Raw genomic sequence first — 55,562 nt, 5'->3', positions numbered from 1 at the left:
AAGCTTCCCGGTCCTGCCGACCACCCGCCAACAGCCCTTACCGAAAGGACGTGGCTGCCATGAAGGCTACCCACCAACCGCCCACCGTCCAGGTCAGCTCGGCTGACCTGCTGCGGATGGCTGCCCTCTACCTACGCCGGCACGGCTGGACCCAGGGCATCTACTACGCCACCACCGACGCTCTCACCTCGCCGGCCTGCGCCGTCGGGGCCATCGGCATGGCCTGCGCCGGCAAACCGCTCATGCACCCGGTCCTCCTCTCGTCCGCCGACGAGAACATCTACCGGCAGAGCATCGCCGCGCTCGTCGACTACCTCGACGCCTTCGCACCCGTCTTCCACATCGACGAAGACGGCCACCTGCTCGACGAGCACACCTCCCCGTACTCGTGGAACGACGACCCGACCCGCACCGCCGAGCAGGTCATCACCGCCCTAGAGAAGGCCGCTGACGAGTGGGACCGCCTCCACACCCAAGGAGGCGAGAACCTGTGAGCACTGTCAAGAAGACCTTGACGCCTCTTCCTCGACAGCAGCGGCGTCGAGAGGTCGTCGAGAACGACGAGTTCGCCGCCTTCGCACGGCGCATCATCCGCGCCCACGGCCGCCGCGTCGCTACCGGTGACGTCGAAGCCCTCCGCGACCTGGTTGCCCTGTCCGCCGACCTCGATCAGGCCATCACTGACGCCGTCATCGGGCTGCGGGCCTTCGGCTACTCCTGGGCCGAAATCGGCTCCCGGCTCGGCATCTCCCGCCAGGCCGCCCAGCAGCGCTGGGGAGACCGCCCATGACCACCCTCACCGAGCCGACCGGGCTCGCCTCCCGCTTCTACGACCCGACCGGCAGCCGCTACGGGTTCCCCACCTACCCCTTCCAGTCCGCCCCCGCCGGGCTGGCTACTCGCCGGCAACTACGCGCCGCCGGCCTACGTCCGGGCGGTCATGACCCCGTCGCGCAGATCCTCTGGCGTCGCGGTAAGCGCCTCGCCTACCTCTACCGCCTCGACCTCGCCCAACCCAAGCGCGTCGCCACCCCCGCCCAGCGGGAGGCCATCGCCAAAGCGCTACGTGCCCGGCGGACCTGCCGAACCTGCGGGCTCCTGCAGCCCTACTACATCCCCCGCCGCTACGGCTGCTGCCTCGACTGCCACGGAGGCCACCGATGAACACGCCCAACCCCTGCCCCTGCGGCGACTACTACTGCGCCGACAACACCCCGCTCACCACCATCGACCGCCGCGACTGCTGCCAATACTGCGGCTTTTACAACTGCGACGTCTGCGGCTGGACCGCCCCCGCACCGACCGGGGGTGACCCGCGATGAAACCCACCGCCGGCACCCGCATCGAGGGCGTTGTCCTGGTCCTCATCCTCCTCACCGTCGCCGGCTTCGCCGGAGCCGCGTCCTTCACCCACGTCAAAGACTGGACCCTCGCCAACTCCCCTGCTGGCACCGGGCAGTGGTTCGGCTGGGCCAACGCCGTCATCTCCGAACTCGTCCCCATCGCCTGCCTACTCACCATCCGCCGACGCCGCCGCCTCGGCGCACCCATCGGCTACCCGCTGTTCCTGCTCATCGCCGCTGCCGGACTCTCCCTCGCCGCACAACTCGCGGTCGCCAAGCCAGGCATCTCCGGATGGCTCCTGTCCGCCGTTCCCGCTCTGGCGTTCATGGCCCTGGTCAAACTCGTCCTCGCCCCGACCCCCACCAGGTCGGAAGACACCACGCCGACCGCCGAGCAGGTCGAGCAGGTCGAGCCGATCCGCGTTCAGGTGGCCGAGCAGGTCACCACCGAACCGGCACCGCCGGCCATCACCCCCGCACCCGAACCGACCCCAACCCAGGCCGCCCAGCCGGCCCCGGCTGCTGAGCCGACCGTTACGCCGGTTGTTCAGCCGGAACCGGAACCCGTCACCGTCCCGGCCCCTGAGCCGGTCGACGTCCCTGCCCACCTGCTGCCCATGGCCCGCTTCGCGGCCGTGCAGCACGAACAGTCCACCGGGGCACCCATCACGCCGGACGAGCTGGCCGACCGGCTCGACGTCGCCCCGGCCGTCGCCGGGCAACTCCTCGCCATGGCCCGGGGTGCCCGATGACCATTCACCTCGTCGACATCGAACACATCGAGCACACCTGCCCCGCCAACCCTGACGGGCACCCGTACGACATCCGCCGGACCCTCGTCGACGTCATCCCCGGCGGACCCTGCCGCGCACCGGTCACCATCCGCTGCGGCAACACCACCACGCAGATTCCCTGTCATCGGCACGAGCCGGCCACGCGCCAGTGCGGCGCCTGCCGGGTCATCGTCACCGAACGCACCATCACCACCCGCACCCTCACCCCTGAGGTTGCGGCCTGATGGCGTCGACGCTGGACCTCACACCCCGGACCATCACGGCCCGGGGTGTGGGCTCGAACGCCGACGTCCCGCCCGTCTACGCCTATACCGCCGCCGGCTCCGCCTTCGCCCGCGCCACACAGCCGGACTACTTCGGCTGGATCGAGCACGTCCGGGCCGCCGCCGGCTGCACCCGCCCTATCCGCCTCGCCGGCCAACTCCTCACCGTCGACTCGTCCACCGGCCGGGTGCTCGATCAGCGGCACACCGACGCCATGCCCGATGCCGCCATTTACACCGCCTGCGGCAACCGGCGCGCGACCGTCTGCCCGTCCTGCGCCCGCACCTACCAACGCGACGCCTACCAACTCCTGCGCGCCGGCCTCGTCGGCGGCAAGGGCGTCCCGGAAACGGTCGCCCAGCATCCGGCGGTGTTCGCCACCTTCACCGCCCCGTCCTTCGGCACCGTGCACGTCCGCGCCGTCAAACGGCACACCTGCGGCAACCGGAACCGCTGCGACTGCCGCCCCGAACCCTGCCACGCCCGCCGCGACGCCGGCCACTGCCCCCACGGCCGCCCCGCCGTGTGCTGGGCCCGCCACGAACCCGACGACACCGTCCTCGGCCAGCCGCTGTGCCTGGACTGCTACGACCACGGCCACCAGGTCGTCTGGAACCTCTACTCCGGCGAGCTCTGGCACCGCACCAAGCAAGCCGCGGAACGGTGGCTCGCCAAGCTCGCCCGCCGCCGTGGCATCCCTCGGGTCGAGGTCGTCACCGCCTCCGGCAACACCCGGAAGGTCCCGCCGGTCCGGCTGTCCCACGGCAAAGCCGCCGAGTTCCAAGCACGTGCAGCGGTGCACTTCCACGCCCTGGTCCGCCTCGACGGCGTCCACCCCACCGACCCCACCGCTGTCATCCCACCCCCGGCCGGGTTCACCGTCGCCGACCTCGACGATGCAATCCAGCACGCCGCCGCACAGGTCGCCTTCGCCACCCCCGGCCACCCCGACCGGCCCGACGGCTGGCCGATCGCCTGGGGCGAACAGCTCGACATCCGCCCCATCAGCCTGGACGGTCGCGGTGAGGTCACCGACAGCATGGTCGCCGGCTACCTTGCCAAGTACGCCACCAAAAGCACCGAGGTAACCGGGCACCGCTCCGTCAGGCTCACCGCCGACACCATCGGCGACTACGCCGACCCCGACGGCGACCACACCGCCCGCCTCATCGACGCCTGCTGGCGCATCGGCCGACCCACCGGCACCCCCACGCCGCTGCTCGACCGGCCCCGTGACCCTCGCCCCCGGCCTGGCTTCGTCGCCCGCTGGGAATGCCCCGACTGCGGCACCCACACCCGCTACGCCGCCTGCCCTACCTGCGTCGCCCTCCGTCAAGCCAGCCTTGACACCGAATCGACGAAACCAACGACGGCCAACCCGTACGCCCGGCTACGCCGCTGGGCGCACATGCTCGGCTTCGGCGGCCATTTCCTCACCAAAGCCCGCCGCTACTCCGTCACCTTCCAACTCCTGCGCGACACCCGCGTGGCCTTCCGCCGGCACGAGGACCAGGACCACGAGCACCCCGGCCGGCAGCTCGTCGACGAGCATCACGACGACGACACCACCCTCATCGTCGGCACCCTCACCTTCGCCGGCGTCGGCTGGCACACCACCGGTGACGCTCTGCTCGCCAATACCGCCGCCGCCATGGCCAGAGAGCGACAAACCACCGGCCGCGAAGAACTCGCCCACGAAACCGGATCGGCCCTCGCCGGCAGTCTGCCGGTAGCCGCGTAACGAGACCCAGAATCAGTAAGGAGTACAGGACCATGGCTAGGCGCACCATCGAACCGCTCTGGACCGTCGAGGAGGTATCGGCCTACCTCGGCGTACCCGTCGCCACCCTGTATCAGTGGCGGCACCGTCGCGTCGGCCCGCTGGCATCTCGCGTCGGTCGGCATCTGCGCTACGACCCGGCCGACGTACGGGCCTGGCTCATCGAAAGGCAGGCGGCTTGAAATGCCCGTCGATGATCTCTGGTATTTGGGCAAGCGCGGTCCGGACGGCAAACGGCTTCCTTCCAAACGGCACGGCCGGGGGAAGCGCTGGCGGGCCCGATACGTCGACGACACTGGCCAGCCCAAACAGAAGCTGTTCGAGCGCAGGGCCGACGCGGAACAGTTCGACGTAAACACCCGCGCCGACGTATCCCGGGGCCAGTACGTCGCTCCGGCCGCCGGCAAGGTCACCGTGATGGCCTACGGGGAACAGTGGCGCAAGCACCAGTTGCACCGGGACGCGACTGCGGCGCGCATCGAGATGACCCTACGCGTACACGTCGAGCCGATCCTTGGTCGGATGCAGCTCGCGCAGGTCCGCCCCTCGCACATCCAGGCATGGGTGAAGGACCGGGCAAAGGTGCTCGCGCCGTCCTCGCTGCGAGTCGTGTACCACGTCCTGGTCGGCATGTTCGACGCGGCGACCCGCGACCGGATGATCGGCCGTAGCCCGTGCATCGGCATTCGGCTACCCGAGATCGAGCGAGTTGAGCGGTTCATTCCCACACCGGACCAGGTGCATTCCCTCGCCGATGCGTTCAGCGTGAAGCCGGATCCGGGCAAGCCAAGCCGGGAGCGGTACCGGGCGCTTGTATACATGGCAGCGGGCTCCGGCCTGCGTCAGGGCGAAGCGTGGGGCCTAGAGCTGGAGCACGTCGATTTTCTACGCCGAGAGATTCGTATCGTTCAGCAGCTCGTCACCCCGGCGGGTAAGTCGCCACGGCTCGCACCACCGAAGACTACGACCAGTCGGCGAACCGTGGAGATGGGCCAGGTCGTCGCCGAGGCGCTCGCCCGCCACATCGAACTCTTCCCGCCGGTCGACGTGGAGATTCTCGACGAGACGAACCCGCGCAAGCCGGTAACTCGGCAGGCGAAGTTGCTGTTTACCAGCGGCCGGGGCAACCCGATGCAGCGCACCGGTTGGGCCTACCCGTGGAAAAAAGCCGTGGAAGCGGTCGACGGGGTGCCGGAGGGGTTCGGCTATCACGGGCTGCGCCACTACTTCGCCACGCTGCTGATCCATGGCGGGGCGAGCGTGAAGACGGTTCAGATGGCGCTGGGGCATGCAACGCCGATCATCACTCTGAACACGTACGCGGGGGAGTGGCCGGAGGCGATCGACCGGACGCGGAACCTGGTCGACGCGGCTCTGTCCGGTACTCGGCGGGCGGTGGCCAGGTGATGCGCCGAGTTGTGCCCGATCTGTTCCCGCGATCCTGCGGTGGCGTTGCGTCGCAGGTCAACGCGATGGTCTGGCCCGGTTCGTGCACTTCCGCTGGAAGTAGTAGCGACATGGCCACTGACCTGCATCGCGAGAGCCGTTCGGGGGGGGCCACTGAGCGATAATCATGCCGTCCTGCGCTCATGCTCCCTCCGGCGTGGACGTGCAACCGGAGTTTGTACGCGATGCGGTCCCCCGGGTCGTGCGAGGCACTCACCCACCCGTTAACGCGTCTTCCGACAGGCGGGCCCAGATCGTCTGACTCAGCTCGCCGTTCTGGGCAGGAAAGGCGATCTCGACCTCCTTGCGGCCGTCCTCGATCAGGGGATGCGTGACGATGGCCCGGCCGGGTCCTGCCTCTCGGACGCTGAGGGTGACCTTTCCCGTGGCGTCGGTCCGCCCGGCGGTGATCCGCTCATCACTCGACTCCAGTAGGACCACCTCCGCGTCCGGTACGCCGAGATCGAAGCACTTCTGGCCGGTCTTGTCACAGACGGACAGGCGAATGTCGAGCGTCACCCTGCCTGGCTCGTCGTCGCCCGCGCACCCTCCAAGAGTCGGTCCCAACACGGCGAGCAGTAGTGCGGCAGTGGAGATCCGGTGTCGCCTTCTCATGCCAACCCAATCTACGAAGTGCCTCGACGGGGCTCAGTGCGCGCCGGCTACAGCGGGTAGGTGCGGGCCACCGCCACCATCTCCGAGCTGTGCGAGCCCTTGATCCCCACGTCCGGCGGGCGCGGGCGGAAGCCGGGCAGGGCGTCCAGGCCGTCGCTGGCGTCCATCGCGCGCAGCGCCACCTGCCCCGCCTTCGGCGTGACGGTCAGCGTCACCTCGATGCCTTCCGGCGGCGGGGCGTGGAAGACCAGGCCGAAGCCCCAGCGCCCCTCCCGCGCCTCCACCGGCACCGCGCGGCCGGCCACCTCCGCCCGCAGCACCGTCGCGGTCGCCGCGTCCACGTGCAGGGTGGTCAGGCGGACCTGGCGTTGCGGGACGAGCCGCAGGCGCAGGGTGCGCTCGGTGCCGGCGGTGGTGTCGGCGAGCACCTCCAGCTTGGGGGCGGGCAGGTTCGCCGCCTGCGCCGGGCCGGCGCGCAGTTCGGCGTCGCCCAGGCCGGGGAAGTCGGCCACCTCGATCACCCCGTCGACGTAGCCGTCGGTCCAGGGCTGCGGATCCTCCTCGTGGCTGAGCCAGCGGGCCTGCCCGGTGCCGGCGTCGAGGGCGTACATCAGGTGGGTGGGCGCGGGGTGCGCGGCGTCGAAGCGGTCGACGGCGAGCCCGACCCCGGCGAGGACCACGGCCGCCAGCGTGGTGGCGGCGGCCGGCAGCGCGCCGAGTCGGCGCGCGCGCACGGCGAGCAGTCCGCGCTGCCCGCCGGCCTGCGGGTGCAGCAGGTCGACCACCGGCAGCGCGGCCAGGCCGAGCAGCACCGCCACCAGCGCCGCGACCCCGCCCATCGCCATGCCGAGCGCCGGGAAGAGCAGGACGACGGTGGGCAGCAGGATCACCACGGCCACCGCGGCGGCCAGGGTCGTCGCGACCACCGGCCACGGGCCGTCGATCCGCACGCTCAGCGCGACCAGCCCGGCCAGCGCGCCGGCCAGGGCCGGGAGGGTGACCAGGTACGCGCCGCCGGGCACCAGCACGGCGAGCAGCACCCCGAGCACGGCCAGCCAGCCCAGTCCGCCGATGGCGAGCGCGGCCGGGCCGACCCGGCGGCGGGTGAGCGCGTACCAGGTGAACAGGACGGCGGCGGCGAGCGCCACCACGGCCAGCCGGTAGAAGGTCGGCCGGTACGGGTCGAGCAGCTCGGCGTAGCCGGGCCGCAGCGCGGTGATCGCCGCCCAGAGCAGCTGCGCGGCGAGCGGGGCGAGCACGAGCGGCAGCAGCGCCAGCCCGAAGCCGGCGGCGAGCCGGCCCCCGGTGGTGCGGCCCCGCCGCAGGGCGAGCCAGCCGAGGGCCGCCACGGCGGCGAGCGCGAGCAGCGCCAGGGGCAGGACCAGCCAGCCGGGGTAGCGGACCAGCCCGCCCGGGACGGGGAAGTAGGTGGCGTCGTGCCCGGCGTCCAGCGCGGTCAGGTCGACGCGGCCGAACTCGCGGGCCAGGCCGAGGGCGTTGTCGCCGTGGTGCTGGAGGCTGGCCCGGTCCATGGCGGCCGGCGTGTCCAGCGGGGTGTGGTAGATCGCCCCGCCGTCGATGTACGCCGAATTGAGCCCGACGAAGTCCTTGTCGAGGAACGCGGTGAAGTCCGTGTCGTTGGGCAGCGCGCGGTAGATCTCCACGGCGAACGAGGTGCCCACGGGGTGCGGGGCGGCCCGACCGAAGGCGTCCACCAGGGCGGCGTTGTCCCGCGACGTCTCGAACATGATCACGGGACCGGTGGAGCCGCGCGCCTCCAGGTTGAGCACCACGCCGCCGTCGGCGGCCAGCGGATGGCTGGACGCGAACGCCGCCGCCCCGCACAGGCACGCCTCCTCGGCGTCGGTGAGCACGAAGACGATGTCGTTGCGCGGCCGGGGGCCGGCGGCCAGTGCGCGGGCCACCTCCAGGATGGCCGAGGTGCCGGCGGCGTCGTCGTTGCCGCCCGGCCCGGACTGCACCGAGTCGTAGTGCGCGACGAGGAAGACCTTCCCGGTCGGGTCGGTGCCGGGCAGCCGGGCCACCACGTTGCGGACCCGGGCCAGGGTGGCCCCGCCGGCCGCCCCGCTGAGCTGGCCGGCCTCGGGCGCGACGGTGTCCTGCACCTCGGTCTCCAGGCCGAGGCCGCGCAGCACCCCCTCGACGTGGGCGCGGACCTGGTCGTTGGCGGGGCTGCCCGCCACGTGCGTCCGCGCGGCGACGACCTCGACGTGCTCGTACGCCCGGGCGGCGCTGAACTCGCCCGGCGGCGCGTCGGCCGGGCGCGGCGCGGGGGTGCGCAGGTCGAGCAGGGTGCCGGCGCCGACGGCGACGAGCGCGGCGAGCGCCGCCGCGGCGGCGGCCAGCCGGCGACGGGGCCGGGCCAGCGCACGGTCGGCGGGGCGGGTGGGGGGTGCGCCCACGGGGTCTCCTCGGGACGGGTCTCAGGTGGGCACCATCCTGCACCCCGGGGACCGCCGGCGGGACTCCCGGTGTGGGCCGGGGGAGCGCAGACGCCCGCTTTGCCCCTCGCCGCGCAGTGATCCGACCCATGCCCGCGCATGCGGAGCCCGTCGTGTTGTGTGCGAACGTTGTCTAATACAGGATCAGCAGGGCACTCGGAAGGAGCCCGACATCACCAGCGAACTCCCGCGTCTCGCGGCGGTGACCCGGCCGCACCGGGGGACCGGCCTGGCCGGTTCCTCCGCCGGGCCGTACCCGCACGGCGGCATGGGACGTCATCCCAACCTGCCTCCCGGCGAGCGGCTGCGGGTGTTGCTGGTGGAGGACGACGAGGGCGACGCCTTCCTGGTCGGTGAGCTGCTCGCCGAGACCAACTCGATGATCGACCTGCTGGTGGCGACCAGCCTCAGCGAGGCGCGCAAGCGCGTGATGGGCGTCGACTGCATCCTGCTCGACCTGGGTCTGCCCGACGCGCAGGGCCTCGACGGGCTGCGTCAGGTGCTGGAGATGGCCAGCGGCGCCGCCGTCTGCGTGCTGACCGGCCGCTCCGACGAGCACCTCGGCATCGTCGCGGTCGCCGAGGGCGCCCAGGACTACCTGGTCAAGGGCCAGGTCGACGGGGTGCTGCTGACCCGGGCGCTGCGCTACGCGGTGGAGCGCAAGCGGGCCGACGAGAACGCCCGGCGGCTGCGCGAGGTCGAGCTGCGCCAGGCCGAGTCCGCCCGCCTCGAACGGGGCCTGCTGCCCCAGCCGCTGATGACCACCGACGTGGTCGCGGTGCACACCTTCTACCGGCCCGGCCGGCACGCCGCCCTGATCGGCGGAGACTTCTACGACGTGGTGCAGACCCGGCCCGACCGGCTCGACCTGATCGTCGGCGACGTCTGCGGGCACGGCGTGGACGAGGCGGCCCTCGGCGTCGAGCTCCGGGTCGCCTGGCGGGCGCTGATCCTCGCCGGCGTGCCCGACGACGAGGTGCTCCCGGCGCTGGAACAGGTGCTGATGAGCGAGCGCCGGCTCCAGGAGATCTTCGCGACCGTCGCGACCGTGCGGCTGGACCTCGACGCCAACCGGGCCACCGTCCGGCTGGCCGGGCACCCGCCGCCGCTGCTGCTCGCCGGGGGCAAGGTGGTGCCGGTTCCGGCACCAGGCGGCCTGCTGCTCGGCGTACGACCCCGCCGGCCCGTGGCCTACGACCTGGAGTTCGACACCGATGACTGGTCCCTGTTGATGTACACCGACGGCCTCATCGAGGGTCGGATCGGCGAGGGCGACGAGCGCCTCGACGTGCCGGGCCTCAGCGGACTGCTCGCCGATCCGGCGACCCTCGCCGTGCCGCTGTCGGAACTGCCGGCCTGGCTGGTCGGGCGCGCCGAGCAGCTCAACGGCGGTCCGTTCGCCGACGACGTCGCCATGCTCCTGGTCAGCCGGGGCGGTGGCCGGTGACGCGCGTCGGCGACTGGACCCTGCGCCGGCGGGTCGTCACGCTGCTCACCGTCGTCGCGATCCTGCTGATCGGGCTGGCCGGCGGCGAGGTGGCGCTGGCGGCGAAGAACCGGACGCACATCGACGCGATCCTGTACAAGACCGGCCCGCTGCGGGTGCAGGCGCAGGAGCTGCTGAACGCGTTGCTGGACCAGGAGACGGCGGTCCGCGGCTACGCGGTCAGCGGCAACGCGGCCGACCTGACGCCGTACGAGGCGGGCCGTAAGCGCGAGCAGGACCTGGTCGCCTCGATGCAGCGGCTGGTCGACGACTATCCGGAGCTTCGGCAGGAGATCCGGCTGGTCGAGCAACGGGCCGAGGCGTGGCGCCAGGCGGTGGCGGTGCCGGTGGTCACCACGACGCAGCAGAACGGCACGGCCGCGGGGCAGGCGCTCATCACCGACGAGGCGCGGGAACAGTTCGACGACGTACGCGGCGCCGTCGACCACCTTCAGCAGGAGATCTTCGAGGCCCGGCAGCGCAGTGCCGAGGACGTCCTGCGGACGAGCAACCTGCTGGTCGTCCTGCTGATCGCGGCCGTCGCGGTGGTGATCATCGCCGGCAGCATGCTGCTGGTCTCCCTGGACAAGATGGTGATCCGCCCGCTGACCGGCCTCGCCGACCAGGTCCGCGAGGTGGCCGAGGGCGACTACCAGCACGGCATCGCCGGCGCCGGCCCGCCCGAGTTCCTCCGGCTCGCCGAGGACGTGGACGCCATGCGGCGCAAGATCGCCAAGGACCTGGCCGAGGTACGGGAGGCCCGGGAGCGGATCGAGTGGGTCAACAGCCAGCTCCAGAAGCAGGCCGAGGAACTCACCCGCTCCAACCGTGACCTGGAGCAGTTCGCGTACGTCGCCTCGCACGACCTCCAGGAGCCGCTGCGCAAGGTGGCCAGCTTCTGCCAGCTCCTCCAGCGCCGCTACGCGGGGCAGTTGGACGAGCGGGCCGACCAGTACATCGCGTTCGCGGTCGACGGCGCGCAGCGGATGCAGCGCCTGATCAACGACCTGCTCGCCTTCTCCCGGATCGGCCGGCTCACCACCGGCTTCACCGAGGTCGACATGGACAAGGTCATGGGCGACGTGGCCGGCCAGACCGAGGCGGCCCGGCAGTACGCCGACGCGGAGCTGACCTGGGGCGAGCTGCCCGTCATCCGGGGCGAGGAGCCGCTGCTGACGAACCTGCTGGCCAACCTGGTCAGCAACTCGGTCAAGTTCCGCCGCCCCGACGTGCCCCCGAAGGTGCACGTCTCGGCCCGTCTCGTGGGCGACGAGTGGGAGATCAGCTGCCAGGACAACGGCATCGGGATCGAGCCGGAGTTCGCTGACAAGATCTTCGTCATCTTCCAGCGGCTGCACGCCAAGGACGCGTACCCGGGCACCGGGATCGGGCTGGCGATCGTCAAGAAGATCGTGGAGTACCACGGCGGTCGGGTCTGGGTGGACACGGACACCGAGGAGGGCACGGCGATCCGCTTCACCCTCCCGGCGCTCCCCGAGGACGTCGAGGCGGCCGCCGCGTCGGCAGCCGAGCCGGCGACCGGGGACGGCGTGGCCGGGGACGGCGACGAGACGCCCGGGGACGGCGCGGGCGGCGGCACCCCGGCGCAGGCCGACCGGCGCGGCGACGAGACGGAGACCACGGACGGGCCCGGCCGGGCACCGGAAGGCGGTAGAACGGATGACATGAGGGAGACGGTGGGATGACCGCGCCGGCGGACGGCAAGAGCCCGATCGAGGTCCTGCTGGTCGAGGACGATCCGGGTGACGTGTTGATGACCCAGGAGGCGTTCGAGGAGCACAAGCTCCGCAACCGGCTCACTGTCGTCTCCGACGGCGCCGAGGCGCTCGCCTACCTGCGGCGGGAGGGCCAGTACGCCGACGTGGTGCAGCCGGACCTGATCCTGCTCGACCTGAACCTGCCCCGCCGCGACGGCCGGGAGGTGCTGGAGGAGATCAAGAAGGACGAGCAGCTCTGCCGGATCCCGGTGGTGGTGCTGACGACCTCCCAGGCCGACGAGGACATCCTGCGCAGCTACCAGCTGCACGCCAACGCGTACGTGACGAAGCCGGTGGACTTCGAGCGCTTCATCTCGGTGGTCCGGCAGATCGACGAGTTCTTCGTCAGCGTGGTGAAGCTGCCGCCACGTGGCTGACACCCTGCTCGACGACGTCGGTGGTCTGCTGCGTGAGACCGCCGATCAGGTCGTGCTTCCGCTGTTCCGCAAGCTCGACGACGCCGACGTGAGCGAGAAGGCGCCGGGCGACCTCGTCACCGTCGCCGACCGCCGCGCCGAGGAGGCGATCTCGGCGGCCCTGCGCCAGCTGCGTCCCGGCTCGGTCGTGGTGGGCGAGGAAGCGGTCGCCGACGACCCGGCCCTGCTGGAGCACCTGCGCGGATCCGGCGACGTGTGGCTCGTCGACCCGGTCGACGGCACCTCGAACTTCGCCGCCGGCCGGCAGCCGTTCGCGCTGATGGTGGCGCTGCTGACCGACGAGGAGCCCGTCGCCGCGTGGGTGCTCGACCCGCTCGCGGGGACGCTGGCCGTCGCGCGGGCCGGCGAGGGCACCTGGCTCGACGGCCGGCCGGTGCGGACCGGCGACCGGGCGCCCGCGCTCGACGCGGTGCGCGGCGCCGCGATGTCGCACGCCCTGCCGGCCGCGCCGCGCGCGCTGGTCGAGGCGGGCGGCGCGCGGCTGGGCGAGATGCTGCCCGGCCAGCACTGTGCCGGCCGGGAATACCTGGACGTGCTGACCGGGGACCAGGACTTCGTGCTCTTCTGGCGCACCCTGCCGTGGGACCACGCCCCGGGCGCCCTGCTGGTCCGGGCGGCGGGCGGGGTCGCCCGGCGCTTCGACGGCACCGACTACCGCCCGGGGGACGACGGCCACGGCCTCCTGGTCGCCGCGAGCGAGCAGATCTGGGTGGGGGTACGCGAGGCGCTGCTCGACGGCGCGTGACGCCGCTGCGACCCTGCGTGTGCGTTCGGTGGTCCGGGCGTTCGCGGGCCTGGCCCGGCGTGCTCCGTCCGGTATCCTGACCGCCGGTCTCCGCCAGCAGGCCGCCGACCGGCGCCCGGCGGGGGCCGCCGCCGCGCCGTGTTGTCATCCGGGGCCGGCGGCCGACGGAAGGATGCTTTCGTGCGCAGGACCATGCCCGTCGGGCGTCGCGGCCGCCGCCCGCTGACCGCCCTGTTGGCCGGGCGGCGTGCCCGCCGTCCGCTGACCGCCCTGCTCGTCGCCGTCACGCTGCTCTTCGGCGTGGGTGCCGCGCCGGCGTACGCGGAGCCCAACGAGGGCGGCACCAAGAAGCTCCGGGACGCCCTGGAAGCCACCGCCAAGGCGCACATCGAGGCCAAGGGGAAGCTCGAGAACTCCAAGGTCCGGCAGAAGCAGCTGGCCGTGCAGTTGGGCGCGGTGGAGGTCCGGCTGGTCGAGCTGACCGCGCAGGTCGGCGAGGTGGCCGCCCAGTCCTACCGGCTGGGCCGGCTGACGCCCACGTCGATGCTGCTCAACAGCGCCTCCCCGGAGGCGTTCCTGGCCCGGGCGGCCAGCCTCGACCTGATGGCACAGCGCGACAGCAGGCGGCTGCGCAGCCTGATCGAGGCGCGGGAGCAGGCGCGGCAGGCCAAGATCGCCATCGACACCGAGGTGCGGGAGCAGCAGAAGCAGCTCGCCGTGATGGCGAAGAAGAAGAAGGAGGCCGAGGCGGCGCTCGCGGAGGTCAGCTCGGGCAGCAGCGGCGGCTTCAGCGGCGGCAACTCCTCCTCGGCGAAGCCGGCCCCCCGCAACTCGGACGGCTCCTGGCCGTCGGAGTCCTGCTCGGTGAACGACCCGACCACCTCCGGCTGCATCACCCCGCGCACGCTCAACGCCCTCAAGCAGACCCAGGCCGCGGGCTACAAGCGGCACGTCTCCTGCTACCGCAGCGGCGGCTCCGGCGAACACCCCAAGGGCCGGGCCTGCGACTTCTCGGCCGCCACCGGCGGGTTCGAGGACAAGACCGCCACCGGTGGGGACAAGTCGTACGGGGACAGCCTCGCCGCCTGGCACGTGCGCAACGCCAGCCGGCTGGGCGTGCTCTACGTGATCTGGTACCGGCAGATCTGGCACCCCGGCACCGGCTGGCGGGCGTACGGCGGCAGCGGCAGCCCCGCCGCCGACCACACGAACCATGTTCATCTCTCGATGTACTGACCCGGGGGCCCAGTTTTCCTGCGTACCATCGCGCGGGTGAGCTCCCCATCCTCCGACGTCACGGTCCCGCCCGCCCAGCCAGCGGCGACGACCCCCCGGGCCCTGCCCAACGGCCTCGCCGCGTTCCTGGTCTTCTTCTCCAGCGGCGCCGTCCTGGTGCTGGAGACCGCCGCGCTGCGGCTGGTCGGGCCGTACGTCGGGGTGACCCTCCAGGTGACCAGCTCGGTCATCGGCATCGCTCTGGCCGCCATCGCCTACGGCGCGTGGACGGGCGGCTGGCTGGCCGACCGGCGCAACCCGAGGGCGATGCTGGCTCCGGCGCTGGTGCTGGCCGGCATCACCACGGCCGTCACCCTGCCCGCCGTCCGGTACGCCGGCGAGGTGCTGCGCGGCGGGGCGGCCTCGGCCATCCTGCTGCTCGTCGCGCTCGCCGTCTTCGTGCCGGCGGCCCTGCTCGCCGCCGTCACCCCGCTGGTCGTCAAGCTCCAGCTCGCCGACCTGCGGCGCACCGGCCAGGTGGTCGGCCGGCTCTCCAGCGTAGGCACGTTGGGTGCGGTCACGGCCACCCTGGTCACCGGTTTCGTGCTGGTGGCCGCGCTGCCCAGCACGGTCATCCTGTTCGCCCTGGCGGCCTCGCTCGGGCTCACCGGGCTCGGCCTCGGGGTGTGGCTGCGCCGCCAGGACCGCGCGGAGCTGCCCGGCCCCGCCCGCGCCAAGGCCGCCCTGGCGGTGCTCGGTCTCGTCGGCGCCGGGCTGACCACCGTCGCCCCGAACCCGTGCGACATCGAGACCGCCTACCACTGCGCCAGCGTGGAGGTCGATCCCGGCCGGGACTCCGGCCGCACCCTGCTGCTCAACTCGGCCCAGCACTCGTACGTGGACCTCGCCGACCCCACCCACCTGGAGTACGCGTACACCCGGTGGATCGGGGCGGTGGCCGACGTGGTCGCCCCGAAGGGTCAGCGGCTCGACGCGCTGCACCTGGGCGGCGGCGGGTTCACCGTGCCCCGCTACCTGACCGCCACCCGTCCGGGCACCGACAACGTCGTGTTCGAGATCGACGGCGGGCTGGTGGAGCTGGGCGAGCGGCAGCTCGGCGTACGCCAGGGGCCGGACCTGCGGGCGGTGGTGGGTGACGCCCGGCTGCTGGTCGCGGGGGAGGCCACCGACAGCCGCGACCTCGTGGTCGGCGACGCGTTCGGGCACCTGGTGGTGCCCTGGCACCTCGCCACCCGGGAGATGGCCGCCGAGGTCCGTCGGGTGACCCGCCCGGGCGGCGTCTACGTGCAGAACGTCATCGACTACCCGCCGCTGCGCTTCATCCGCAGCGAGCTGGCCACCGTCGCCGCCGAGTTCCGGCACGTCGCCCTGATCGCGCCGGCGGCGGCGCTCGCCGGTCAGGAGGGCTCGAACTTCCTCATCGTCGCCTCCGACGCCCCGCTGCCGCTGGAGGCGGTCCGCGCCCGGCTGGCTGAGCTGCGGGAGGGCGCCAACCTGCTGGCGGGCGCCGACCTCACCGCGTTCGTCGGCGAGGCGCTGGTGCTGACCGACGACTACGCGCCCGTGGACCAGCTCCTCGCCACCGCCTGAACGGGTGAATCGCTGACCGATTCCGACCCTTCAGGTGTAGCCGGGTCGGTCCGGGGCAACAACGACCCTCATGGGTGGACCGATCCGGGACGGCGCACAACTGCTGGGTGAGCGGTACCGGCTGATCGAGCAGCTGGGGGCGGGCGGCATGTCCGTGGTCTGGCGCGGCTACGACGAGGTGCTGGGCCGGCAGGTGGCGGTCAAGGTGCTCGCGTCGCGGCTCGCCGCCGACCGAGCGTTCCGGCACCGCATCCGGATCGAGGCGCAGGCCGCCGCCCGGCTGTGCCACCCCAACATCACCAACGTGTACGACTACGGCGAGTCGGAGCAGGTCGGCCTGACCGTGCCGTACGTCGTCATGGAGCTGGTCGACGGGGAGTCGCTGACCGGCCGGCTGCGCCGGGGCAGTCTGCCCTGGCGGGAGGCGGTGACGATCGGCGCGGAGGTCACCTCGGCGCTGGCCACCGCGCACGCCCGTGGCGTGGTGCACCGCGACGTCACCCCGGGCAACGTCATGCTGACCGCCACCGGCGTGAAGGTGGTCGACTTCGGGATCTCCGCGCTGGTGGGGGAGAAGGAGAAGGGGCCGGACGGCACACTGCTCGGCACCCCCGCGTACCTCGCCCCGGAGCGGCTCGACAACGGCCAGGTCTCCCCGGCCACCGACGTGTACGCGGTCGGCCTGCTGCTCTACCGGATGCTCACCGGCCGGCTGCCGTGGCAGGCGAGCACCACCACGCAGATGCTGCGCGCGCACATGTACAACGAGCCGGAGCCGATGCCGCCGGTGCCGGGGCTGCCCGACGAGGTGCGCGAGCTCGTGAGCCGCTGCCTGGCCAAGCGCCCGGGCGACCGGCCCGCCACCCCCGAGGTCGCGCGCACGCTCGCCGAGGCCGCCGGCATGATCTCCGCCGTGCCGGTCTCCCCGGCGGCGGGGCCCGTGGACGAGGCCGCGTTCGCCGCCGCCGGCACCACGATCCTGCCCTGGTCCACCGCGACCGACGCGCTGCCGTTCTCCCGTACGCGCAACCGGCGCGCGGCGACCCGGCGCCGGCGGATCGAGGCGGGGGTGGCCGCCGCCGGGCTGGCGGCGGTGACCGCGGCGCTGTGGGGGGTGACCTCGCACAGCCCCGCCAGCGGCGGCATCGACCAGCCGACGGAGGCGCGGATGGGGGCGGAGACGCCGCCGCCCTGCCGGGTCACGTACGCGCTGCGCACGGACTCCGGCAAGGACTTCGCCGCCGAGCTGACCCTCACCAACACCGGCATGCGGGAGTTGCGCGACTGGCGGCTGAGCTTCACCTTCCCCAGCCAGCAGACGGTGACGAAGGCGACCCCCGTCCCGGTGCGCCAGCAGGGGCGCACGGTGCTCGTGGAGCCGGCTCCGGAGCGGGCCGCGCTGGCCCCCGGCGCGTCCGAGAAACTCACCCTGACCGGCCGCCACGGCGGGGTCAACCCGCTGCCGCTGGAGTTCCGCCTCGGCGACGAGACCTGCGGCGCGCAGGTCTCCGGGGTGGCCGGCGCGGTGCCCAGCGTGGCACCCACCAAGGCACCGGCCAAGGCGCCCACCGTCAAGGCCCCGACGAAGAAGGCCGGCACGTCGGCCGGGAGTTCCGGCGGGTCGAAGGCCAAGCCCGACAACTCCGGCAAGGGCAAGGGCAAGGCGGGTGGTGGAAAAAAAGTAAGCCAGGAAACGGAAAGGGAAAGGGGCACGGAAAGGGACGATGACGACGACTGAGCCCGCCGGGGTCAGCTGAACTCCGAGAACCGTTGCACCTGCTCGATGTCCCCCTCGATGATCAGCATGCTGCCCGGGGCGATCACCGTGGCGTCGGTGGCGTACCGGAAGCGTTCCCCGGGCAGCTTCACGCCCACCACGCGCACCCCGTAGCGCCCGGTGGGCGTCAGTTCCGAGAGCGGCCGGCCGAGCATCGCCTCCGGGGCGCACACCTTCGCGATGGCGAAGTCGTCGCCGAACTCGATGAAGTCGAGCATCCTGCTGACGATGAGGTGGGCCAGCCGCTCCCCGGTCTCCGCCTCGGGAAAGATCACGTGGTGCGCGCCGACCGAGTCCAGGATCTTGGCGTGCTTCGTCGAGGTGGCCCGCGCCCAGATCTGCGGTACGCCCAGCTCGGCCAGCGCCAGCACCGTCAGCACGCTCGCCTCCAACGAGGCGCCGATGGCGACCACCGCCCGGCCGAAGTCCGCCACGCCGAGTTGGCGCAGCGACCCCTCCTCGGTGGCGTCGGCCTGCACGACGCGGTCGAGCTGCGCCGACCACCGCTGCACCTGCTCCGGGTTGCGGTCGATGGCCAGCACCTCGTGGTTCATCGCGGCCAGCGCGCCGGACAGGTGACACCCGAACCGGCCCAGTCCGATCACCACGACACTGCCCTCGTCCGTCCTCCTAGCCGACAATGGGTTGCTCCTCCGGGTAGCGGTACAGCCGCCGACGGGTGTTCAGGGCGAGCGCCGACCCGAGGGTCAGCGGCCCGATCCGGCCGACGAACATGAGAATGATCAGGGCGAGCTGGCCGTTCTCCGGCAGCGACGCGGCGACCCCGAGGCTGAGGCCGGTGGTGGTGAGCGCCGAGGTGACCTCGAACAGCGCCGCGTGGTAGGGGATCCCCTCGGTGAGGAAGATCAGCAGTACCGTGCCGCAGGCCACCAGCGCGACGCTGAGCAGGGCGACGGTGATGGCTTGCCGCTGGCTGGCGGTGGCCACCCGGCGTTTCCCGACCGTCACGTCCGGCTCTCCCCGCAGTTCCGCCCATATCACGAAGGCGAGCAGGAAGAAGGTCGCCACCTTGATCCCGCCGGCCGTACTGGCGCTGCCGCCGCCGATGAACATCAGCGCGATGAGGAGGGGATAGCCCTCATCCTCCAGGCCGCCCACGTCCAGGACGTTGAAACCGCCGGTGCGGATGTACGAGTTCTGGGCGAACGCCACCAGGAGCTTGTCCGGCCAGGTGTAGATGCCCAGGGTGCGCGGGTTGGCCCACTCGATGACCAGCAGGCTGAGGAAGCCCACCACCAGCAGTGTCAGGCTGCCCCAGACGGTCAGCTTGGTGGCGACCGCCCACCGGGTGGGCTGCCGCCACTCCCGCACCGCCTCGAAGAGCGCCGGGAAGCCCAGCCCGCCGACGATCGTGCCGAAGGCCAGCGGCAGGGTGACCCAGGCGTCGGTCGAGAAGGCGACCAGGCTGTCGGTGTAGAGGGCGAACCCGCCGTTGTTGAAGGCCTGGACGGCGTGGAAGACGCTGCCCCAGAGGGCCCGGCCGAACGGGTAGTCGTAGGTGATCCACAGCCGGGCGGTCAGGATCGCGGTGATGACCGCCTCGCAGGCCAGCGCGAGGCCGGCGATGCGCAGCAGCAGCCGACGTACGTCGCCGATGCCGAACTCGGCGGTCTCGGCCTGCACCAGCAGCCGGCTGCGCAGCCCCAACCGCCGGGCCACCACGAGGATCACCAGGGTCGCACCGGTCACGATGCCGAGGCCGCCGACCTGGGTGAGCAGGGTGATCATCACGAGCCCGAACCCGTTCCAGTAGTTCGGGGTGTCCACCACCGCCATCCCGGTCACCGAGACCGCCGAGGTGGCGGTGAAGAGGGCGGTCAGGAACGGGGTGTGCCGGTACTCGCTGGTGGCCCAGGGCAGCATCAGCAGTCCGGTGCCGACCAGGATCGTCACCAGGAAGCCGAGCGGCACGAGCCGTACGGGGTGACGAAGAAGCCGGCGCACCAGACAATCTTCCTTTTCCGCTGCGGGCCGGGTGTGGAAACCGGCATCCCGACCGAGCCCAGGCACGCCCCGCCGTCATCCGCCCCGCTGGCGTTCTTCCCGTGCGAGGCTGTCGAGCTGATGTCGTAAACGATTCAGGCGCGCCAGGCTGCGCAGACGCTGTCGAGCTGCCCCATCCATAGGGGCGGCGGCTCCCGCCGGACGAGGCCGTCCACCGGGCCGGTGACCAGCGGGACGCGCCGCCGTCCCCGGCCAACGTCAGCCAGACCAGCCAGGGCGACCCCCTGCACGGCACCTGCTGGATCCCCAGCCCTGCTTCTCGCCGTCCGCCCCGGCACACCTCGCAACACCTCGCACCGCCGAACCCCGCCGCACCCGCCACACCCGCCACACCCGCCACACCAGCCACACCAGCCGCAGCCGGCACGCCTCGCCGCACCCGCCGCACCCGGCACGCCCCCGCCGCACCCGCCGCACTGCGGCACGCCTCGCCGCACTGCGGCACGCCTCGCCGCACCCGCCGCACCCGGCACGCCCCGCTGCACCCCCGCCGCACCCGGCGCGCGGCGCTGCGCTCGCCGCATCCCGGAGATCTTGGTAGGAATCGGCCCCTGGAGGGGCCAGTTCGTACCAAGATCTTCCGAACGCCGTCCGGTTGCGGCCGGACGGGAGGTCTGACGGGCGGCCGGACGGGGGTCTGCCAGGCGGCCTGGGGACAGCACGGCCGGCGAGGTTCGGGCAGCGGGTTCGCCAGCGGGGGTTCGGCCAGCGGAGGGCGGGAGGAATACGGCATTCGGTGGGTATCGGTGGCGCGGAGCGACACAGCATCACTTCCGTCGATGGGGCGGGCGCCCATCGCGGACGGGTGGGATCGCCACCGGCGTGGTGCTCGTTGTAACCCCCGACCACCCCACCCCTGTTACTTGTGTGTTTCGGCCACATAGCCCGTGGGTGACGTCACTTCTAGCGTGAGCCGTCATATGAGTTCCCTACCTCCGAGTCCTCACGTGGAGTGGCAATGACGGTCCGGACGACGCGGCGGGTGTTCCTCTCCGCCGCCACGATGATGGCCGCGGCGCTCGCCGCCACGGCCTGTGGCAGCCCGCAGGACACCGCCTCCGGTGGCGGCGACAGCGCCGCCCCGGTGAAGGTTGGCCTGGTCTACTCCCAGTCGGGAGCCCTCGCCAGCTACGGCAAGCAGTACATCGAGGGATTCAAGGCCGGCCTCGACTTCGCCACCAAGGGCACCAACAAGGTGGGCGACCGGGCCGTCGAGGTCACCGAGGTCGACGACGCGGGTGACCCGGCGAAGGCGGTCTCCGCGGCCAAGGACCTGATCGGCAAGGGCAACAAGATCATCGCGGGCTCGACGGCTTCCGGCGTGGCCCTCCAGGTCGCCCCGATCGCCGCCCAGAACAAGGTCCTCTTCATCTCCGGGCCCGCCGCCACCGACGCGGTGACCGGCGCCAACAAGTACACGTTCCGCTCCGGCCGGCAGTCGTACCAGGACGTGGTCACCGCCAAGTCGTTCATCGGCGACCCGGCCGGCAAGAAGGTCGTGGTCTTCGCCCAGGACGGCGCCTTCGGCGACGCCAACGAGGCGGCCGTGAAGGCCGTCATCGGCGGCGCGGGCGCGGCCGTCAGCAGCGTCCGGGCGCCGGCCAGCGCCACCGAGTTCACCCCGTTCGCCAGCCAGATCAAGTCCGCCAAGCCGGACCTGCTCTTCGTCGCCTGGGCCGGCACCACCGCCCCCGCGATGTGGCAGACGCTCGACCAGCAGGGCGTGCTCTCCTCCACCACGGTCGTCACCGGCCTGGACATCCGCGCCTCGTGGCCGACCTTCGGCGCGGCCGGCAGCAAGATCTCCTTCCTGTCGCACTACTTCGACGGGGCCTCCGACAACGAGGCCGTGAAGGCGCTGAAGGCCAAGGTCGGCACCGTCGACCTGTTCCACCCGGACGGCTTCGCCGCCGCGCAGATGGTCGTACGGGCCATCGAGGAGGGCGGCGACGACGTCGAGAAGATGGTGAAGGCGCTGGAGGGCTGGAGCTTCGACGGGGTCAAGGGCAAGATGACCATCCGAGCCGAGGACCACGCGCTGCTCCAGCCGATGTTCCAGGCCAAGCTGTCCGGCAGCGGCACCGCGTTCACGGCCACCGCCCAGAAGGCGCTGACCGGGGACGAGTCCGCGCCGCCGGCCGTGGCGATGAAGGGCTGACAACAGATGCTCGCCACCCGCGGTCTGACCTGGCGGATCGGTGAGGTCGCCATCGTCGACAGCGTCTACCTCGACCTGGCGCCCGGGGAGTTCCTCGGCGTCATCGGGCCCAACGGCGCCGGCAAGACCTCACTGTTCAACCTGATCACCGGCGTACGCCGGGCCACGGAAGGTCGGATCACCCTCGACGGGCAGGACATCGGCTCCCTGCCGCCGCACAAGCGGGCCCGTCTCGGCCTCGGCCGTACCTTCCAGGCATCCTCGGTCTTCGGCTCGCTCAGCGTGCGGGAGAACGTCCGGCTCGCCGTGCAGGCGTACCGCGGGGGCTCGATGAAGCTGTGGCGGCGGGCGGCGGCCGACCGGGAGGTCGCCGCCGCCGCCGACGCGGCGCTCGACCGCGTCGGCCTCGCCCACCGGGGTACGGCGCTGGCCGGCACCCTCGCCCACGGCGAGAAGCGGAAGCTGGAGATCGCCCTGCTGCTCGCCGGGGAGCCCCGGGTCATGCTGCTCGACGAGCCGATGGCCGGGGTCAGCGCCGAGGACGTGCCCGAACTGGTCTCGGTGATCCGCTCGCTCACCGGCGACAGCGGCCGGTCGGTGCTGATGGTCGAGCACCACATGGACGTCATCCTGGAACTGGCCGACCGGATCGCCGTGATGCACCACGGCGCGCTGCTGGCCTGCGACACCCCGGAGACGGTGATGGCCAACCCCACCGTGCAAGAGGCCTACCTGGGGGAGTCGCTCTAGTGGAACCCATTCTCAGCGTGGAGAACCTGTCGGTCCGCATCGCCGGGCTGCACATCCTCCAGGGGGTGTCCTTCACGGTCGCCCCGACCGGCGTCACCGTCCTGCTCGGGCGCAACGGCGTGGGCAAGACGACCACGCTGCGCGCGATCGTCGGCCTCACCCCGCCCGCCGGCGAGGTGCGCGGCACCGTCCGGATGGGCGCGCAGAGCCTGCTGGCCCGGCCCACCCACCGGCTCGTCCGCGGCGGGCTGGGCTACGTGCCGGAGGACCGGTGCGTCTTCGCCGGGCTCACCGTCGCGGAGAACCTCCGGCTCGCCGAGCGGCGGGGCAGCACCCCGGCGTACGACAAGGTGTTCGCGCTCTTCCCGGAGCTGGACCGGCGCGGACGGCAACGGGCCGGCTCGCTCTCCGGCGGGCAGCAGCAGATGCTCGCGATCGGCCGGGTGCTGCTCAACGACAACCGGCTGCTGCTGGTCGACGAGCCGACCAAGGGGCTCGCGCCGAAGGTGGTGACCGAGGTGGCCGAGGTGCTGGAACGGGTCGCCGAATCCGTGCCGGTGCTGCTGGTCGAGCAGAACCTGGCCGTGGTCCGGCGGCTCGCCCGGGACGCGGTCGTGCTGGCCGCCGGCCAGGTCGCCTGGACCGGCGACGCGCAGGAACTGCTGCTGGAGACCGCCCTGACCAAGTCGCTGCTGGGCGTCGGCTCGGCGGAGGGACACCACCCCGCCGGTACGCCGGCCGCCGCGCGGAAGGACCAGCACTGATGGACACCGTCATCCTGTTGACGCTGACCGGGCTCGGCCTGGCGGCGCTCTACTTCCTGGTCGCCAGCGGGCTCTCCCTGGTCTTCGGCCTGGCCGACGTGCTCAACTTCGCGCACGGCGTATTCCTCGGTGTCGGCGCGTACGGGACCTGGTGGGCGGCGCACAACCTGCCGGGCGCCGGGTCGGACGGCTTCGGCTTCGTGGTCGCGGTCATCTTCGGGGTGGCCGCCGGCACGCTGGTGGCGGTGCTGGTCGAGCTGGTGCTGATCCGGCCGCTCTACTCCCGCACCATCGAGCAGGTGCTGGTCACCGTCGGTCTCTCGCTGGCCGGCGTGGCGCTGCTCCAGGCGACCTGGGGCGCGGACGCCCGGCCGTTCCCGCGCCCCGAGTGGAGCCGGCAGGTCACCTCGATCCTCGGCGCCAACGTGCCCAACGGCGGCCTGCTGCTGATCATCGCCGCGGTGCTGGTGCTCGGTGCGATCCTGGCCTTCCTCCGCTGGACCCGCTACGGCCTGATCATCCGGGCCGGCGTGGAGAACCGGGAGATGGTCACCGCGCTCGGCATCGACGTGCGCAAGGCGTTCACCCTGGTCTTCGCGATCGGCGGGGCGGCTGCGGCGCTGGCCGGCGCGCTCGGCGGCGTCTACTTCGGCACCGTCTCGCCCGGCCAGGGCGGCTCGCTGCTGATCTTCGCGTTCATCGTGGTGGTCATCGGCGGGATGGGCTCGGTGATCGGGTCCGCGTACGCGGCCGTCGCCGTCGGCCTGACCCAACAGTTCGTCAACTACTACGGCACCTCCGGGCTGGGCGACATCTGCGTGGTCGCGCTGCTGGCCGTGGTGCTGCTGCTGCGCCCGCAGGGCATCGCCGGAAAGGTGGCAACGGCATGACCGAGGTCAAGAGCCCCGAGGTTCCGGCGCCGCCGGCCGCCGTGCCCGACGAGCTGACGCCGGGGCGCCGGCGGTGGCACGGGCTGCGTCCGTACCTGCCGCTGGTCGCGCTGGTGGTCGCGCTGATCCTGCCGTACTCGACGCTGCACCTGCCGGGGATCTTCGAGGGGGCGCTGAACTCCCCGGGCACCCTGCAACTGCTCTCCGTCTGCCTGGTCTTCGGCGGTCTGGCGGCCGGGTACGACCTGCTCTTCGGGCGGACCGGGATGCTCTCCTTCGGGCACGCCCTCTACTTCGCCGCCGGCGTCTACGGCACCGACATCCTCGTCACCAAGGCCGGGCTGCCGCTGTGGCAGGCCGCGCTGCTCGCGACCACCGGCGGGACGATCCTCGCCGCGCTGCTCGGGGCGGTGGCGCTGCGTACCGTCGGCATCGCGTTCGCCATGGTGACGCTCGCCTTCGCCCAGGTCGGGGCGATCCTGGTGGCCCGGGACTTCGGCGGGCTCACCGGCGGCGAGGAGGGGCTGCCGCTGGACGTCTCCGGGCTGCCCCAGGGGCTGGTCGGGGTCACCAACACCGTCAACCTCTACTGGCTGGCGCTGGCGTACCTGGTCGTGGTGGTCTTCGTGGTGCACCGGGTCTCCGGCTCGCCGACCGGGCGGGTGCTCGCCGGCCTGCGCGACGACGAACGGCGGATCGGGGTGCTCGGGCTCGACCCGTACCGGTTCAAGCTGGTGGCGTTCACCCTGGCCGGCGGCTTGGCGGCGGCCGGTGGCGCGGTCTACGTCCTGATCGTCGGCGGCGCCTCGCCGCACATCACCTCCTCCGAGTGGACCCTGGCGCTGCTGGTCATGGTGGTGCTCGGCGGGCCGGGCACCCGGTGGGGCCCGGTGATCGGCGGGATCCTCTACATGTACCTGGACCACCGGCTGGTCGCGTTCGGCACGTCGGATGCGGTGGAGGCCCTGCCGGCGTTCCTGAGCAACCCGCTGTCCCAGCCGCTCTTCGTGCTCGGCACGGTCTTCATCCTGGCCGTCTACTTCTTCCCCGGCGGCCTGGCCAGCCTCGCCCCGCGCCTGGCACTGCTCAAGCACTCCCTGCGCACCCCGTCCCGCCGCCCCTGACGGGCGCGGGCCCAGGCCCAGGCCCCGCCGATGACGAAGCTGCCGCCGCCCGGCGACGGCTCGTCATCGGCGGGGCCTACGCGTGGACGGGGACCGACGGTCCGGGGGGCGTCGGGGCCGCGGCCCCCTCGTGCGACCGCGACCCCGTCTCCCGTCCTCGTACGTCAGCTGTTCAGCAGCTCGTACGCCGATGCCGGAGCCTTCTGCGCCTGGCTGCCCGTCGGCACGGTGACCTTCGGGGCCTTGCCGAAGTCGAAGTACTTCACGACGTACTTCGTGGCCTTGAGCTTGCCGACCGCCGGGATCTCCAGGGTCAGCGAGGTGAGGTTCCCGTCCGCGCCGACGACGGCCGTGAACGGGATCGTCTTCGCCGCGGCGCCCAGCGCGTCGACGTCCACGGCGTCGGCCATGGCCTGGCGCACGTGCTCGCCGTGGGTCAGGTCCACGGTCCCGGTGTAGGTCCCGCCACCCTGGTCCGTCACGGTGTCTCCCACCGCCCCGAGGATCGCGCCGGCGTTGCCCGGGTCGGCACCCTCGTAGTAGGGCACGCTGGCCGGGTCGGTCAGCTTCGCGTGGTCCAGCTCCATCCACTTCTTCGGCAGCTTGAGCATGCTGCTGAGCTCCTCGGCGCCGTCGAAGCTCACCTTCATCCAGGAGCGTTGCTCGATCAGGCGGAAGGAGAGCTTCATCGTGAAGTCGAGCTCCTTGTCCTTCTCGGTCACGGTGAGGTCCATGCCCTTGCCCGCCGGGTCCACCACGCCGGTGACGACGCCGGTCGGGTCGCTGCCGCTGAACCGGAAGGCCGGGTCCTCCTCGTCCGGCACCGCCGCCAGGAGCGTGCTCTTCGGGTTGGCCGACGGGGACGCCGACGGGACCGGCGAGGAGGCCGCCGGGGCGTCCTGGGCGTCGTCGTTGCCACACCCGGTCACCAGGGAGGTCGCGGCCACCAGGGAGACGGCTGCCGCCGCGACCCGCCGGACCCTGCCGGCGGGGCCGGTCTGCTGCGTGATTCGCATGATTCTCTTTCCTCGCTGACTGTTGCCGCCGCAGATCTTGGCACGCGACCGTGCCGCCGCGTTGGCCCTGAGGGCCCGCCTGGGCCCACGGCCCCACCGGTGGCCGACCCGTACGCGCTTGTTCCCGTTCGAGGGCGGTCGGGCGGCGTGCCCCGGGCGGTCCGCCGTCTCGCGGAGGACGTCCGTCGGAGCTGGTAGAAATGCCGGATGAGCCAGGATCGGACGGCGGTACGGGAGCGGGCCGAGGCGGTGCTGCGGCGGTTGGCCGGCGAGCACGCCCGGCTCCGCGAGGACCAGTGGCGGGCGATCGAGGCGCTGGTGATCGACCGTCGTCGGGTCCTCTGCGTGCAGCGCACCGGGTGGGGCAAGTCGGCGGTCTACTTCGTGGCCACCGCCCTGCTGCGGGACCGGGAGGCGGCCGGCGGAGACGGCGTCGCCGGGCCCACCGTGATCGTCTCGCCGCTGCTGGCGCTCATGCGCAACCAGGTCGAGTCGGCGGCCCGGGCCGGCATCCGGGCCCGCACGATCAACTCCGCCAACCTCGACGAGTGGGACGAGATCACCGCCGAGATCCACGCCGGCGCCGTGGACGTGCTGTTGATCAGCCCGGAGCGGCTCAACAATCCGGACTTCCGGGACACCGTGCTGCCGAAGTTGGCCGCCACCACCGGCCTGCTGGTGGTCGACGAGGCGCACTGCGTCTCCGACTGGGGGCACGACTTCCGGCCGGACTACCGCCGGCTGCGTACGTTCCTGGGCAACCTGCCCGAGCGCACCCCGGTGCTGGCCACCACGGCCACCGCCAACGCCCGGGTCACCGCCGACGTGGCCGAGCAGTTGGGCGACGCCCTCGTGCTGCGCGGCAGCCTGGACCGGGAGTCGCTGCGCCTCGGCGTGGTCGAGCTGCCGAGCCCGGCGTACCGGCTGGCATGGCTCGCCGACCACCTGGACCGGCTCCCCGGCTCGGGCATCGTCTACACGCTGACGGTCGCCGCGGCGGGGGAGACCGCCGAGTTCCTGCGTTCCCGGGGCTACGCCGTCGCCTCCTACACCGGGCAGGCCGAGGACGCCGACCGGCGGGCCGCCGAGCAGGACCTGCTGGACAACAAGATCAAGGCGCTCGTCGCCACGAGCGCGCTGGGCATGGGCTTCGACAAGCCCGATCTCGGCTTCGTCGTGCACCTCGGCGCGCCGCCGTCCCCGATCGCGTACTACCAGCAGGTCGGCCGTGCCGGCCGGGCCGTCGCGCACGCCGAGGTGCTGCTGCTGCCCGGCACCGAGGACGCCGCGATCTGGCGCTACTTCGCCTCGCTCGCCTTCCCGCCCGAGGCGCAGGTCCGCGCCGTCCTGGCCGCCCTGCACACCGACCGTCCGCTCTCCACCCAGGCCCTCGAACCGATCGTCGACCTGCGCCGGGCCCGGCTGGAGTTGATGCTCAAGGTGCTCGACGTCGACGGCGCGGTCCGCCGGGTGCGCGGCGGCTGGCTCGCCACCGGGGAGCCCTGGGTCTACGACGAGGCCCGGTTGCGCCGCGTCGCCGAGGCGCGCACCGCCGAGCAGCAGGCCATGCGGGAGTACGCGAGCACCCCCGACTGCCGGCTGCGCTACCTGCGCGAGTGCCTGGACGACGCCGGGGCCGCCGACTGCGGCCGCTGTGACCGCTGCGCCGGCCCGCTGTTCACGGCCGACGTGTCGGAGGTGGCGCAGACCGCCGCGCAGACCTTCCTCGGCCGGCCCGGGGTGGAGATCACGCCGAAGAAGCTCTGGCCGACCGGGCTGGAGGCGGTGGGCGTACCGCTGAAGGGGCGGATCGCCCCGGCGGAGCAGGCGCTGCCGGGGCGCGCGGTGGGGCGGCTCTCCGACCTGGGGTGGGGCGGCCGGCTGCGCGACCTGGTCGGGCCGGAGGCGGCGGACGTGGCCGTACCCGAGGACGTGGCCGCCGCCGTGGTCGAGGTGCTGAAGGCGTGGGCGCACGGCGACGAGAGGTGGCCGCGCCGACCGGTCGGTGTGGTCGCGGTCGGCTCGCGCCGCCGACCCCGGCTGGTCGGCTCGCTCGCCGAGCGGATCGCCGCCGTGGGCCGGCTGCCGCTGCTCGGCCAGGTGACGCCGACCGGGGCACCGGCCGGCGGCCCGCGCGGCAACAGCGCCCAGCGGGTACGCGCCCTGCACGGCACTCTCACCGTGCCGGACGAACTGGCCGACGCCCTCGCCGGGCTCGACGGGCCCGTGCTCCTCGTCGACGACCTGGTCGACTCGGGCTGGACGATGACGATGGCCGCCCGGGAGCTGCGCCGGGCCGGCGCCCCCGACGTGCTTCCGCTCGCCCTGGCCGTGGCCGGCTGAGCCACCGGCGCCGCCCGCCCACCGCCGGCTGCCCGGCGTCAGCCTGCTGCCTGCTGCCTGCTGTCCGGCGTTCGTCGGGTGCCGACTGTCGGCGGGTCACCGGCCGCCGGTCCGGCCAAGCCGCCGATGCCTGGGCGGAGGGGCCCGAGCTGCGGCGACGTCGTGACCGGATCGGCCGGAAAAGTTCCCGGCGGGGGCGGACTGCGACCGTCGCCACGCCGCGCCACCGGCGGGCCGGCGCGGTGCCGACGGGCGGTAGCGTGGGCGGCATGACCGATGAGCAGCCCGTTCGCGACCGGGACGGCGGCGGTGCCTGACCAGGTGTCGGCCGCGCCGGAGCACGCCTCGGCCGCCCCGGAGCACGTGCCGACCGCGCCCGACGGCGTGCCGACCGCGCCGGACCAGGCGCCGGTCGCGTCCGACGGTGCGCCGGTCTCGTCGGAGCAGGCGCCCGCCGGGCCGGAGCACGTGTCGGCCGTGCCGGACCGCGGCACCGTCCGGCTGGCGCTGGTCGTCGGCGGGTTGGTGCTCGCCGTCCTGCTCGGCTTCGGCCTCGGTCGGCTGAACGGCGGGGGCCCGTCCGCGGCGGCGGGACCGGACAGCGCCCTCACCGGCCACAGCCACCCGCCGGGCACGGGCGCCCACGAGCACGGCGTCGACCAGGCCGCGGCGGCGCAGGCCGCCGGTCTCTCGATCAGCTCGGCGGGCTACACGCTCACCCCCCTGGCCGCCGCGTTCACCGCCGGCCGCGCGGGCGAGCTGCGCTTCGTGGTGCGGGACGCGCAACGCCGCCCGGTGACCCGCTTCGCGGTCGTGCACGAAAAGCCGATGCACCTCATCGTGGTGCGTCGCGACCTGACCGGCTACCAGCACCTGCACCCCACGATGGCGGCCGACGGCACCTGGTCGGTGCCGCTGACCCTGCCGCAGCCGGGGGTCTGGCGGGCGTACGCCGACTTCACCGCGCTCGCCGACGACGGCCGGCAGACCGCCGTGACCCTCGGGGTGGACCTGACCGCGCCGGGCGGCTACCAGCCGAGGCCGCTGCCGGCGCCGGCGTCCTCGGCCACGGTCGACGGCTTCACCGTCAGTTACCAGGGCACCCCGCAGGCCGGCGTGACCGTGCCGCTGACCTTCCGTGTCGACTCGGCCGGCGGGCGCCCGGCGCTGGAGCGCTACCTCGGCGCGTACGGACACCTGGTCGCCCTGCGCGAGGGGGATCTCGGCTACCTGCACGTCCACCCCGAGCCGCAGCCGGTCGACGGGGCGGTGACGTTCTGGGTGACCACGCCCGACCCGGGCCGGTACCGGCTCTACCTGGACTTCCAGGTCGCCGGCGTGGTGCGCACCGCCGAGTTCACGCTCACGGTGCCCTGACCCCGCGGCTGCCGCCCGAAGCCGGGTGCGGCACGTTTCCGCTGGTGGTGCTCAGCCGGCGCGGCGGATGGGGCGGCGGGCCAGGTAGCGCAGCAGGTCGCGGATGTGGTGCTTCTCCTCGGCCGGCACGGTCGGGTCGGCCAGCCGTTGCAGGATCACCCGGACGTCCGCCTCGACCGGGCCGTCGTCGACGCGCCGACGGGGCGCGGGACCGGCGTCGGGCAGGCCGAGCGCGCGGAACGCGGCCGCGACCGGCAGGTCCAGCGCGGCGCAGAAGCCGCGCACCTTGGCCAGCTCGGGGTAGTCCTGCCAGTCTCCGGCGAGCCAACGGAACACGGTCGACCGGCCGACGCCGGTGTGGGACGCCAGGTCGGTGACGGTCCAGCCGCGTTCCTCGCGGGCGTCGTCGATGGCGCGCCGTACGAAACGTGCGAAGGCCATCTGCGGAGAAACCTCTACGGAACCCATCCCTGCGGGTCTTCCCTCCCGACCGGCACCCGGCGGTGCGCCTCCGAGGGTAGTACGGAAAGGCAGGGAAACAGTTGACTGGTCGACCAGACCGTCTCGTGAGCGGGACTCCGCACCCTGCAAAATGGCGTGGATCACACGCGGGTCGGGGCGGCGTCCGGCGCGGGCACCGGCGGCAGCAGCGCCGACAGCCGTGGGGTGACCGCCCACTGGTCGACGAGTTCCCGGTACTCCGTCCGCTGGGCGGCGGTGGGCGCGGTGCCGGTGCGTCGTGCCCGGATGAGCAGGTTGCGCGGGGTGTGCCGGGAGTCGACGAACTCCACCACCTCGGCCCGGTAGCCGTGCAGCCGGAGCAGCCCGGCCCGCAGCGCGTCGGTGAGGACGTCCGCGAAGCGCTCCCGGAGGATGCCCTGCCGGGTCAGCAGCTCGTACGGGGCCGGTGCCGGCCGCGTACGCAGCTGGGCCGCGACGTCGTGGTGGCAGCACGGCGCGGCGAGCACCCAGCGGGCCTGCCAGCGCACCGCCCGGGCCAGCGCCTCGTCGGTAGCGGTGTCACAGGCGTGCAGGGCCAGCACCAGGTCGGGGGCGGGCTCCACGACGGCGTCGGCGATCGTGCCGGCCACGAAGCTGACCCGGTCGGCCCAGCCCAGCCGCTCGGCCAGGTCGGTGTTGCGTCGCCGCTGGTCCTCCCGGACGTCCACGCCGACCAGTTCGACGTCGACCCCCCGCTGCGCCAGCCACCGGTACGCGGCGAAGGTCAGGTACGCGTTGCCGCAGCCCAGGTCGACCACCCGCAGCGGGCCGGTCAGGTCGTCCGGGAGGGTCGCCGCCAGCGCCCGCAGGAACGCGTCGACCTGGCGCCGCTTCGCCGCCGAGCCGCCGATCTCGGCGAAGATCGGGTCGCCGGGGTCGAGGAGGTACTCCTTCGCCCGGTCGTGCCCACCCGGCTCGGCGGCGGGCCGGGCCGCGGCGGCCCGGTGCACCTGCGCCTCGCCGGACTTGGTGACCCGCAGTTGGAGCGTCCCGTCGGCCGTCTCCACGTGCCAGTTGCCGAACGGCTCGGCCAGCAGCGCGTCCACCGCCGCGTCCGCCTCCGGGCCGGGGGCCACGTTTCGGGTGTACGGGCGGGAGCCGTCGTAGGTGGAGATCTGCAACCGGGGGCCCGCCTTGAGTGCGACCGGCCGCAGTTCGGCGCGGACCATCGAGGGGCGGTGTCCACGCCGGCGCCCGGCGGCCACCGCACGGGTGAGCGCCGGGTCGAGCAGCAGTGCCCGGACCTCGGTCAGGGCGGCGTCCAGCGGTTCGGGCATTGCACCATCATCCTGCTCGGTCGAACCCGCCCCGAACGGGGTGCGGATGGCTGCGCCGGCCTCCTCGGCCGGCGGGGAGAGGTCCGTCGACCCGGGGCGCGCGGGCGGTCGCCGGGGTGCGGCGGGTCCCGGGCGCGGTAGGCGTGCCGGACGCAGACGACGTCCCCGCACCGGAGACCGGTACGGGGACGTCGATTGCGCGTGCGTCAGTCGGCGGTCGCCTCGGCCGGCGTACCGGCGGCGGAGCCACCGCCCCCACGACGGCGCCGGCGGCGGCGGGGCTTCGAAGCCTCGCCCTCGGTGGCGGCCGGCGTATCCGTGGCCTCGGCGGCGATCACCGCGGTCGGCTCGCCCGCGACGGTCTCGCCGGCGCGGCGACGCCGGCGGCGACGCGGGACGCGGGCGCCCTCCTCGGCGTTGTCGACCGGCGCGTCCGCCTCCGGCGCGTCGGTGGCACCGCTGGCGCGGGCCGGGCGGCGCTCGCCGCGACCGCGGCCCTCGCCGCTGCGGGAGCCCCGGCCCTCGCCCCGGCGGGACCGTCCGCCGCCGAGGTCCTCCTCGACCTCGGCCGACAGTCCGGCGCGGGTGCGCTCGGCGGTCGGCAGGGTGCCGCTGATGTCGGTGGGGATGTGCAGGTCGGTGTAGAGGTGCGGGGACGTGTGGTACGTCTCCGCGGGCTCCGGCATGTCCAGGCCCAGCGTCTTGTCGATGATCCGCCAGCGGGGCATGTCGTCCCAGTCGACGAAGGTCACCGCGACGCCCGTCGCCCCGGCCCGGCCGGTACGACCGATCCGGTGGGTGTAGGTGTCCTGGTCCTCGGGGCAGTCGTAGTTGATGACGTGGGTGACGCCGCTGACGTCGATGCCCCGGGCGGCGACGTCGGTGGCGACCAGAGTGTCGATCTTGCCGGCCCGGAACGCCCGCAGCGCCCGCTCGCGCGCGCCCTGCCCGAGGTCGCCGTGCACGGCGGCGACCGCGAAGCCCCGGAAGTCGAGGTCCTCGGCGACCCGGTCGGCGGCCCGCTTGGTGCGGGTGAAGATCATGGTCAGCCCGCGCGCCTCGGCCTGGAGGATCCGGGCCACGATCTCGACCTTGTTCATCGAGTGGGTGCGGTAGGCCAGTTGCTCGGTCTGCGGCGACGGGCCGGTCTCGGCGGTGTGCCCGGCGTGGATCGTCATCGGCTGGCGCAGGAAGCGCCGGGAGAGGGTGACGATCGGGTCCGGCATGGTCGCCGAGAAGAGCATGGTCTGCCGGTCCTCCGGCAGCATCGCCAGGATCTTCTCGACGTCGTCGAGGAAGCCCAGGTCGAGCATCCGGTCGGCCTCGTCCAGCACCAACGCGCGGACCCGGTCCAGCCGCAGGTGCTTCTGCTTCTGCAGGTCCATCAGGCGACCGGGGGTGCCGACCAGGATCTCCACGCCCTTGCGCAGCGCGTCGATCTGCGGCTCGTACGCCACGCCACCGTAGATGGGCAGCACCCGGACGCCCCGGGTCTTGCCCGCGGCGGCGAGATCCTTGGCCACCTGGATGCCCAGCTCACGGGTGGGTACCACGACCAGCGCCTGCGGCACGCCGTCGCTGCCCTCGCCCGGCGCGAAGACCCGCTCCAGCAGCGGTACGCCGAAGCCGAGGGTCTTACCGGTGCCGGTGGGCGCCTGGCCGATCATGTCGATGCCGCGCAGCGCGATCGGGATCGCGTACTCCTGGATGGCGAAGGCGCGGGTGATGCCGGCCGCGGCCAGCGCGTCGACGGTCTCCTGACGCGCGCCCAGCTCGGCGAAGGTGGGTGCCTCCGGACGCACCGGAGCGGTGGCGGCCAGTTCCTGGCCGTCCATGAGGTCTTGAGTCAGCTCGCTCATATGGATTTGGGGGTGCCCTCTCGTGGGTGCGCCCCGTCATGTCCTCAGGGCGCGTTCTGGTGTGGCGCGGGCCACACGGTCGGCGGCTGAATGCCTTGCCGGACCGGGCCGCACGCGCGCCGCGGGCCTCACACTTCGACCGGGCCGGCTGATCGCTCGGATCAGCCTGGGTCAGGTCGGCGCCCGCGGCAACTGCTCCATGCTACCTGAACCCACCCGGAGGCGTCCCGATTCCATCCGCGCGCGCCACGCCGGGGGGCACCCGTGTGACCTGCGTCACTTCTGGCCGGTTTGCCGGCGGGCGGTAGCCTGCGCTCGTGCCCGCGACCGACCTGCCCGACCATGCCGTCGTCGACCTGCTCGGCCTGGTGGCCTTCGGTGAGCTGCTCGCCTTCGAACGGATGGCCCTCGACGCCCGGCTCGCTCCCGACCTGCGCCGGCGGGCGGCGCTGGGTGAGATGGCCGCCGCCGAGATCGGCAACTACCGGCGGCTGGCCGACCGGCTCACCGCGCTCGGCGTGCTGCCCGACGACGCCATGGCGCCGTACGTCGAGCCGCTCCAGGCGTACCACGACTCGACCGAGCCGAGGGACTGGGCGGAGGCGGTGACGAAGGCGTACGTGGGCGACGCCATCACCGACGACTTCATCCGGGAGATCGCCGCGGCCCTGGCCGAGCCGGACCGTCAGCTCGTCCTCGACGTGCTGCACGACTCGTTGTACGCCGACTTCGCCGTTGCCGAGATCCGGGCGGCCGTCGAGGCCGATCCGAGGGTGGCCGGCCGGCTCTCGATGTGGGCGCGGCGACTGGTCGGCGAGGCACTGTCACAGGCCGGCCGGGTCGCCGCCGCCGAGCGGGGGGCGCTCACCGCGCTCGTCGCACAGAGCGGGCGGGTGGACGTGCCGGGGCTGTTCGGGCGGCTCACCGCGGCGCACGCCACGCGGATGGCCGCCGCCGGGCTGAACAACTGACCGCGAACCGGGCGTCCGCGACGGGCGATCGTCGGGTCACCCGTCGCGGCCGACCGGACCACTCAGCGGACGGTGAACCCGACCGCGCGCGGCGATGCCTCGGCGATCTCGACGTAGGCGACCTTGCTGACCGGCACGATCACCCGCCGGCCCTTCTCGTCGGTCAGGGAGAGGGTGCCCTCGTCCTTGCCGAAGGCGTCGGTCACGATCTGCTCGATCTCGGCCGGCGACTGCGCGCTCTCCAGGACCAGCTCGCGGGGCGCGTACTGCACGCCGATCTTGACCTCCACTGTGCCTCCTCATTCGGGCGAAAGAGCCGCCGTTGGGAAGGCTATCCGATCTCGGGGCCGGATGTTCAGGCTGACTCACCTTGCAGCGGGAAGCTGGCGATGCCCCGCCAGGAGAGCGCCGCGACCAGTGCCTCCGCCTCGGCCTTGGGCAGTTGCCGGCCACGGGCCAGCCAGAACTGCGCGGCGGTCTCGGCCGCGCCGACCAGGCCGGAGGCGAGCAGTTCGGCGTGCGCCCGGCTGATCCCGGTGTCGGAGATGATGGTGTCGGTGATCGCCGCGATGCAGCCCTGCTCCACCCGCTCGACGCGCTGGCGCACCGCCGGGTCGTTGCGCAGGTCCGACTCGAAGACGAGGCGGAACGCCTCGCTCTCGTGGTCGACGAAGTCGAAGTACGCCCGCACCGACGCGCCGACGCGCTCCTTGTTGTCGTTGGTGCCGCGCATGGCGTCGTCGACCTTCGCGAGGATCGCGTCGCAGTGCGTGTCCAGCAGGGCGAGGTAGAGGTCCATCTTGCCGGGGAAGTGCTGGTAGAGCACGGGCTTGGAGACTCCCGCCCGCTCGGCGATGTCGTCCATCGCGGCCGCGTGGTAGCCCTGGGCGACGAACACCTCCTGGGCTGCGGCGAGCAGCTGCTTGCGGCGCGCGGAACGGGGCAGGCGGGTGGGCCGGCCGGCGGTCTGGGCACCGTTCCCCACAGCGGTCATGGGAACCTCCGAGTCTCTTCGTACGAGCCGGCAATTCACCCGAACCGGTCGGGGCCCGGGGACCCGTCGCGGAATTGGCCCGCCGCTGTAACTTATCGCCACTGTCACCACACGGTAGCCTCAGCGGGGGCGACCAAGGAGCGCGCGGTGAGTGAAACAGGGCAACCCGGTGCCGCCAACCCGGGGGAGCACGGCGACGGCACGGGTCCGCAGGACGACCTGGCCCGTTCCGGCAGCGGGTGGGCGCCCCCGGCGGCCAGTTGGTCCCGGGGCGGGGAGGTTTCCGGCCCCCGTGAGCCGGCCTCGCCATGGGGTCCGCCCGAGCCGTCCCCCGGTTGGGCCGCCTCGTCCCCGCGGCACGGCGACCTGCCGCCACCGCCACCGCTGCCCGGCCCGCCGGCCGCGGCCGAGCCGCCGGCCCGGGTCAACGGCCACCACGCCAACGGCGTCGACCACGCCGCCGACGACGCGCCGGTCAGCCGTCAGGTCCCGGTGAGCGCCCCGCCCGGCATCCTCGGCGACCAGCGCCGCGACCCGGGCAACGACCGGCTGGTGGTGCCCGCACAGCGTCCGGCGCCGACGGTTGAGCAGCCGCCCGGGACGCAGCACGGGTTCACCGACCCCGAGTCCCGTCCGGTCCGGCGCTCCGCCGAGGACCCGTCGGCCGGCCGCCAGAACCGCTGGTCGGAGCCGGGGCTGCCGACGTCAGCACCCCCCGCCGTCCAGGTCCCGCCGGTGGGCACCGCCGCCAGCGGCTTCGAGGTGCCGCCCGGCTTCCACGCGCCGACGGCCGACCGTGCCGCCGCCGACGAGCCCCCGTCGACCGCCGGGCCGACGCGCGGCTGGAGCGACCACTACGCGCCGGAGCCGTCGGCCCCTGACCCGCGCCACTTCCCGCCGCCCACCGAGCGCCCACCCGCCGAGCACCCGGCCGATGCCGCGCCCGCCACCGGCGACCGCGCGACCGTCGGCGACCGGGTCGCCGGCGTCGACCGCGCGCTGGGCGCGGACCGCGCCTTCCGCGAGGACCGGGGTGCCGACCCGGTCGCCGCCGGCACGGACGGCGCACCGGGGGAGTTCGGCCAGGACCGCGCCGCCAGCGGGCCGGGCCAGGGCCGCGCCCCGGACGGCCCCCACGCGGAGCGGACGCTGGGCCCCCCCGGCCAGGACCGCGCGGCGGCTGGATTCGACCAGGACCGCGCGTCGGGCGGGTTCGACCACGCACGCACGGCGGGCGGTTTCGACCAGGACCGCGCGGCGGCTGGATTCGACCAGGACCGCGCGGCGGCCGGGTTCGACCAGGACCGCGCGCCGCACGCCGCGGGGTCCGAGCGGGTCGGGCGTGGCTTCGGCGCAGACCCGGGTGCCGAGCGGTCCCCGGTCGCCGAACCGGCGGCCGGTGCGCAGCACGTTCCGGGCGGCGACCGGGAACCGTCGTCCCGGTCGGAACCGGGCGGTTCCCGACAGTCGGCGGCCGAGTGGCCGCCGAGCACCGAACCGGACTGGACCGGCCCGAACTGGAACCGCCCGAGCTGGGGCGCCGCGTGGGCACCGCCCTGGTCCCGGGACGAGGCCGAGCCGGTGGGTCGTCGCTCCCGGGAGGACGCCGAGCCGACGGGGCGCCGAGCCCGCGAGGAGCCCGAGCCCGTCGGTCGCCGGTCCCGCGAGGAACAGCCGCCGGCCTGGGCCGGTGAGCCGCAACGACCGCACGAGCCGGCGCGCGCCGAGTCTCCCCGCCCCTACGACCCGCCCCGCGAGCCCGGCCGCCCCTACGACGTCGCCCAGACCGCGCCCGTGCCCCGGCCGGCGTACGAGCGACCGTCCGCCCCCGCCGACCGGCGCACGGGGCCCGAGGCCGAACCGCCGGCCCCGACCGATCGACCGGCCTGGGCGTCAGGCGGGTCGGCCCCCACGCCGGCGGGCGCTCCCCCGCTCGCGTACGCCCCGGAAACCGCCGCCGCGGCGGCCCGCGCCGAGGAGACCCCGGACCGGGTCACCCGGCCGTTCCGGCTCCGGCCGGAGAGCGCGGAGCCAGCCCCGAGGCCGCCGGGCGGCCCGCAGACCGCCGCCGGGCCCGTCGCCGAGGCCGCCACCAGCGGGTTCGGGCGGCGTGAGCGCACCCCGTCGGGGCCCGCCCCGACGAGTGCGCCCCCCTACGCGGCCCGCCGGTCCGCACCCGAGCTGGCCCCGCCGACCGCCGCCGACCCGGCGCCGGACCCCGCATCGGCGGTGTTGCCGCAGCGCGTCCCCGCCGAGCCGGACGTGCCCGTCGTGCCGGAGCCGCCAGCCGTGGAGCCACCCGCCGAGACCCCCGAACTCGCCCGCATCGCCACCCATCTGCGCCGCGAGGACGAGCCCGCCCCGCCGCAGGAGCGTCCGGAGGGCTTCGACGTCAACGCCATCCTCGACGCCGTCCGTGGCGTGGCCGGTGTCCGCGACGCGGCGCTGCGCCGTACCCCGGCCGGCGCGCACAGCCTGCGGCTCGACCTCGCCGACGGGGCCGACCCGGCCGAGGTGAGTCGGCAGGTCGCCCGCCTGCTCCAGGACCGGATGGGGCTGGCCGCCGCGCCGCAGAACCTGCCGGGCATGCCGGCGGCACCCGCGCCGCCGGTGCGCCGCCGGTCGGCGGAGCCGCGCGGCGCCAACCCCAGGTCGGCGGGTGTCGCGGCACGCCCCGCCGAGCCGTCCTCCGCCGAGTCCCGGGTGCCCGGCGCCAGGGTGACCGGCGGCCCGTCGGAGGCCGCGGCGACCCGGGCCGAACAGCGTCCCGAGGCGGCGCCCGAGACCCCGCGCCGGCGCCGGCAGCCCGTCGCCCCGCACCGGGGCCGGGCCACGGTGGAGGAGCCCGGCTCGGTCTCCGCCGCCCCGGCCGGGACCCCGGCCGGTGCCCCGGCGACCGTCGGTACGTCGTACTCCGGTGGGCAGGTGACGACGACGGAGACCGCGCCGTCCCGGCCGCTGGACACCGGCGGCGCGGTGGGCCCCCGGGTGGTGATCGACCACGTCCAGGTGAGCACCTTCGGGCTCGACGCCACCGTGGAGGTACGCCTGCTCGCCGGCGGGGAGAGCGCCGCCGGCTACTCGACCGGGCCGGCCGTCGACGGGTACGTGCTGCGGCTCTGCGCGGTGGCCGCGGCGGCGGCGGTGGACGAGCTGCTGCGCGGCGGCGAGCCCGGCCCCGACGCCGGCCCCGACCGTGGGCGCTGCTTCGTCGAGCACGCCGCCGTGGTGCCCTTCGGCAACTGCGACGTGGCCACGGTCGTGGTGCTGCTGGTCTGCGACGGCTGGGTGGAGCAGCTCGTCGGCTCCGCGCTGGTCGCCGGTGACCCCCGGCAGGCGGTCGTCCGGGCCACCCTGGCCGCGGTCAACCGCCGGATCGAGGCGCTGCTGGCCTGAGCGCTGCCGGTCGTTGCGGCCCCGGGCAGACTGGAGTCATGAAGCGCGCCACCCTCCGGCCGGACCACCTCCTTCCCGAGCACTCCGTCCCACCGCCCTGGCCGGGGCGGGAGGTACGCCTCGACGGCACGGTGACGTACGTCCGGGACACGCCGGCGACCACGCCCGGCGCGGAGCCGGCGCTCTACGTGCACGGGCTCGGCGGTTCGTCGCAGAACTGGACCGACCTGGCGTACCTGCTCGCCGACCACCTCGACGGGCAGGCCATCGACCTGCCGGGGTTCGGCCGCAGTGAGCCGGGCCGCCGGTACACCGTCCCGTCCTTCGCCGACCGGGTGATCCGCTGGATCGAGTACTCCGGCCGGGGGCCGGTGCACCTGTTCGGCAACTCGCTGGGCGGGGCGGTCTCGGTGCAGGTGGCGGCGGTACGGCCGGACCTGGTCCGGAGCCTGACCCTGATCTCGCCGGCGCTGCCGTTCCTGGACTTCCGGCGCTCGTTGCAGGGCCGGATGCTGCCGCTGCTGGCGATCCCCCGGGGCGAGCGCCTGGCCGCCTGGCGGCTGGCCCAGATCGCGCCCGAGGTGATGGCCCAGCAGGTGATGGAGTCCTGCGTGGCCGACCTCACCCGGATCTGCGACCAGCGCCGGGAGGAGGCGCTGGAGGAGATCCGGGTGCGGCACGAGGCCGCGCACTACGCCGCCGCGTACGTCCGGACGTTCCGGGGACTGGTCTCCAGCTTCCTGCGGTCGTACCTGCCGGGGTCGGGGTCGCTGTGGCGGCTCGCCGCGACGGTCGAGGCGCCCACCCTGGTCGTCGGCGGGCGGGCCGACCGGCTGGTGGACGTGCGGGTGGCCCCGCAGACGGCCCGCGTCGTCCCGGACAGCCGGCTGCTGATGCTCGAGGGGGTCGGCCACGTGGCGCAACTGGAGGTGCCGCGCCTGGTGGCCCGGGCCGTGCTGGGCCTGCTCACCGAGACGGGGGACACGCTCAGGCGGTCCGACATGGCAGGCTGACCGGGATGCCCCCTGCCCGTCACCCCACCCCGACCCGTCGTGCCCCGGCTCCCGTCGAGGGCCGCCGTCGCGCCCAGGCCACGTCGCCCCCACGGGACGGCGGCGTGGACCTGACCCGCCCACGGCACCGCCGTCCGGAGCGTCGGCGGCGCCTCACGGGGCTGGTGGCGCTGGTGCTCGCCGTCGGCGCGGCGGTGGCGGTGCTCGCCGACCGGCGGGGCGCCGACGTCGGGGCGGAGGTGCTCACCGCCGAGGAACTGGCTCCCGCGCCGATGTTCGCGCCGGGGGCCGCCTCGCCGCTGCCGTCGGCGCCGGCCGCGACGCCGTCGGCCGTCGAGCCACCGCCGGCCGTGCTCCGGCTGCCCGGGCCGGTGCCGTCGGCGGGCCGGGGCAGCTTCGGCTACGACGACCGGGTGGGCCCGGTGCTGGGTGACGCGGGCACGCTGCGCCGCTACCGGGTCGCCGTGGAGTCGGGCGCCGGCGAGGACGCGGGCGAGTTCGCCGCCGCCGTCGAGCGGGCGCTCGCCGGGCCGGGGAGCTGGGTCGACGGCGCGCTGCGGTTGCAGCAGGTACGCGCCGCCTCCCGGCACGACTTCACGGTCTACCTCGCCACGGCCAGGACGGCGGGCCGGCTGTGTGCCGCCGGAGGGGTGGACATCCGGGTGGGCGGGAAGCCCTACACGTCGTGCCGGGCGCCCGGCAAGGTGATCATCAACCTGGAGCGCTGGCGGCTCTCGGTGCCGCACTTCGTGAGCGCGAAGGTGCCGCTGTCGGTCTACCGGACGTACGTGGTGAACCACGAGGTCGGGCACCAGTTGGGGCACCGGCACGAGCGCTGCCCCGGCAGGGGCCGGGTGGCGCCGGTGATGATGCAGCAGACGCTCTTCCTGAACGGCTGTGTCGCCAATCCCTGGCCGTACCGGGACGGCCGCCGGTACGCGGGCCCGCGGCGCTGACCGGCGGCGATCGGGCGTCGGGCGCCAGCCGGGGGGACCGGCGGAATTCACCCGTGGGGGGATGAGCGAGGTTCGCGTTTTTCGCGGCGTAATGCCCGATTGGTGTGCGACGCTCGGTCCATGACGTCGTCGTCCCCTTCCGACCCGCCCGGCCCGGCACGCCGCCAGACGTCGACCCGGCCGCCGTCACCTCGGCCGACGCGCTGGTGGCGACCGCCGGCCCCGCTCCGGAACCGCCGGGTGGTGGTGCTCGGCGTCACCCTCCTGCTCGCGGCGACCGCCGCCGTGACGCTGACCCGGGCCGGCGACCGCACGCCCGTGCCGACCACGGGCGACGGGAACCGCACGTCGTACGCGGCGGGGGCGGACGAGCGGGCACGGCCGCCCGCCTACCCCCGCACGGGTACGGGCGACTTCACCACCGCGCCCGGCGACTCCCCGCTGCGGGGCACCGACGGGCCGCTCCGGTACTACCGGGTAGCCGTGGAGCAGGGCACCGACCAGGACGTCGCCGCCTTCGCCGCCACCGTGGACGAGGTGCTGGGCGACGCCCGCAGCTGGATCGCCTCGGAGGCGCTGCGGCTGCGGCGGGTGGCGGAGGCGGACGACGCCGACTTCACCGTCTACCTCGCCACCCCGGAGACCTCGGAGCGGATGTGCGCCGAGGGTGGGCTGAGCACCGAGGGCTACACCTCCTGCCGGCTCCCCGGGCAGGTGATCATCAACCTGGCGCGCTGGCTGGAGGCGGTCCCCGACTACGGCGCGCCGCTGGAGATCTACCGCGCCTACGTGGTCAACCACGAGGTGGGCCACGAACTCGGCGAGGAACACCAGGCCTGCCCGGCGCCCGGCGACCCGGCGCCGGTGATGCAGCAGCAGACGTACGGCCTGGACGGCTGCGTCGCCAACGCCTGGCCGTACGTCGACGGCTCGCGCTACGACGGTGAGCTCGTTCCCGGCATCTGAGTTATTCCCCTTCCCGCAGTTCGGGCGACGTGTCGCTCCTCATGGCCGATCGAGGGCGGTGCGAGCGACAATGGGCCGGTTCGCCTTCAGCCGATCCCGGGGAGTCCACCGTGTCGTTGCCCCCGCTCGTCGAGCCCGCCGCCGAGCTGACCGTTGACGAGATCCGCCGCTACTCGCGCCACCTGATCATCCCGGACGTCGGGGTCGAGGGGCAGAAGCGGCTGAAGAACGCCCGGGTGCTCTGTGTCGGCGCCGGCGGTCTCGGCTCGCCGGCCCTGATGTACCTCGCTGCCGCCGGGGTCGGCACGCTCGGCATCATCGACTTCGACACCGTCGACGAGTCCAACCTCCAGCGCCAGATCATCCACGGCGTGTCGGACGTCGGCCGCTCCAAGGCCGAGTCGGCCGCGGCCTCGATCCGCGAGATCAACCCCCTGGTCAACGTGGAGATCCACAACACGGCGCTGGACCGGGAGAACGTGCGGGACATCTTCTCCCGCTACGACCTGATCGTCGACGGCACCGACAACTTCGCCACCCGCTACATGGTCAACGACGCGGCGGTGCTGCTCGGCAAGCCGTACGTCTGGGGGTCGATCTACCGCTTCGACGGCCAGGCGTCGGTGTTCTGGGCCGAGCACGGCCCCTGCTACCGCTGCCTCTACCCGGAGCCCCCGCCGCCCGGCATGGTCCCCTCCTGCGCCGAGGGCGGCGTGCTCGGCGTGCTCTGCGCGTCGATCGGCTCCATCCAGGTCAACGAGGCGATCAAGCTGCTCGCCGGCATCGGGGAGCCGCTGGTCGGCCGGCTGATGGTCTACGACGCCCTGGAGATGAGCTACCGCAAGATCAAGGTCCGCAAGGACCCGAACTGCGTGCTCTGCGGCGAGAACCCCACGGTCACCGACCTGCTGGAGGACTACGAGGACTTCTGCGGCGCGGTGTCGGTGGAGGCCCAGGAGGCGGTGGTCGACGCGACCATCACCGCGCTGGAGCTCAAGGAGTGGCAGGACGCGGGCAAGGACGTCTTCCTCGTCGACGTCCGCGAGCCGGCCGAGTACGAGATCGTCCGGATCCCCGGCGCGACACTGATCCCCAAGGGCGAGATCATCTCGGGCGAGGCGCTCGCCAAGCTGCCGCAGGACCGGCAGATCGTGCTGCACTGCAAGTCCGGGGTCCGCTCGGCGGAGGCGCTCGCCGCGCTCAAGGCGGCCGGCTTCCGCGACGCGGTGCACGTGCAGGGCGGCGTGCTCTCCTGGATCAAGCAGATCGACCCGTCGCTGCCGGCGTACTGACCCGCGCGGTCGGTCGAGGTCGCGGCGGGCCGTCCCGACCCCTGCGACCTCGGCCGATTCGCCGAGGCGCGATCACGTTTGCGCAGGTAGCGTTGCCGCCGTGGTCGACATCGATGCGGCGGTCGGGTTCGTCGTGGCACACGGGGACGCGGTGGACCGCGCCCGGCTGTCCCGGCTGCGCACCGGCGCGCCGCCACCTCCCGGACTGCTCGACGACGCCGAGGTCGGCCAGGCACCCGACGGCGGCTGGCCGGCGACGCTGGGCGGGGCAGTCTCCTCTGTGGACGCCACCTGCTTCCGCCTGTCCGAGCTGGACGATCTCGGCGCGCTTGGTCGTCCGGCCGCCCGCCGGGCCCTGGACTGGCTGGCCGCCCGGCAGTCGCCCGACGGCGGCTGGGAGGAGGACCCGGCGCTGGCCGACGTGGCCCCCGAGTGGGCCCGACCGGGCGACCCCGAGGCGGGGTTCCACCTCACCGCGAACGCCGGGTTCTGGCTGACCGTCGCCGGCCTGGACGCGCGGGCGGCCGGGCCGCTCGACCACCGGGTCGGCGGCGCGTACGCGGGCGTCGTGCACGCCGCCGCCCAGTCGCTCGTCGCCCGGCTGCGCCCGGACGGCAGTTGGCCGTCCTTCCTGCCCGCCGGCTGGCTGAGCGCGGCGGTCCTGCACCGGCAGGAGATGTTCCACGAGGCGGCGCGGATCCAGGTGATCCTCGCCGAGCGGGTGCCGGAGCTGTCCCCGGGCGACGTGGCCTGGCTGGCCGCGACGCTGCGCCGCGTCGGCATCGACGGACAGGACTGGCTGCTGGGGCGGGCGCGGCGGCGGCTGGCCGAGACCCAGCGCAGCGACGGCGGGTGGGAGAGCGACGACGGGCCCCAGTTCGACGTGCACACCACGCTGAGCGCGATCCGGGCCTGCCGCTGAGGCTCCACCCGCCAGCCTCACTTGAGCTGGCTGATCACCAGCGGCCACCAGGCGTCCGGGGCGAACGCGGCGCGGTCGATGCTCTCCAGGACGGTACGCAGCGTCTCGGCCCGCTCGGCCCGGCCCGGCTTGCCCTCGTCGGCCTCCACGAAGAGCGCGAACTGGTAGAGGAACTCGACGAAGGTGCGGAAGGTGCTGTTGACGGCCTGGATGTCCTGCTGCTCCAGGTCGAACTGGAGGATCTCGCCGGTCCCCGGGTCGAGCACGTAGAGCAGCTCCGGGTTGTCGGCGACCGCGCCGACCACGATCAGCCGGATGTCCAGGGAGCTGTCCTCGGTGCTCAGCTGGATCGTGTCGAACAGCTCGATGTCGCCTTCGAGGAACGCGGTGTAGACGACCGCCACGTCGAGCGGGATCTCGTCGCCGGCGGGCAGCAGGTCGGGGTCGAATCCCCCCTCCAGCCACGCCTCGCGCGGGTACGGGATGAGCTCGTCCTCGTTCCACAGTGAGCGGAACCGGGGGTCAGCGGCCATCGGTGGTCCTTTGCGTCTCGGGTGTGGAGGGTGCGCGGGCGCCGCAGGTGGCGGGGCCGGGACGCCGGGTGCGCAGCGGCGTCAGGACGCCAGGCCGGCGGCGATCAGCAGGCGCCGCCAGTTGTCGGCGTACTCGCCGGCGTGCCGGCCCTTGCGGAGCCGCTGGTCCCGGACGCCGGGCCCGAGGACGACGGCGACCAGCTCCGGGTAGCCGGGACCGAGCACGTGCTCGTCGAAGAACGTGGCCACGTCGGGCGCGACGACGGTGAACTCCACGTCCTCGTCGGGGTGCTCGTACTGGAAGACGTAGTCGTCGGGCTCCATCCAGTAGACGTCGAGATCCTCGGTGTCGAGGCGGATCGGCGCCCCCGCCCCGATTTCGCCGCGCAGCCGGGGCGGGATGCTGTGCACCTCGTGGCCGACCACGAGCGGGCTGCCCATCGGGTCGTCCTCGTCCACCGTGCGGGCCGCCCAGGCCGCCGGGCTGCGGATCTCCTCGGGCGGGTCGAACCGGAAGTTGTCGCCGGCCAGCCGGCCGAACAGACCGTAGACCTCGGCCACGCCGGGCAGGTCGGGGATCGGCTCCAGCGGGGTCGGCTCGCCGATGACCACGCCGAAGCCGTGCTCGGCCTCCAGGCGCCGCAGCAGCGCGAGCTTCTCCCGGATCCGGTCCAGCCGCGCCGGGTCCCGGGGGGCGGTCACGGGATCACCTTCACGATGACCGGGGTGCCCTCGGGAACGTCCCGCAGCGCGACGGAGATGTCGCTGCCGAGCTGGCGATTCGTCCAGGCGTCCATCGGCCTGAGGTTATCGTATGTGTCCGTTCCGTCCAGTTGCAGCTCCTGGATGTGGTCGGGGTCGTAGCCCTGTCCCCGGGCGGTGATCGGCCCCTTGCCCGCGTAGAGGCGCTCGACCACGTTCTTGTTGGCCAGGTACTTGTTCGTCTCCGGGGTGCCCATGTCCTGGGTGAGGCGGCCGTCCTTGGTGAGGCTGCGGATCATCCGGTCCCGGTAGACGTTCGTACGGGTGCGGCGCTTGCCGGTGGAGGGGTCGTAGACCTTGTTGCTGTCCCGGTCCGACGGCGCCTTCTTCAGCGCCCCGTCCTGGCCGAGCCGTTGCAGGTCGCGGGCCTTGCGGTCGAAGTCCCGCCGGTCGAAGTCCGGCCGGTTCTTCAGCACCAGCACCGCCGGGCCCTTCGGCTTCGTGCCGGCCGACTTGGCGGTGCGGAAGACGTCGGCGTTCTCCAGGTAGGCCGAGACGACGCGGGCGCCCTTGGCCTGCGTCTGCCGGGGCGGGCTGGTCCGCTTCCTAGCCATTGAGCACCGTCTCCACGGCCATGCCGATGAGCTGGTCGATGATGAGACCGGTGATCATCTTGAAGATCGGGATCTGGAGGAGGGACGCCCCGAAGGTGACCGCCGCCGTCACGATGGCCTGCGCGATCTGGATCGCCAGCAGGGCCAGTTGGATGATCACCTGGATCTTCAGGGCCAGCACCACGCCCGCCGCGACCATCAGCCCGACGCCGATGACGGTGGCCGGGCGGGCGACGTCGGCGATGTTGCGCGCGGCCGACTCGCCGTCGTTCCACTCGCCCGCGAAGGCGGTGAAGCTCTCGCCCCGGTTGTTGTCGAGCACCGTCCGCGCCGCCGCCTCCAGCTGCGCGACCGATCCGGAGATCTGGCCGGCCATGCCGGTCCACTCCCCGGCGAGCTGGAAGATCGCTGTCTCGTCCGACTGTGGCCACTCGTAGCCGAGCATCGAGAGCAGGGAGGCGAGCTCACCCGGGAGCGTCAGTCCCACCGCGACTCCTTTCGTGGATCGGGCGACTCAGCCAGCAGGGCGAGCCGAGGGCGGGCGGCTCAGCCACCCGGGGCGGAGCCGGGGCCGGCGGTTCAGGCACCCAGCGAGCCGAGGATCGAGCGGAAGGACGCGGCCGCGTTCTCCTCGGCGGCGCGGTAGCCGTCGGCCATCCCGCGCAGCCCGTCGACGTAGCTCTCCAGCTCGGTGATGTTGGTGCCGAGGCACTCGGCCAGCGCGTCCACGCACGCCTGGTGGGCGACGCCGAGCAAGGACCCGATGTCGTCGCCGCCGAAGGCCGCGGCGTAGCCGCCGGCCGCCGCCTGGAAGCCCTCGAAGACCTGGCGGACGGACTCCTTGGCCTGTTCCAGCTCGTCCGCGCCGCGACCCAGCGCGTCGAGGTCGACGTCGAGGCTCTCCACGCTCAGCTCCCGTGCAGTTTCCGCATTGTCTCGCTGACGGCCTGGCTGATCTCCCGCATCTGCCGCAGGCCCTGGTCCTGGAGGCGTTCGATGGTGGCGGTCATCGCGGCGAGGTCGGGCATCGGTTCGGTGGCGGCGACCCCGTCGTCCTGGCCGTCGAGCGCGGCGTTGACCGCCTGGCGCAGCTCGGCGGCGAGATGTTCCGAGCCCTCCCGGAGCACCCGGGGGTCGATGTCGACGGCGCTCACCCGGCCGTCGGTGCCGAGCGTGACCCGGATGCGGCCCTCGGCGGCCTCGGCCACCGACTCCACCCGCTCCCGGGGCGCGGCGCCGCCGCCCACCTCGCGCAGCGCTGCCCGCGCCTGTGCCAGTTGCTGTTCCAGGGCACTCTCGCCCAGCATGCCGCCTCCCCAAGACAAGCCGTGCCGAACCCGACCCAGACTAGCGGTCACCCGCAATCCGGCGGTGGCCCCGCCCACGGCCGTCCGGGCACTCGCGAGCGTCGGCGATGGTTCAGCCGCGCAGGTGGCCGTCCCCGGTCACCACGTACTTGGTGGAGGTCAGCTCGGGCAGGCCCATCGGGCCGCGGGCGTGCAGCTTCTGGGTGGAGATGCCGATCTCGGCGCCGAAGCCGAACTCGCCGCCGTCGGTGAACCGGGTCGAGGCGTTGACCATCACGGCCGCCGCGTCCACCCGCGCCACGAACTCCCGGGCGGCGGTGGTCGAGTCGGTGACGATCGCCTCGGTGTGCCCGGTGCCGTACCGCCGGATGTGCGCGACCGCCGCGTCGAGCGAGTCGACGACGGCGACCGCGATGTCGGCGGAGAGGTACTCGGTGGCGAAGTCGGAGTCGGTGGCCGGCCGCACGGCGGCCGAGTGGGCGGCGACCCGCTCGTCGCCGTGCACCGTGACGCCGGCCTCGGCGAAGGCGGCCAGCACCGACGGCAGGAAGGCGTCGGCGACCGCCGCGTGCACGAGCAGCGACTCGGCGGTGTTGCAGGTGGAGAGCCGCTGGGTCTTCGCGTTCAGCACGATGGCGACGGCCTTCGACAGGTCGGCGGCGGCGTCGACGTAGACGTGGCAGTTGCCCACGCCGGTCTCGATGACCGGCACGGTGGACTCCTCGACCACCGTGCGGATCAGGGACGCGCCGCCGCGCGGGATCAGCACGTCGACCAGGCCCCGGGCGCGCATCAGCTCCTTGACCGAGTCGCGGCTGCTGGCGTCGAGCAGCTGCACCGCGTCCGCCGGCAGGCCGGCGTCGGCCACCGCGTCGCGCAGCACGGCGACCAGGGCGGCGTTGGAGTGGGCCGCCGACGAGGAGCCGCGCAGCAGCGCCGCGTTGCCGGACTTCAGGCAGATGCCGGCGGCGTCGACCGTCACGTTCGGCCGCGCCTCGTAGATGATGCCGACCACGCCGAACGGCACCCGGATCTGGCGCAGCTCCAGCCCGTTGGGCAGGGTCGAGCCCCGGACCACCTCGCCCACCGGGTCCGGCAGCGCGGCCATCTGCCGCAGCGCGTCGGCGATGCCGGCCACCCGCCCCGCGTCGAGGGCCAGCCGGTCCAGCACGGCCGCGCTCAGCCCGGCCTCGCGCCCGGCCGCCAGGTCCGTCGCGTTCGCGGCGAGGATCTCCGGCGTACGCGCCACCAGCGTGTCGGCCATCGCCACCAGCGCGGCGTCCTTCGCCGTACGCGTGGCGACGGCCAGCGCCTCCGCCGCCGTACGCGCCCGCCGGGCCTGTTCGCTCACGCTCATCGCCGCACTCCTCACAGCAGTACGAGGTCGTCGCGGTGGACGACCTCCCGTTCGTACGCCGGGCCGAGCGCCGCGGCGAGTTCCGTGGTCGACCGGCCGAGCAGCCCGGGCAGCTCGACCGCGTCGTAGTTGACCAGTCCCCGGGCGACCGGCGCGCCCTCGACGTCCACCAGGTCGACCGGGTCGCCCGCGGTGAACGCCCCGTCCACGGCCGTGATCCCGGCGGGCAGCAGCGACTTGCGGCGGCCCACCACCGCCGCGACCGCACCCGGGTCGAGGTGCAGCCGCCCCCGGGGAGTGGTGGCGTGGGCCAGCCAGAAGAGCCGGGCCGTCGGGCGGCGGCGGCTCGGGTGGAACAGGGTGCCGACGGGCTCGCCGGCCAGCACGGGGGCGGCCAGCGGCGCGGCGGTCAGCACCACCGGGATGCCGAAGCCGGTCGCGATCCGGGCCGCCTCCACCTTCGTCACCATGCCGCCGGTGCCCACGCCGGCCCGGCCGGCGCCGCCGATGTCGACCCCGGTCAGGTCCCGCTCGTCGTGCACCTCGCTGATCCGGCTGGAGCCCGGGCGGGTGGGGTCGCCGGTCCAGAGGGCGTCCACGTCGGAGAGGAGCACCAGCAGGTCGGCGTGGACCAGGGCGGCGACGAGGGCGGCCAGCCGGTCGTTGTCGCCGAAGCGGATCTCCTCGGTGGCGACCGTGTCGTTCTCGTTGACGATCGGCACCGCCCGCAGGTCGAGCAGCTTGCGCAGGGTGCGGTACGCGTTGCGGTAGTGCGCCCGCCGGGTCACGTCGTCGACGGTGAGCAGGACCTGCCCGACGGTCAGCCCGTGCCGGGCGAAGGCGGCCGCGTACCGGCCGATCAGCAGGCCCTGCCCGACGCTGGCGGCGGCCTGCTGGGTGGCCAGGTCGCGCGGGCGCCGGGACAGCCCCAGCGGTGCGAGGCCGGCGGCGATCGCGCCGGAGCTGACCAGCACGACCTCCCGGCCCTCGGCGGCGAGCGCGCCCAGGGTGCCGACGAGCGCGCCGACCCGCCCGTCGTCCAGCCCGCCTTCGGCGGTGGTCAACGAGGAGGATCCGATCTTGACGACGACCCGCCGGGCCGCCGTGACCATGTCACGCACCCGCCCATTCTGCGTGGTCGGTCCCCGCACGCCCGGTCGGCTTCTCATATCGTGGCCGGTCGTGAGACCTGACGAGTACGTCGAGGCGGTGCTGGAGCTCGTCGAGCGGATCCCGCCGGGCCGGGTGATGTCGTACGGGGCGGTGGCCGACGCGCTGGCCGAACGCTCGGGGCGGGCGTCGGCCCGGCTGGTCGGCTCGATCATGGCCCGGCACGGCGGGGGAGTGCCCTGGCACCGGGTCGTAAACGCGGCCGGCCGGCTGCCACCCGGGCACGAGCGGGAGGCGCGGGCCCGGCTGCGCGCCGAGGGGACGCCGCTGCGCGGCGACGGGGTGGACATGCGGGCGAGCTGGTCCCCCGAGGAGGGGATGTGACCCGTGCCATAACGTGAGTAACATTCGGCGTCATGGACGCGCCGCCGGGTGGAGCCGGCTCCCCGCCCGCCGCGCCGCCCGCCGGCCGAACGCCCGCCTCGCCGGCCGCCGCCGGCCCGGCGCCCGCCTCGGGCGTGCTGCCGCGCCGGGTGCACGCCGGTTATGCGCTCGGATCGCTGGCGACCGGCGCGTTCGGCACCGTGCCCGGCCTGCTCCTGCTGCCGTACCTGACCGACACCCTCGGCGTCGCGGCGGGCGCGGCGGCCCTGCTGGTGCTCCTGCCGAAGGCGTGGGACGTGCTGGTCAACCCGGTCGCCGGCCGGATCTCCGACCGCACCCGGTCGCGCTGGGGCGCCCGGCGGCCGTACCTGCTGGGCGCCGGGCTCGCCCTCGGCGTGCTCTTCGCCGCCATCTTCGCCGCGCCGTTCGGGGCCGGGCCGGCCGCCGGGGCGTACGTGGCGATCGCCTTCCTCGCCACCGCCACCGCGTTCGCCTTCTTCCAGGTGCCGTACGTGGCGATGCCGGCGGAGCTGACCGGCGACTACGCCGAACGTACCCGGCTGATGAGCTGGCGGATCGCCGTGCTGGCGCTGGCCATCCTGGTCTCCGGCGCGGTGGCCCCGCTGGTGCGCGACGCCGGTGGCGGAGGCGTCCCGGGGCACCGCTGGATGGGGCTCTTCGTCGCCGGGCTGATCGTGCTCGGCGCGCTCGGCGCGTTCCTCGGCACCCGGTCCGCGCCCGGCGGCACGGTGGGGGAGAGCGAGCCGACGCTGCGCGCCCAGCTCGCCGTCGCCGCCCGCAACCGACCGTTCCGGGCGCTGCTGGTCTGCTTCGTGGTGCAGTCCGCCGGGGTGGCCACCGTCCTCGCCGGCGTCAACTACTTCGCCGACCAGATCCTGCGCGATCCCAAGGGCGGGCCGACCGTCCTGTTCGCCTGCTTCGTCGGGCCGGCGCTGCTGGTGATGCCGCTCTGGACCCGGATCGGGGCGCGGGTCGGCAAGCTCGCCGCGCTGGTCGCCGCCTCGCTGATCTTCGCGGTGGGCGCGCTGGCTCTGGTCGCCGCCCCGGTGCTGCCCCCGCTCGGGGTCTACCTGCTGGTCGCGCTGATCGGCGTCGGCTACGCCGGGCAGCAGGTGTTCGCCCTCGCCATGCTCCCGGACTGCATCGCGTACGACACGGCGCGCACCGGCCGACGGCAGGCCGGCGTCTTCACCGGGCTCTGGACGGCCGGGGAGACCTTCGGGCTGGCCCTCGGGCCGGGCATCTTCGGCCTGGTGCTCCAGCTCAGCGGCTACGTCTCCTCCGACACGGGCACGGCGGCCACCCAGTCCGGCACCGCCCGCCTCGGCATCCTGCTCGGCTTCACGGTCCTCCCCGCCCTCCTGGTCGGCCTGGCCGTCCTGGCCCTCCGCCCCTACGACCTGACCCCGGCCCGCCTGACCGCCGCCGAAGCCACCCCACCCCCGCACCCCCGCACCCACCCCGCCGATCATGCGGTTGTGGTGGGGGAGGAAAGCCGCTGACCCCCACGGAAAGGGCACCACGACTCCATGATCGACGAGGGAACCGAGCGGCGGGCGCTGCCCGGGAACGGGCTGCCCGCCGAACAGGTGCTGGCGGAGGTGCGGGCGTTACGCGGCGCCGACCGGCCGACGCACGGGGGGCGGCTGTTCGCGTACGTCTACGACCCGGCGGTGCCGGGGCTGGACGAGCTGGCCGCCGCCGCGTACGCCGGCAGCGCCCACGTCAACGGGCTCGACCCGACCGCCTTCCCGTCGCTGCTGGCGATGGAGAACGCGCTGGTCGGCGCTGCCGCCCGGCTGCTCGGCGGTGGCCCCGGCAGCGCCGCGCCGGACGTCGTCGGCAGCGTCACCAGCGGCGGCACCGAGTCGCTGATCCTGGCCGTCAAGGCCGCCCGGGACGCCCACCCGGAGATCGGGGCGCCCCGGATCGTGGTGCCGGCCAGCGCGCACGCCGCGTTCGCCAAGGCGGCGCACTACCTGCGGGTCGCCGTGGACACGGTGCCCGTGTCGGCGTCGACGCTGCGGCCGGCCGCCGCCGACGTGGCCGCCGCCATCGGCCCGGAGACCGTGCTGGTGGCCTGCTCCGCCCCCTCGTACGCGCACGGCGTCGTCGACCCGGTCGCCGCGATCGCCGAAGCTGCTGCCGCCGCTGGGGTGCGCTGCCACGTGGACGCGTGCTTCGGGGGCTGGACCCTGCCGTACCTGCGCCGCCTCGGGGCGGACGTGCCGCCGTTCGACTTCGCGCTCGCGGGGGTCACCTCGATCTCGGTGGACCTGCACAAGTACGCGTACGCCCCGAAGGGCGTGTCGGTGCTGCTGCACCGCGACCCGGCGCTGCGCGCCCCGCAGTACTTCGCGTACGCGGACTGGCCCGGCTACACGATGGTCAACCCCGTCATCGCCTCCACCCGCTCCGGCGGACCGATCGCCGCCGCGTACGCCACCCTGCGGCACCTCGGCGACGACGGGTACCTGCGGCTCGCAGCGGCCACCCGGGACGCCGTCGCCGGCCTGGCCGACGCCGTCCGCGCGGTCGACGGGCTGCGGCTGATGGCCGAGCCGGAGTCGACAGTCGTCTGCTTCACCGCCACCGATGCGGGCCTCGACCTCTTCGTCCTGGTCGACGAGCTGGCCGCCCGCGGCTGGCACACCCAGCCCCAGCTGTCGTACGCCGACCTGCCGCCGAGCGTGCACCTGACGGTGACCGCCGCGGTGGCGCCCCGGGTGGCGGAGTTCGGCCCGGACCTGGCCGACGCCGTGGCCGCCGCCCGGGCCGCCGGGCCGGTCGCGCTCCCGGCCGAGTTGCTCGCCCTCGCGACCACGCTCACCCCCGACGCGCTCACCCCCGACCTGGTCGCGGGCCTGGCCGCCGGCCTGGGCCTGACCGCCCCCGCCGACGCGCCCGGTCCAGGCCGCACCGCCGGTCCCGCGGATGCCACCGGCCCAGGCCGCTCCGCCGGTCCCGACGACGCCGCCGGTTCCGCAGACGCCGCCGGCACCGGTGGTTCGCCGGCGGGGCGGATGGCGGTGGTGAACACCCTGCTCGACGCCGCGCCGCCGGCGCTGCGGGAACGGCTGCTGGTGGAGTTCGTCGGCCTGCTGCAACGCCCCACGTGGTGAGCGGCGGCGTCCACCCCGCCGGGTGGACGCCGCCGCCGGATCACCTGTCCACCCGGACCGCGACGTGGTTGTCGCCGGGGGTCAGGTCCGGCCAGTAGCGGTGGTCGGCGCCGTAGTGGACCAGCCAGACCGACAGGCCCGTCTCAAGGCCCTCCGGCCCGAGGCGGAAGCGGAAGGTCCAGCTCCGGCGCTCCCCGGCCGGCACCCCCTCGGTCAGGCACGACGGCCACTCCGGCTGCCCGCGGGCCGGCTCGCACCGGTCCCAGTCGCCGCCGTCGGGCGTGCCGAAGGTCTCCAGGTTCCGGAAGGCGACGCGGTCCGCGTCGAGGGGCCCGCGGTTGATCACGGTCAACGTCACCGTGCCCTGCGACCGGCCGCGCTCGTCCGTCGAGCCGATGACGAACGGCCCGGCGGAGATCGCGAGGTCGGTGAGGCGGGAGTCCCGGCCCCAACTGGTCGGACCGCCGGTCTGAGCGAACCGCTCGCCGTCCCAGCCGTACGTCCGCCACTGCTGTCGCGCCCAGTACGCCGGGGTGCCGCAACAGGGTTGGATGTCGGCGACCTCGACGCGGACCTTCCCGTCGTCCAAGGCGACGGCGCGGACGTCCTCGAAGCCGCCGGTGCCCTTCTCGTGCGTCCGGGTCACCCGACCCAGCGTGACGATCCGCCCGGCTGAGTCCCGGTCGAAGCCCACCACCTGCTTCGCCGACGCCTCGCCGATGCGGCAGCCGAGCAGGGCCAGCGTCTCAGCGGCGCCGTCGGCGTCGACGTCACCGTGCGTGACGCTGATCAGGTACGGCCGGTCCACCTCTTTGGTGCTGGCCGGAAGCAGGGTGATCCGCGTGGTGTCGGCGCAGTTCCGGCCGGCCCACGCCGGCAGGTCGAGCGCTGCGGCGCGCAGTTGACTTCCGGTGATCCGGCCGTCCGGTGCCGCTGACGGCGACAGCGACGGCGACCGCGACGCGTCGGGTGAGGGCGCGGGCGTCGGTGAAGAGGTCGGTTCCGCCGTCGGTGTGGACGCGGGCGGTTCCGGGGGCGGGGCGTCCCGCAGCGCCGCGCCGGCGGCGATCGGGGCCGCCACCAGCGCGACGGCGACCGCCCCGGCCGCGACGGTGGCGCGGCGGCGGCGGCGCAGGGTGCGCCGGACCGCGTCCGGACCCGGACCGTCGATCCGGTCCGTCAGATCTCCGCGGTACGCCGCGAAGCGCGCCCGCAGCGGGTCCTGCTCAGGCATGACCAACCTCCTCCGGGTTCTCGTCGAGCAGGGTGGCCAGGACGGCGCGGCCCCGGTGCAACCACGACTTGACCGTTCCCTCAGCCACCCCTTCCTGCCCGGCGATCTGGGCGACGGACATGTCGGCCAGGTAGTGCAGCACGACGGCCCGCCGGTGGTTCGCCGGCAGCGCCGCGAGCGCCCTCTCGATCGCCACCCGGTCCGGTGTCGGTCCCGGGACCTGCGTCTCCACCCGCCGCTGTCGCAGCAGGTGACTGCGGGCGGTACGCAACCGGCGCCACCGGCTACGGGCGAGGTTCCAGGCCACCTGCCGGATCCAGGCCACCGGGTCGTCGTAGCGGGCCAGCCGGTCCCACCGGGCGAGCGCCCGGCAGAACGCCTCCTGCGCCAGGTCCTGCGCCTGGCCCAGGTCCCCCGTGTACGCGCAGAGCTGGGTGGTCACGCTTCGGAAGTGCGCGTGGTAGAAGTCGTCGAAGGCGAGCGTGGAGGCGTCCCCGCCGTCCCGCTCCTGAACCGCCGGTGGTTCATTCGCGCGGGCTCCCATCGTCACTGTCACTGCCCCTCCCCGTTGGCCACTCGTGGTGTCTGGCGCCGGTAACACCCGGTCGGAAGTCGGCGGGTTGCGGCCCGCGCCGTCGGGCATCCGACGGTGCGGGCCGTCACGCCACCTCGATCGTCGTCGATCCGGAAACGGCCCGTAACCGCCCGAACATGGACGTGGGGGGGGGGGGGGGGGGCGGCCCCCCCCCCCCCCCCACGACTCGGCCACGTCGGGCGCGATCCGGGTCAGCCGGCCCAGCGGCTGGGTGGCCAGCGCGCGCAGGGCGAGCA

52 protein-coding genes and 1 pseudogene are annotated in these 55,562 nt (G+C 73.9%); 33 read left to right on the top strand and 20 right to left on the bottom strand.

Annotated features, from left to right (window positions below; genetic code table 11):
- The first annotated feature begins 59 nt into the window (after nt 1-59).
- From ACPXCB_RS18175 to ACPXCB_RS18135, 9 genes are read left to right on the top strand one after another with little or no spacing between them, the layout of a single operon-like run.
- Nucleotides 60-494, top strand: a complete 435-nt coding sequence (locus ACPXCB_RS18175) for a DUF6197 family protein (protein ID WP_425876844.1) — start codon at nt 60-62, stop codon at nt 492-494.
- The gene (locus ACPXCB_RS18170; RefSeq protein WP_425876843.1) at nt 491-790 is read left to right on the top strand and encodes a hypothetical protein; all 300 of its coding nucleotides are present in this window, start codon (nt 491-493) and stop codon (nt 788-790) included. Before ACPXCB_RS18175 ends, ACPXCB_RS18170 begins: the two co-directional genes overlap by 4 nt.
- Entirely contained in the window at nt 787-1,164 is a 378-nt protein-coding gene (locus ACPXCB_RS18165) for an RRQRL motif-containing zinc-binding protein (protein WP_425876842.1), read from the top strand. Before ACPXCB_RS18170 ends, ACPXCB_RS18165 begins: the two co-directional genes overlap by 4 nt.
- Nucleotides 1,161-1,322: a hypothetical protein gene (locus ACPXCB_RS18160; RefSeq protein WP_334607467.1), complete on the top strand. Its 162-nt coding sequence runs from the start codon at nt 1,161-1,163 to the stop codon at nt 1,320-1,322. Before ACPXCB_RS18165 ends, ACPXCB_RS18160 begins: the two co-directional genes overlap by 4 nt.
- Nucleotides 1,319-2,095, top strand: a complete 777-nt coding sequence (locus ACPXCB_RS18155; RefSeq protein ID WP_425876841.1) for a hypothetical protein — start codon at nt 1,319-1,321, stop codon at nt 2,093-2,095. Before ACPXCB_RS18160 ends, ACPXCB_RS18155 begins: the two co-directional genes overlap by 4 nt.
- Nucleotides 2,092-2,361, top strand: a complete 270-nt coding sequence (locus ACPXCB_RS18150) for a hypothetical protein (RefSeq protein WP_425876840.1) — start codon at nt 2,092-2,094, stop codon at nt 2,359-2,361. The genes ACPXCB_RS18155 and ACPXCB_RS18150 overlap by 4 nt, the downstream gene beginning before the upstream one ends.
- On the top strand, nt 2,361-4,142 hold the full coding sequence (locus tag ACPXCB_RS18145) for a replication initiator (RefSeq protein ID WP_425876839.1): 1,782 nt from the start codon (nt 2,361-2,363) through the stop codon (nt 4,140-4,142). The genes ACPXCB_RS18150 and ACPXCB_RS18145 overlap by 1 nt, the downstream gene beginning before the upstream one ends.
- Before the next feature lie 32 nt (nt 4,143-4,174).
- Nucleotides 4,175-4,363, top strand: a complete 189-nt coding sequence (locus ACPXCB_RS18140; protein ID WP_425876838.1) for a helix-turn-helix domain-containing protein — start codon at nt 4,175-4,177, stop codon at nt 4,361-4,363.
- Nucleotide 4,364: 1 nt separating this feature from the next.
- Nucleotides 4,365-5,588 carry a tyrosine-type recombinase/integrase gene (locus tag ACPXCB_RS18135; protein ID WP_425876837.1) on the top strand — a complete coding sequence of 408 codons (1,224 nt, stop codon included), beginning with the start codon at nt 4,365-4,367 and terminating at the stop codon, nt 5,586-5,588.
- 252 nt (nt 5,589-5,840) lie between these two features.
- Here ACPXCB_RS18135 and ACPXCB_RS18130 read toward each other — a convergent pair whose 3' ends face one another.
- On the bottom strand, nt 5,841-6,146 hold the full coding sequence (locus ACPXCB_RS18130; RefSeq protein WP_425876836.1) for a hypothetical protein: 306 nt from the start codon (nt 6,144-6,146) through the stop codon (nt 5,841-5,843).
- A gap of 143 nt (nt 6,147-6,289) precedes the next feature.
- A complete protein-coding gene (locus ACPXCB_RS18125; protein WP_425876835.1) occupies nt 6,290-8,665 on the bottom strand; it encodes a M28 family peptidase in 2,376 nt (791 codons plus the stop codon).
- A gap of 307 nt (nt 8,666-8,972) precedes the next feature.
- Here ACPXCB_RS18125 and ACPXCB_RS18120 point away from each other — a divergent pair, with 307 nt between their 5' ends.
- The 7 genes from ACPXCB_RS18120 (at nt 8,973) to ACPXCB_RS18090 (ending at nt 17,714) form a co-directional block, all read left to right on the top strand.
- Nucleotides 8,973-10,151 carry a PP2C family protein-serine/threonine phosphatase gene (locus tag ACPXCB_RS18120; protein ID WP_425876833.1) on the top strand — a complete coding sequence of 393 codons (1,179 nt, stop codon included), beginning with the start codon at nt 8,973-8,975 and terminating at the stop codon, nt 10,149-10,151.
- A complete protein-coding gene (locus tag ACPXCB_RS18115; protein ID WP_425876831.1) occupies nt 10,148-11,896 on the top strand; it encodes a sensor histidine kinase in 1,749 nt (582 codons plus the stop codon). Before ACPXCB_RS18120 ends, ACPXCB_RS18115 begins: the two co-directional genes overlap by 4 nt.
- Nucleotides 11,893-12,345: a response regulator gene (locus tag ACPXCB_RS18110; RefSeq protein WP_311413128.1), complete on the top strand. Its 453-nt coding sequence runs from the start codon at nt 11,893-11,895 to the stop codon at nt 12,343-12,345. Before ACPXCB_RS18115 ends, ACPXCB_RS18110 begins: the two co-directional genes overlap by 4 nt.
- On the top strand, nt 12,338-13,150 hold the full coding sequence (locus ACPXCB_RS18105) for an inositol monophosphatase family protein (RefSeq protein WP_425876828.1): 813 nt from the start codon (nt 12,338-12,340) through the stop codon (nt 13,148-13,150). The genes ACPXCB_RS18110 and ACPXCB_RS18105 overlap by 8 nt, the downstream gene beginning before the upstream one ends.
- A gap of 192 nt (nt 13,151-13,342) precedes the next feature.
- Nucleotides 13,343-14,386: a coiled-coil domain-containing protein gene (locus ACPXCB_RS18100; protein WP_425876933.1), complete on the top strand. Its 1,044-nt coding sequence runs from the start codon at nt 13,343-13,345 to the stop codon at nt 14,384-14,386.
- Nucleotides 14,387-14,422: 36 nt separating this feature from the next.
- Entirely contained in the window at nt 14,423-15,976 is a 1,554-nt protein-coding gene (locus tag ACPXCB_RS18095; RefSeq protein WP_425876826.1) for a fused MFS/spermidine synthase, read from the top strand.
- 70 nt (nt 15,977-16,046) lie between these two features.
- Nucleotides 16,047-17,714, top strand: a complete 1,668-nt coding sequence (locus ACPXCB_RS18090) for a serine/threonine-protein kinase (protein ID WP_425876824.1) — start codon at nt 16,047-16,049, stop codon at nt 17,712-17,714.
- A gap of 11 nt (nt 17,715-17,725) precedes the next feature.
- On the opposite strand, the gene ACPXCB_RS18085 is transcribed toward ACPXCB_RS18090, so the two are convergent.
- Together ACPXCB_RS18085 and ACPXCB_RS18080 are read right to left on the bottom strand one after the other, a co-directional pair.
- A complete protein-coding gene (locus ACPXCB_RS18085; RefSeq protein WP_425876822.1) occupies nt 17,726-18,394 on the bottom strand; it encodes a potassium channel family protein in 669 nt (222 codons plus the stop codon).
- Complete coding sequence (locus ACPXCB_RS18080) at nt 18,384-19,718, bottom strand: TrkH family potassium uptake protein (RefSeq protein ID WP_425876820.1); 1,335 nt, start codon at nt 19,716-19,718, stop codon at nt 18,384-18,386. Before ACPXCB_RS18080 ends, ACPXCB_RS18085 begins: the two co-directional genes overlap by 11 nt.
- A 1,018-nt stretch (nt 19,719-20,736) precedes the next feature.
- Here ACPXCB_RS18080 and ACPXCB_RS18075 point away from each other — a divergent pair.
- The 5 genes from ACPXCB_RS18075 to ACPXCB_RS18055 are packed head-to-tail and all read left to right on the top strand — an operon-like array spanning nt 20,737 to nt 25,464.
- A complete protein-coding gene (locus ACPXCB_RS18075) occupies nt 20,737-21,936 on the top strand; it encodes a substrate-binding domain-containing protein (protein WP_132230839.1) in 1,200 nt (399 codons plus the stop codon).
- A gap of 6 nt (nt 21,937-21,942) precedes the next feature.
- The gene (locus tag ACPXCB_RS18070; protein WP_425876818.1) at nt 21,943-22,686 is read left to right on the top strand and encodes an ABC transporter ATP-binding protein; all 744 of its coding nucleotides are present in this window, start codon (nt 21,943-21,945) and stop codon (nt 22,684-22,686) included.
- Nucleotides 22,686-23,450, top strand: coding sequence for an ABC transporter ATP-binding protein (locus ACPXCB_RS18065; RefSeq protein WP_151456743.1), 765 nt, complete (start codon nt 22,686-22,688; stop codon nt 23,448-23,450). The genes ACPXCB_RS18070 and ACPXCB_RS18065 overlap by 1 nt, the downstream gene beginning before the upstream one ends.
- Nucleotides 23,450-24,340 (top strand): branched-chain amino acid ABC transporter permease, encoded by an 891-nt coding sequence (locus ACPXCB_RS18060; protein WP_425876816.1) that lies wholly within the window; start codon nt 23,450-23,452, stop codon nt 24,338-24,340. The genes ACPXCB_RS18065 and ACPXCB_RS18060 overlap by 1 nt, the downstream gene beginning before the upstream one ends.
- Nucleotides 24,337-25,464: a branched-chain amino acid ABC transporter permease gene (locus tag ACPXCB_RS18055; RefSeq protein ID WP_425876814.1), complete on the top strand. Its 1,128-nt coding sequence runs from the start codon at nt 24,337-24,339 to the stop codon at nt 25,462-25,464. The genes ACPXCB_RS18060 and ACPXCB_RS18055 overlap by 4 nt, the downstream gene beginning before the upstream one ends.
- A gap of 164 nt (nt 25,465-25,628) precedes the next feature.
- Here the strand turns inward: ACPXCB_RS18055 and ACPXCB_RS18050 are convergent, their stop codons facing one another.
- Nucleotides 25,629-26,474, bottom strand: a complete 846-nt coding sequence (locus ACPXCB_RS18050) for a hypothetical protein (RefSeq protein WP_425876932.1) — start codon at nt 26,472-26,474, stop codon at nt 25,629-25,631.
- A gap of 213 nt (nt 26,475-26,687) precedes the next feature.
- Between ACPXCB_RS18050 and ACPXCB_RS18045 the strand changes: the two genes are divergently transcribed.
- Nucleotides 26,688-28,823, top strand: coding sequence for a DEAD/DEAH box helicase (locus tag ACPXCB_RS18045; protein ID WP_425876812.1), 2,136 nt, complete (start codon nt 26,688-26,690; stop codon nt 28,821-28,823).
- A 276-nt stretch (nt 28,824-29,099) separates the two neighbouring features.
- Nucleotides 29,100-30,200, top strand: coding sequence for a hypothetical protein (locus ACPXCB_RS18040; protein ID WP_425876810.1), 1,101 nt, complete (start codon nt 29,100-29,102; stop codon nt 30,198-30,200).
- Nucleotides 30,201-30,251: 51 nt separating this feature from the next.
- Here ACPXCB_RS18040 and ACPXCB_RS18035 read toward each other — a convergent pair whose 3' ends face one another.
- The 3 genes from ACPXCB_RS18035 to ACPXCB_RS18025 form a co-directional block, all read right to left on the bottom strand.
- On the bottom strand, nt 30,252-30,668 hold the full coding sequence (locus ACPXCB_RS18035) for a helix-turn-helix domain-containing protein (RefSeq protein WP_091627481.1): 417 nt from the start codon (nt 30,666-30,668) through the stop codon (nt 30,252-30,254).
- A gap of 134 nt (nt 30,669-30,802) precedes the next feature.
- Complete coding sequence (locus tag ACPXCB_RS18030; RefSeq protein ID WP_425876808.1) at nt 30,803-31,978, bottom strand: class I SAM-dependent methyltransferase; 1,176 nt, start codon at nt 31,976-31,978, stop codon at nt 30,803-30,805.
- 206 nt (nt 31,979-32,184) lie between these two features.
- The gene (locus tag ACPXCB_RS18025; protein ID WP_425876806.1) at nt 32,185-33,837 is read right to left on the bottom strand and encodes a DEAD/DEAH box helicase; all 1,653 of its coding nucleotides are present in this window, start codon (nt 33,835-33,837) and stop codon (nt 32,185-32,187) included.
- Between the two features lie 317 nt (nt 33,838-34,154).
- On the opposite strand from ACPXCB_RS18025, the gene ACPXCB_RS18020 reads away from it, so the two are divergent.
- Complete coding sequence (locus ACPXCB_RS18020) at nt 34,155-34,808, top strand: ferritin-like fold-containing protein (RefSeq protein ID WP_425876804.1); 654 nt, start codon at nt 34,155-34,157, stop codon at nt 34,806-34,808.
- Between the two features lie 62 nt (nt 34,809-34,870).
- Here ACPXCB_RS18020 and ACPXCB_RS18015 read toward each other — a convergent pair whose 3' ends face one another.
- A complete protein-coding gene (locus ACPXCB_RS18015; RefSeq protein WP_334449574.1) occupies nt 34,871-35,098 on the bottom strand; it encodes a DUF3107 domain-containing protein in 228 nt (75 codons plus the stop codon).
- A 65-nt stretch (nt 35,099-35,163) separates the two neighbouring features.
- Nucleotides 35,164-35,802 carry a TetR/AcrR family transcriptional regulator gene (locus ACPXCB_RS18010; RefSeq protein ID WP_132230849.1) on the bottom strand — a complete coding sequence of 213 codons (639 nt, stop codon included), beginning with the start codon at nt 35,800-35,802 and terminating at the stop codon, nt 35,164-35,166.
- Nucleotides 35,803-37,785: 1,983 nt separating this feature from the next.
- Here ACPXCB_RS18010 and ACPXCB_RS18005 point away from each other — a divergent pair.
- From ACPXCB_RS18005 to ACPXCB_RS17980, 6 genes and pseudogenes are all read left to right on the top strand, one after another.
- Nucleotides 37,786-39,198: pseudogene (locus ACPXCB_RS18005) on the top strand (hypothetical protein); the annotation flags it as partial.
- A 38-nt stretch (nt 39,199-39,236) separates the two neighbouring features.
- Nucleotides 39,237-40,211 carry an alpha/beta fold hydrolase gene (locus ACPXCB_RS18000; RefSeq protein ID WP_425876802.1) on the top strand — a complete coding sequence of 325 codons (975 nt, stop codon included), beginning with the start codon at nt 39,237-39,239 and terminating at the stop codon, nt 40,209-40,211.
- A 5-nt stretch (nt 40,212-40,216) separates the two neighbouring features.
- The gene (locus ACPXCB_RS17995) at nt 40,217-41,167 is read left to right on the top strand and encodes a DUF3152 domain-containing protein (RefSeq protein ID WP_425876800.1); all 951 of its coding nucleotides are present in this window, start codon (nt 40,217-40,219) and stop codon (nt 41,165-41,167) included.
- Nucleotides 41,168-41,407: 240 nt separating this feature from the next.
- On the top strand, nt 41,408-42,133 hold the full coding sequence (locus tag ACPXCB_RS17990; RefSeq protein WP_425876798.1) for a DUF3152 domain-containing protein: 726 nt from the start codon (nt 41,408-41,410) through the stop codon (nt 42,131-42,133).
- Nucleotides 42,134-42,174: 41 nt separating this feature from the next.
- Nucleotides 42,175-43,425 carry an adenylyltransferase/sulfurtransferase MoeZ gene (moeZ, locus tag ACPXCB_RS17985; protein ID WP_425876796.1) on the top strand — a complete coding sequence of 417 codons (1,251 nt, stop codon included), beginning with the start codon at nt 42,175-42,177 and terminating at the stop codon, nt 43,423-43,425.
- Nucleotides 43,426-43,525: 100 nt separating this feature from the next.
- Nucleotides 43,526-44,347, top strand: coding sequence for a squalene--hopene cyclase (locus tag ACPXCB_RS17980; protein WP_425876794.1), 822 nt, complete (start codon nt 43,526-43,528; stop codon nt 44,345-44,347).
- A 17-nt stretch (nt 44,348-44,364) separates the two neighbouring features.
- Here the strand turns inward: ACPXCB_RS17980 and ACPXCB_RS17975 are convergent, their stop codons facing one another.
- From ACPXCB_RS17975 to proB, 8 genes are all read right to left on the bottom strand, one after another.
- Nucleotides 44,365-44,880 carry an SUKH-4 family immunity protein gene (locus tag ACPXCB_RS17975; RefSeq protein ID WP_425876792.1) on the bottom strand — a complete coding sequence of 172 codons (516 nt, stop codon included), beginning with the start codon at nt 44,878-44,880 and terminating at the stop codon, nt 44,365-44,367.
- An 81-nt stretch (nt 44,881-44,961) separates the two neighbouring features.
- Entirely contained in the window at nt 44,962-45,582 is a 621-nt protein-coding gene (locus ACPXCB_RS17970) for a hypothetical protein (RefSeq protein WP_425876790.1), read from the bottom strand.
- A complete protein-coding gene (locus tag ACPXCB_RS17965; protein ID WP_132230858.1) occupies nt 45,579-46,196 on the bottom strand; it encodes a hypothetical protein in 618 nt (205 codons plus the stop codon). Before ACPXCB_RS17965 ends, ACPXCB_RS17970 begins: the two co-directional genes overlap by 4 nt.
- Nucleotides 46,189-46,683, bottom strand: a complete 495-nt coding sequence (locus ACPXCB_RS17960; RefSeq protein ID WP_311413102.1) for a hypothetical protein — start codon at nt 46,681-46,683, stop codon at nt 46,189-46,191. The genes ACPXCB_RS17965 and ACPXCB_RS17960 overlap by 8 nt, the downstream gene beginning before the upstream one ends.
- Nucleotides 46,684-46,775: 92 nt before the next feature.
- Complete coding sequence (locus ACPXCB_RS17955) at nt 46,776-47,102, bottom strand: hypothetical protein (RefSeq protein WP_425876788.1); 327 nt, start codon at nt 47,100-47,102, stop codon at nt 46,776-46,778.
- A 2-nt stretch (nt 47,103-47,104) separates the two neighbouring features.
- Complete coding sequence (locus ACPXCB_RS17950; protein ID WP_425876786.1) at nt 47,105-47,503, bottom strand: YbaB/EbfC family nucleoid-associated protein; 399 nt, start codon at nt 47,501-47,503, stop codon at nt 47,105-47,107.
- A gap of 112 nt (nt 47,504-47,615) precedes the next feature.
- Complete coding sequence (locus ACPXCB_RS17945; protein ID WP_425876784.1) at nt 47,616-48,860, bottom strand: glutamate-5-semialdehyde dehydrogenase; 1,245 nt, start codon at nt 48,858-48,860, stop codon at nt 47,616-47,618.
- Between the two features lie 11 nt (nt 48,861-48,871).
- Nucleotides 48,872-50,029 carry a glutamate 5-kinase gene (gene proB, locus ACPXCB_RS17940; protein WP_425876782.1) on the bottom strand — a complete coding sequence of 386 codons (1,158 nt, stop codon included), beginning with the start codon at nt 50,027-50,029 and terminating at the stop codon, nt 48,872-48,874.
- A 13-nt stretch (nt 50,030-50,042) separates the two neighbouring features.
- Between proB and ACPXCB_RS17935 the strand changes: the two genes are divergently transcribed.
- The 3 genes from ACPXCB_RS17935 to ACPXCB_RS17925 are packed head-to-tail and all read left to right on the top strand — an operon-like array spanning nt 50,043 to nt 53,497.
- Nucleotides 50,043-50,354 (top strand): MGMT family protein, encoded by a 312-nt coding sequence (locus ACPXCB_RS17935; protein WP_132230864.1) that lies wholly within the window; start codon nt 50,043-50,045, stop codon nt 50,352-50,354.
- 32 nt (nt 50,355-50,386) lie between these two features.
- Entirely contained in the window at nt 50,387-51,877 is a 1,491-nt protein-coding gene (locus tag ACPXCB_RS17930) for an MFS transporter (RefSeq protein ID WP_425876780.1), read from the top strand.
- A gap of 27 nt (nt 51,878-51,904) precedes the next feature.
- Nucleotides 51,905-53,497, top strand: coding sequence for a pyridoxal phosphate-dependent decarboxylase family protein (locus ACPXCB_RS17925; protein ID WP_425876778.1), 1,593 nt, complete (start codon nt 51,905-51,907; stop codon nt 53,495-53,497).
- Nucleotides 53,498-53,537: 40 nt separating this feature from the next.
- On the opposite strand, the gene ACPXCB_RS17920 is transcribed toward ACPXCB_RS17925, so the two are convergent.
- Both ACPXCB_RS17920 and ACPXCB_RS17915 read right to left on the bottom strand, forming a co-directional pair.
- Nucleotides 53,538-54,731 carry a hypothetical protein gene (locus tag ACPXCB_RS17920; RefSeq protein WP_425876776.1) on the bottom strand — a complete coding sequence of 398 codons (1,194 nt, stop codon included), beginning with the start codon at nt 54,729-54,731 and terminating at the stop codon, nt 53,538-53,540.
- On the bottom strand, nt 54,724-55,275 hold the full coding sequence (locus ACPXCB_RS17915) for a SigE family RNA polymerase sigma factor (RefSeq protein ID WP_425876931.1): 552 nt from the start codon (nt 55,273-55,275) through the stop codon (nt 54,724-54,726). The genes ACPXCB_RS17920 and ACPXCB_RS17915 overlap by 8 nt, the downstream gene beginning before the upstream one ends.
- Nucleotides 55,276-55,562 lie beyond the last annotated feature (287 nt).

This window comes from Micromonospora sp. DT62, from assembly GCF_049847285.1.
Taxonomy (GTDB): Bacteria; Actinomycetota; Actinomycetes; order Mycobacteriales; family Micromonosporaceae; genus Micromonospora; species Micromonospora reichwaldensis.
Note: the sequence above shows the minus strand (reverse complement) of the source record. Positions and strands in the feature narration are given on the sequence as shown.

What these genes read in the sequence shown, in the direction of transcription:
- ACPXCB_RS18175 (WP_425876844.1), top strand. Translation starts at nt 60, where the DNA reads ATGAAGGCTACCCACCAACCGCCCACCGTCCAGGTCAGCTCGGCTGAC.
- ACPXCB_RS18165 (WP_425876842.1), top strand. Translation starts at nt 787, where the DNA reads ATGACCACCCTCACCGAGCCGACCGGGCTCGCCTCCCGCTTCTACGAC.
- ACPXCB_RS18160 (WP_334607467.1), top strand. Translation starts at nt 1,161, where the DNA reads ATGAACACGCCCAACCCCTGCCCCTGCGGCGACTACTACTGCGCCGAC.
- ACPXCB_RS18155 (WP_425876841.1), top strand. Translation starts at nt 1,319, where the DNA reads ATGAAACCCACCGCCGGCACCCGCATCGAGGGCGTTGTCCTGGTCCTC.
- ACPXCB_RS18150 (WP_425876840.1), top strand. Translation starts at nt 2,092, where the DNA reads ATGACCATTCACCTCGTCGACATCGAACACATCGAGCACACCTGCCCC.
- ACPXCB_RS18145 (WP_425876839.1), top strand. Translation starts at nt 2,361, where the DNA reads ATGGCGTCGACGCTGGACCTCACACCCCGGACCATCACGGCCCGGGGT.
- ACPXCB_RS18140 (WP_425876838.1), top strand. Translation starts at nt 4,175, where the DNA reads ATGGCTAGGCGCACCATCGAACCGCTCTGGACCGTCGAGGAGGTATCG.
- ACPXCB_RS18135 (WP_425876837.1), top strand. Translation starts at nt 4,365, where the DNA reads ATGCCCGTCGATGATCTCTGGTATTTGGGCAAGCGCGGTCCGGACGGC.
- ACPXCB_RS18120 (WP_425876833.1), top strand. Translation starts at nt 8,973, where the DNA reads ATGGGACGTCATCCCAACCTGCCTCCCGGCGAGCGGCTGCGGGTGTTG.
- ACPXCB_RS18110 (WP_311413128.1), top strand. Translation starts at nt 11,893, where the DNA reads ATGACCGCGCCGGCGGACGGCAAGAGCCCGATCGAGGTCCTGCTGGTC.
- ACPXCB_RS18100 (WP_425876933.1), top strand. Translation starts at nt 13,343, where the DNA reads ATGCCCGTCGGGCGTCGCGGCCGCCGCCCGCTGACCGCCCTGTTGGCC.
- ACPXCB_RS18090 (WP_425876824.1), top strand. Translation starts at nt 16,047, where the DNA reads ATGGGTGGACCGATCCGGGACGGCGCACAACTGCTGGGTGAGCGGTAC.
- ACPXCB_RS18075 (WP_132230839.1), top strand. Translation starts at nt 20,737, where the DNA reads ATGACGGTCCGGACGACGCGGCGGGTGTTCCTCTCCGCCGCCACGATG.
- ACPXCB_RS18070 (WP_425876818.1), top strand. Translation starts at nt 21,943, where the DNA reads ATGCTCGCCACCCGCGGTCTGACCTGGCGGATCGGTGAGGTCGCCATC.
- ACPXCB_RS18060 (WP_425876816.1), top strand. Translation starts at nt 23,450, where the DNA reads ATGGACACCGTCATCCTGTTGACGCTGACCGGGCTCGGCCTGGCGGCG.
- ACPXCB_RS18055 (WP_425876814.1), top strand. Translation starts at nt 24,337, where the DNA reads ATGACCGAGGTCAAGAGCCCCGAGGTTCCGGCGCCGCCGGCCGCCGTG.
- ACPXCB_RS18045 (WP_425876812.1), top strand. Translation starts at nt 26,688, where the DNA reads ATGAGCCAGGATCGGACGGCGGTACGGGAGCGGGCCGAGGCGGTGCTG.
- ACPXCB_RS18040 (WP_425876810.1), top strand. Translation starts at nt 29,100, where the DNA reads ATGAGCAGCCCGTTCGCGACCGGGACGGCGGCGGTGCCTGACCAGGTG.
- ACPXCB_RS18035 (WP_091627481.1), bottom strand. Translation starts at nt 30,668, where the DNA reads ATGGGTTCCGTAGAGGTTTCTCCGCAGATGGCCTTCGCACGTTTCGTA.
- ACPXCB_RS18030 (WP_425876808.1), bottom strand. Translation starts at nt 31,978, where the DNA reads ATGCCCGAACCGCTGGACGCCGCCCTGACCGAGGTCCGGGCACTGCTG.
- ACPXCB_RS18025 (WP_425876806.1), bottom strand. Translation starts at nt 33,837, where the DNA reads ATGAGCGAGCTGACTCAAGACCTCATGGACGGCCAGGAACTGGCCGCC.
- ACPXCB_RS18010 (WP_132230849.1), bottom strand. Translation starts at nt 35,802, where the DNA reads ATGACCGCTGTGGGGAACGGTGCCCAGACCGCCGGCCGGCCCACCCGC.
- ACPXCB_RS18000 (WP_425876802.1), top strand. Translation starts at nt 39,237, where the DNA reads ATGAAGCGCGCCACCCTCCGGCCGGACCACCTCCTTCCCGAGCACTCC.
- ACPXCB_RS17995 (WP_425876800.1), top strand. Translation starts at nt 40,217, where the DNA reads ATGCCCCCTGCCCGTCACCCCACCCCGACCCGTCGTGCCCCGGCTCCC.
- moeZ (WP_425876796.1), top strand. Translation starts at nt 42,175, where the DNA reads ATGGCCGATCGAGGGCGGTGCGAGCGACAATGGGCCGGTTCGCCTTCA.
- ACPXCB_RS17975 (WP_425876792.1), bottom strand. Translation starts at nt 44,880, where the DNA reads ATGGCCGCTGACCCCCGGTTCCGCTCACTGTGGAACGAGGACGAGCTC.
- ACPXCB_RS17965 (WP_132230858.1), bottom strand. Translation starts at nt 46,196, where the DNA reads ATGGCTAGGAAGCGGACCAGCCCGCCCCGGCAGACGCAGGCCAAGGGC.
- ACPXCB_RS17950 (WP_425876786.1), bottom strand. Translation starts at nt 47,503, where the DNA reads ATGCTGGGCGAGAGTGCCCTGGAACAGCAACTGGCACAGGCGCGGGCA.
- ACPXCB_RS17945 (WP_425876784.1), bottom strand. Translation starts at nt 48,860, where the DNA reads ATGAGCGTGAGCGAACAGGCCCGGCGGGCGCGTACGGCGGCGGAGGCG.
- proB (WP_425876782.1), bottom strand. Translation starts at nt 50,029, where the DNA reads ATGAGAAGCCGACCGGGCGTGCGGGGACCGACCACGCAGAATGGGCGG.
- ACPXCB_RS17930 (WP_425876780.1), top strand. Translation starts at nt 50,387, where the DNA reads ATGGACGCGCCGCCGGGTGGAGCCGGCTCCCCGCCCGCCGCGCCGCCC.
- ACPXCB_RS17925 (WP_425876778.1), top strand. Translation starts at nt 51,905, where the DNA reads ATGATCGACGAGGGAACCGAGCGGCGGGCGCTGCCCGGGAACGGGCTG.
- ACPXCB_RS17920 (WP_425876776.1), bottom strand. Translation starts at nt 54,731, where the DNA reads ATGCCTGAGCAGGACCCGCTGCGGGCGCGCTTCGCGGCGTACCGCGGA.
- ACPXCB_RS17915 (WP_425876931.1), bottom strand. Translation starts at nt 55,275, where the DNA reads ATGGGAGCCCGCGCGAATGAACCACCGGCGGTTCAGGAGCGGGACGGC.